52 protein-coding genes, 18 tRNA genes and 1 pseudogene (1 of these 71 only partly in view) are annotated in these 55,395 nt (G+C 64.4%); 43 read left to right on the top strand and 28 right to left on the bottom strand.

All coding sequences use genetic code 11. The features are described from left to right. Positions 1 to 2,565 carry the 3' portion of an NAD-glutamate dehydrogenase gene (locus tag IIB36_08230; protein ID MCH7531728.1) on the top strand. It extends 2,346 nt beyond the left edge of the window, so 2,565 of the gene's 4,911 nt are visible here — the last part of the coding sequence; its start codon lies off the left edge, out of view; its stop codon occupies positions 2,563 to 2,565. Positions 2,566 to 2,581: 16 nt separating this feature from the next. On the opposite strand, the gene IIB36_08225 is transcribed toward IIB36_08230, so the two are convergent. Then, entirely contained in the window at positions 2,582 to 3,166 is a 585-nt protein-coding gene (locus IIB36_08225) for a hypothetical protein (GenBank protein MCH7531727.1), read from the bottom strand. A 201-nt stretch (positions 3,167 to 3,367) separates the two neighbouring features. On the opposite strand from IIB36_08225, the gene IIB36_08220 reads away from it, so the two are divergent. The 6 genes from IIB36_08220 (at position 3,368) to IIB36_08195 (ending at position 9,966) form a co-directional block, all read left to right on the top strand. After that, the gene (locus tag IIB36_08220) at positions 3,368 to 3,874 is read left to right on the top strand and encodes a GspH/FimT family pseudopilin (protein MCH7531726.1); all 507 of its coding nucleotides are present in this window, start codon (positions 3,368 to 3,370) and stop codon (positions 3,872 to 3,874) included. Then, the gene (locus tag IIB36_08215) at positions 3,871 to 4,260 is read left to right on the top strand and encodes a prepilin-type N-terminal cleavage/methylation domain-containing protein (protein MCH7531725.1); all 390 of its coding nucleotides are present in this window, start codon (positions 3,871 to 3,873) and stop codon (positions 4,258 to 4,260) included. The genes IIB36_08220 and IIB36_08215 overlap by 4 nt, the downstream gene beginning before the upstream one ends. A 62-nt stretch (positions 4,261 to 4,322) precedes the next feature. Further along, positions 4,323 to 5,129: a hypothetical protein gene (locus tag IIB36_08210; GenBank protein MCH7531724.1), complete on the top strand. Its 807-nt coding sequence runs from the start codon at positions 4,323 to 4,325 to the stop codon at positions 5,127 to 5,129. Positions 5,130 to 5,312: 183 nt separating this feature from the next. Next, entirely contained in the window at positions 5,313 to 7,130 is a 1,818-nt protein-coding gene (locus tag IIB36_08205; GenBank protein ID MCH7531723.1) for an FAD-dependent oxidoreductase, read from the top strand. Then, a complete protein-coding gene (locus tag IIB36_08200; protein ID MCH7531722.1) occupies positions 7,022 to 8,914 on the top strand; it encodes a 2-oxoacid:acceptor oxidoreductase subunit alpha in 1,893 nt (630 codons plus the stop codon). Before IIB36_08205 ends, IIB36_08200 begins: the two co-directional genes overlap by 109 nt. Further along, a complete protein-coding gene (locus IIB36_08195) occupies positions 8,911 to 9,966 on the top strand; it encodes a 2-oxoacid:ferredoxin oxidoreductase subunit beta (protein ID MCH7531721.1) in 1,056 nt (351 codons plus the stop codon). Before IIB36_08200 ends, IIB36_08195 begins: the two co-directional genes overlap by 4 nt. A 16-nt stretch (positions 9,967 to 9,982) precedes the next feature. On the opposite strand, the gene IIB36_08190 is transcribed toward IIB36_08195, so the two are convergent. After that, positions 9,983 to 10,885 carry a class I SAM-dependent methyltransferase gene (locus tag IIB36_08190; protein ID MCH7531720.1) on the bottom strand — a complete coding sequence of 301 codons (903 nt, stop codon included), beginning with the start codon at positions 10,883 to 10,885 and terminating at the stop codon, positions 9,983 to 9,985. Between the two features lie 194 nt (positions 10,886 to 11,079). Here IIB36_08190 and IIB36_08185 point away from each other — a divergent pair, with 194 nt between their 5' ends. Both IIB36_08185 and IIB36_08180 read left to right on the top strand, forming a co-directional pair. Continuing rightward, positions 11,080 to 11,412: a PadR family transcriptional regulator gene (locus IIB36_08185; GenBank protein ID MCH7531719.1), complete on the top strand. Its 333-nt coding sequence runs from the start codon at positions 11,080 to 11,082 to the stop codon at positions 11,410 to 11,412. Between the two features lie 9 nt (positions 11,413 to 11,421). Beyond that, positions 11,422 to 14,109, top strand: coding sequence for an ABC transporter permease (locus IIB36_08180; GenBank protein MCH7531718.1), 2,688 nt, complete (start codon positions 11,422 to 11,424; stop codon positions 14,107 to 14,109). Between the two features lie 4 nt (positions 14,110 to 14,113). Here the strand turns inward: IIB36_08180 and IIB36_08175 are convergent, their stop codons facing one another. Beyond that, positions 14,114 to 14,914, bottom strand: coding sequence for a creatininase family protein (locus IIB36_08175; GenBank protein MCH7531717.1), 801 nt, complete (start codon positions 14,912 to 14,914; stop codon positions 14,114 to 14,116). Between the two features lie 173 nt (positions 14,915 to 15,087). On the opposite strand from IIB36_08175, the gene IIB36_08170 reads away from it, so the two are divergent. From IIB36_08170 to IIB36_08155, 4 genes are all read left to right on the top strand, one after another. Next, on the top strand, positions 15,088 to 16,275 hold the full coding sequence (locus tag IIB36_08170) for a CoA transferase (protein ID MCH7531716.1): 1,188 nt from the start codon (positions 15,088 to 15,090) through the stop codon (positions 16,273 to 16,275). A gap of 107 nt (positions 16,276 to 16,382) precedes the next feature. Then, positions 16,383 to 17,507 carry a Na/Pi symporter gene (locus tag IIB36_08165; protein ID MCH7531715.1) on the top strand — a complete coding sequence of 375 codons (1,125 nt, stop codon included), beginning with the start codon at positions 16,383 to 16,385 and terminating at the stop codon, positions 17,505 to 17,507. 6 nt (positions 17,508 to 17,513) lie between these two features. Further along, positions 17,514 to 18,185, top strand: coding sequence for a PhoU domain-containing protein (locus IIB36_08160; GenBank protein ID MCH7531714.1), 672 nt, complete (start codon positions 17,514 to 17,516; stop codon positions 18,183 to 18,185). A gap of 77 nt (positions 18,186 to 18,262) precedes the next feature. Continuing rightward, positions 18,263 to 21,085, top strand: a complete 2,823-nt coding sequence (locus IIB36_08155) for an insulinase family protein (protein ID MCH7531713.1) — start codon at positions 18,263 to 18,265, stop codon at positions 21,083 to 21,085. A gap of 91 nt (positions 21,086 to 21,176) precedes the next feature. Here the strand turns inward: IIB36_08155 and IIB36_08150 are convergent, their stop codons facing one another. The 4 genes and pseudogenes from IIB36_08150 to IIB36_08135 all read right to left on the bottom strand — a co-directional run bounded on the left by IIB36_08150 (position 21,177) and on the right by IIB36_08135 (position 22,569). After that, the gene (locus IIB36_08150) at positions 21,177 to 21,602 is read right to left on the bottom strand and encodes a hypothetical protein (GenBank protein ID MCH7531712.1); all 426 of its coding nucleotides are present in this window, start codon (positions 21,600 to 21,602) and stop codon (positions 21,177 to 21,179) included. 114 nt (positions 21,603 to 21,716) lie between these two features. Beyond that, complete coding sequence (locus tag IIB36_08145) at positions 21,717 to 21,944, bottom strand: hypothetical protein (protein ID MCH7531711.1); 228 nt, start codon at positions 21,942 to 21,944, stop codon at positions 21,717 to 21,719. Next, a pseudogene (locus tag IIB36_08140) lies at positions 21,918 to 22,037 on the bottom strand (SEC-C domain-containing protein). Before IIB36_08140 ends, IIB36_08145 begins: the two are co-directional and overlap by 27 nt. Before the next feature lie 458 nt (positions 22,038 to 22,495). Then, positions 22,496 to 22,569, bottom strand: a tRNA-Pro gene (locus tag IIB36_08135). 202 nt (positions 22,570 to 22,771) lie between these two features. Here IIB36_08135 and IIB36_08130 point away from each other — a divergent pair. The 18 genes from IIB36_08130 to IIB36_08045 all read left to right on the top strand — a co-directional run bounded on the left by IIB36_08130 (position 22,772) and on the right by IIB36_08045 (position 26,972). Next, a tRNA-Met gene (locus IIB36_08130) sits at positions 22,772 to 22,845 on the top strand. A gap of 202 nt (positions 22,846 to 23,047) precedes the next feature. After that, a tRNA-Phe gene (locus IIB36_08125) sits at positions 23,048 to 23,120 on the top strand. Between the two features lie 43 nt (positions 23,121 to 23,163). After that, a tRNA-Trp gene (locus IIB36_08120) sits at positions 23,164 to 23,236 on the top strand. Positions 23,237 to 23,252: 16 nt separating this feature from the next. Continuing rightward, positions 23,253 to 23,324, top strand: a tRNA-Glu gene (locus tag IIB36_08115). Between the two features lie 31 nt (positions 23,325 to 23,355). Continuing rightward, positions 23,356 to 23,429, top strand: a tRNA-Asp gene (locus IIB36_08110). A gap of 67 nt (positions 23,430 to 23,496) precedes the next feature. Beyond that, positions 23,497 to 23,569 (top strand) — tRNA-Ala (locus tag IIB36_08105). Positions 23,570 to 23,598: 29 nt separating this feature from the next. After that, positions 23,599 to 23,683: transfer RNA gene (locus tag IIB36_08100), tRNA-Leu, on the top strand. A gap of 38 nt (positions 23,684 to 23,721) precedes the next feature. After that, a tRNA-Leu gene (locus IIB36_08095) sits at positions 23,722 to 23,805 on the top strand. A gap of 46 nt (positions 23,806 to 23,851) precedes the next feature. Further along, positions 23,852 to 23,925: transfer RNA gene (locus tag IIB36_08090), tRNA-Arg, on the top strand. Positions 23,926 to 23,952: 27 nt separating this feature from the next. Continuing rightward, positions 23,953 to 24,026 (top strand) — tRNA-Val (locus tag IIB36_08085). Positions 24,027 to 24,038: 12 nt separating this feature from the next. After that, positions 24,039 to 24,111, top strand: a tRNA-Ala gene (locus tag IIB36_08080). 10 nt (positions 24,112 to 24,121) lie between these two features. Beyond that, positions 24,122 to 24,194: transfer RNA gene (locus IIB36_08075), tRNA-Thr, on the top strand. Positions 24,195 to 24,199: 5 nt separating this feature from the next. Then, positions 24,200 to 24,272: transfer RNA gene (locus tag IIB36_08070), tRNA-Gln, on the top strand. Between the two features lie 25 nt (positions 24,273 to 24,297). Next, positions 24,298 to 24,381: transfer RNA gene (locus IIB36_08065), tRNA-Ser, on the top strand. A 205-nt stretch (positions 24,382 to 24,586) separates the two neighbouring features. Then, positions 24,587 to 24,670: transfer RNA gene (locus IIB36_08060), tRNA-Ser, on the top strand. 177 nt (positions 24,671 to 24,847) lie between these two features. After that, positions 24,848 to 24,921, top strand: a tRNA-Pro gene (locus tag IIB36_08055). Positions 24,922 to 25,371: 450 nt separating this feature from the next. Next, a tRNA-Ser gene (locus IIB36_08050) sits at positions 25,372 to 25,453 on the top strand. Positions 25,454 to 25,643: 190 nt separating this feature from the next. Then, entirely contained in the window at positions 25,644 to 26,972 is a 1,329-nt protein-coding gene (locus IIB36_08045) for a hypothetical protein (GenBank protein ID MCH7531710.1), read from the top strand. Here IIB36_08045 and IIB36_08040 read toward each other — a convergent pair. From IIB36_08040 to IIB36_08025, 4 genes are all read right to left on the bottom strand, one after another. Then, positions 26,953 to 27,876, bottom strand: coding sequence for a hypothetical protein (locus IIB36_08040; protein MCH7531709.1), 924 nt, complete (start codon positions 27,874 to 27,876; stop codon positions 26,953 to 26,955). The genes IIB36_08045 and IIB36_08040 overlap by 20 nt on opposite strands. A 5-nt stretch (positions 27,877 to 27,881) precedes the next feature. After that, on the bottom strand, positions 27,882 to 29,177 hold the full coding sequence (thrC, locus tag IIB36_08035) for a threonine synthase (protein MCH7531708.1): 1,296 nt from the start codon (positions 29,175 to 29,177) through the stop codon (positions 27,882 to 27,884). Between the two features lie 228 nt (positions 29,178 to 29,405). Beyond that, positions 29,406 to 30,083 carry a hypothetical protein gene (locus IIB36_08030; protein MCH7531707.1) on the bottom strand — a complete coding sequence of 226 codons (678 nt, stop codon included), beginning with the start codon at positions 30,081 to 30,083 and terminating at the stop codon, positions 29,406 to 29,408. Between the two features lie 156 nt (positions 30,084 to 30,239). Next, on the bottom strand, positions 30,240 to 30,692 hold the full coding sequence (locus tag IIB36_08025; protein MCH7531706.1) for a hypothetical protein: 453 nt from the start codon (positions 30,690 to 30,692) through the stop codon (positions 30,240 to 30,242). A 384-nt stretch (positions 30,693 to 31,076) separates the two neighbouring features. Between IIB36_08025 and IIB36_08020 the strand changes: the two genes are divergently transcribed. From IIB36_08020 to IIB36_08010, 3 genes are all read left to right on the top strand, one after another. After that, positions 31,077 to 31,724, top strand: coding sequence for a SprT-like domain-containing protein (locus IIB36_08020; protein MCH7531705.1), 648 nt, complete (start codon positions 31,077 to 31,079; stop codon positions 31,722 to 31,724). 157 nt (positions 31,725 to 31,881) lie between these two features. Continuing rightward, positions 31,882 to 32,391 carry a hypothetical protein gene (locus tag IIB36_08015; GenBank protein ID MCH7531704.1) on the top strand — a complete coding sequence of 170 codons (510 nt, stop codon included), beginning with the start codon at positions 31,882 to 31,884 and terminating at the stop codon, positions 32,389 to 32,391. A gap of 4 nt (positions 32,392 to 32,395) precedes the next feature. Then, positions 32,396 to 33,169 carry a hypothetical protein gene (locus tag IIB36_08010; protein MCH7531703.1) on the top strand — a complete coding sequence of 258 codons (774 nt, stop codon included), beginning with the start codon at positions 32,396 to 32,398 and terminating at the stop codon, positions 33,167 to 33,169. Here the strand turns inward: IIB36_08010 and IIB36_08005 are convergent. The 3 genes from IIB36_08005 to IIB36_07995 all read right to left on the bottom strand — a co-directional run bounded on the left by IIB36_08005 (position 33,166) and on the right by IIB36_07995 (position 38,257). Continuing rightward, positions 33,166 to 33,729 (bottom strand): hypothetical protein, encoded by a 564-nt coding sequence (locus tag IIB36_08005; GenBank protein ID MCH7531702.1) that lies wholly within the window; start codon positions 33,727 to 33,729, stop codon positions 33,166 to 33,168. The two genes, IIB36_08010 and IIB36_08005, sit on opposite strands and share 4 nt — an antisense overlap. A gap of 77 nt (positions 33,730 to 33,806) precedes the next feature. Continuing rightward, positions 33,807 to 35,807, bottom strand: coding sequence for a transketolase (gene tkt, locus IIB36_08000; protein ID MCH7531701.1), 2,001 nt, complete (start codon positions 35,805 to 35,807; stop codon positions 33,807 to 33,809). Further along, entirely contained in the window at positions 35,804 to 38,257 is a 2,454-nt protein-coding gene (locus IIB36_07995) for a leucine--tRNA ligase (protein ID MCH7531700.1), read from the bottom strand. The genes tkt and IIB36_07995 overlap by 4 nt, the downstream gene beginning before the upstream one ends. Positions 38,258 to 38,473: 216 nt before the next feature. Between IIB36_07995 and IIB36_07990 the strand changes: the two genes are divergently transcribed. Further along, positions 38,474 to 40,228 (top strand): ABC transporter ATP-binding protein, encoded by a 1,755-nt coding sequence (locus IIB36_07990; GenBank protein ID MCH7531699.1) that lies wholly within the window; start codon positions 38,474 to 38,476, stop codon positions 40,226 to 40,228. A gap of 144 nt (positions 40,229 to 40,372) precedes the next feature. Here IIB36_07990 and IIB36_07985 read toward each other — a convergent pair whose 3' ends face one another. The 3 genes from IIB36_07985 to IIB36_07975 form a co-directional block, all read right to left on the bottom strand. Beyond that, positions 40,373 to 41,491 (bottom strand): aminopeptidase, encoded by a 1,119-nt coding sequence (locus tag IIB36_07985; GenBank protein MCH7531698.1) that lies wholly within the window; start codon positions 41,489 to 41,491, stop codon positions 40,373 to 40,375. 46 nt (positions 41,492 to 41,537) lie between these two features. Further along, complete coding sequence (locus IIB36_07980; GenBank protein ID MCH7531697.1) at positions 41,538 to 42,440, bottom strand: prohibitin family protein; 903 nt, start codon at positions 42,438 to 42,440, stop codon at positions 41,538 to 41,540. A 75-nt stretch (positions 42,441 to 42,515) separates the two neighbouring features. Next, positions 42,516 to 42,716, bottom strand: a complete 201-nt coding sequence (locus IIB36_07975) for a hypothetical protein (GenBank protein MCH7531696.1) — start codon at positions 42,714 to 42,716, stop codon at positions 42,516 to 42,518. A gap of 44 nt (positions 42,717 to 42,760) precedes the next feature. On the opposite strand from IIB36_07975, the gene IIB36_07970 reads away from it, so the two are divergent. From IIB36_07970 to IIB36_07960, 3 genes are all read left to right on the top strand, one after another. Further along, complete coding sequence (locus tag IIB36_07970; protein ID MCH7531695.1) at positions 42,761 to 44,068, top strand: hypothetical protein; 1,308 nt, start codon at positions 42,761 to 42,763, stop codon at positions 44,066 to 44,068. After that, complete coding sequence (locus IIB36_07965; protein MCH7531694.1) at positions 44,065 to 44,403, top strand: hypothetical protein; 339 nt, start codon at positions 44,065 to 44,067, stop codon at positions 44,401 to 44,403. Before IIB36_07970 ends, IIB36_07965 begins: the two co-directional genes overlap by 4 nt. A 167-nt stretch (positions 44,404 to 44,570) precedes the next feature. Continuing rightward, on the top strand, positions 44,571 to 45,785 hold the full coding sequence (locus tag IIB36_07960; protein MCH7531693.1) for a putative glycoside hydrolase: 1,215 nt from the start codon (positions 44,571 to 44,573) through the stop codon (positions 45,783 to 45,785). A gap of 53 nt (positions 45,786 to 45,838) precedes the next feature. Here IIB36_07960 and IIB36_07955 read toward each other — a convergent pair whose 3' ends face one another. Further along, on the bottom strand, positions 45,839 to 47,644 hold the full coding sequence (locus tag IIB36_07955) for an ABC transporter ATP-binding protein (GenBank protein MCH7531692.1): 1,806 nt from the start codon (positions 47,642 to 47,644) through the stop codon (positions 45,839 to 45,841). Between the two features lie 128 nt (positions 47,645 to 47,772). On the opposite strand from IIB36_07955, the gene IIB36_07950 reads away from it, so the two are divergent. Together IIB36_07950 and IIB36_07945 are read left to right on the top strand one after the other, a co-directional pair. Beyond that, a complete protein-coding gene (locus tag IIB36_07950; GenBank protein ID MCH7531691.1) occupies positions 47,773 to 48,117 on the top strand; it encodes a helix-turn-helix transcriptional regulator in 345 nt (114 codons plus the stop codon). A gap of 125 nt (positions 48,118 to 48,242) precedes the next feature. Then, positions 48,243 to 48,515, top strand: coding sequence for a hypothetical protein (locus IIB36_07945; GenBank protein MCH7531690.1), 273 nt, complete (start codon positions 48,243 to 48,245; stop codon positions 48,513 to 48,515). 25 nt (positions 48,516 to 48,540) lie between these two features. Here IIB36_07945 and IIB36_07940 read toward each other — a convergent pair whose 3' ends face one another. The 3 genes from IIB36_07940 to IIB36_07930 are packed head-to-tail and all read right to left on the bottom strand — an operon-like array spanning position 48,541 to position 49,490. Further along, the gene (locus IIB36_07940) at positions 48,541 to 48,816 is read right to left on the bottom strand and encodes a type II toxin-antitoxin system YafQ family toxin (protein MCH7531689.1); all 276 of its coding nucleotides are present in this window, start codon (positions 48,814 to 48,816) and stop codon (positions 48,541 to 48,543) included. Further along, a complete protein-coding gene (locus tag IIB36_07935; protein ID MCH7531688.1) occupies positions 48,817 to 49,086 on the bottom strand; it encodes a type II toxin-antitoxin system RelB/DinJ family antitoxin in 270 nt (89 codons plus the stop codon). A gap of 14 nt (positions 49,087 to 49,100) precedes the next feature. Beyond that, positions 49,101 to 49,490: a transposase gene (locus tag IIB36_07930; GenBank protein ID MCH7531687.1), complete on the bottom strand. Its 390-nt coding sequence runs from the start codon at positions 49,488 to 49,490 to the stop codon at positions 49,101 to 49,103. A 52-nt stretch (positions 49,491 to 49,542) separates the two neighbouring features. On the opposite strand from IIB36_07930, the gene IIB36_07925 reads away from it, so the two are divergent. The 3 genes from IIB36_07925 to IIB36_07915 are packed head-to-tail and all read left to right on the top strand — an operon-like array spanning position 49,543 to position 50,695. Beyond that, positions 49,543 to 50,031: a DNA adenine methylase gene (locus IIB36_07925; protein MCH7531686.1), complete on the top strand. Its 489-nt coding sequence runs from the start codon at positions 49,543 to 49,545 to the stop codon at positions 50,029 to 50,031. Then, positions 50,028 to 50,393 (top strand): helix-turn-helix transcriptional regulator, encoded by a 366-nt coding sequence (locus IIB36_07920; GenBank protein MCH7531685.1) that lies wholly within the window; start codon positions 50,028 to 50,030, stop codon positions 50,391 to 50,393. The genes IIB36_07925 and IIB36_07920 overlap by 4 nt, the downstream gene beginning before the upstream one ends. Continuing rightward, complete coding sequence (locus IIB36_07915) at positions 50,390 to 50,695, top strand: hypothetical protein (protein ID MCH7531684.1); 306 nt, start codon at positions 50,390 to 50,392, stop codon at positions 50,693 to 50,695. Before IIB36_07920 ends, IIB36_07915 begins: the two co-directional genes overlap by 4 nt. 17 nt (positions 50,696 to 50,712) lie before the next feature. Here the strand turns inward: IIB36_07915 and IIB36_07910 are convergent, their stop codons facing one another. The 7 genes from IIB36_07910 to IIB36_07880 all read right to left on the bottom strand — a co-directional run. Beyond that, complete coding sequence (locus IIB36_07910; GenBank protein MCH7531683.1) at positions 50,713 to 51,345, bottom strand: bifunctional phosphoribosyl-AMP cyclohydrolase/phosphoribosyl-ATP diphosphatase HisIE; 633 nt, start codon at positions 51,343 to 51,345, stop codon at positions 50,713 to 50,715. Between the two features lie 4 nt (positions 51,346 to 51,349). Beyond that, positions 51,350 to 52,171, bottom strand: a complete 822-nt coding sequence (hisF, locus tag IIB36_07905; protein ID MCH7531682.1) for an imidazole glycerol phosphate synthase subunit HisF — start codon at positions 52,169 to 52,171, stop codon at positions 51,350 to 51,352. Next, the gene (locus IIB36_07900) at positions 52,171 to 52,710 is read right to left on the bottom strand and encodes an imidazoleglycerol-phosphate dehydratase (GenBank protein ID MCH7531681.1); all 540 of its coding nucleotides are present in this window, start codon (positions 52,708 to 52,710) and stop codon (positions 52,171 to 52,173) included. Before IIB36_07900 ends, hisF begins: the two co-directional genes overlap by 1 nt. After that, positions 52,707 to 53,444: a 1-(5-phosphoribosyl)-5-[(5-phosphoribosylamino)methylideneamino] imidazole-4-carboxamide isomerase gene (locus IIB36_07895; GenBank protein ID MCH7531680.1), complete on the bottom strand. Its 738-nt coding sequence runs from the start codon at positions 53,442 to 53,444 to the stop codon at positions 52,707 to 52,709. The genes IIB36_07900 and IIB36_07895 overlap by 4 nt, the downstream gene beginning before the upstream one ends. Continuing rightward, positions 53,441 to 54,043: an imidazole glycerol phosphate synthase subunit HisH gene (gene hisH, locus IIB36_07890; protein MCH7531679.1), complete on the bottom strand. Its 603-nt coding sequence runs from the start codon at positions 54,041 to 54,043 to the stop codon at positions 53,441 to 53,443. Before hisH ends, IIB36_07895 begins: the two co-directional genes overlap by 4 nt. Then, on the bottom strand, positions 54,040 to 55,164 hold the full coding sequence (locus IIB36_07885) for a histidinol-phosphate aminotransferase family protein (protein ID MCH7531678.1): 1,125 nt from the start codon (positions 55,162 to 55,164) through the stop codon (positions 54,040 to 54,042). Before IIB36_07885 ends, hisH begins: the two co-directional genes overlap by 4 nt. Continuing rightward, a partial coding sequence (locus IIB36_07880) for a histidinol dehydrogenase (protein MCH7531677.1) occupies positions 55,161 to 55,395 on the bottom strand: 235 nt, incomplete at its 5' end. The genes IIB36_07880 and IIB36_07885, both read right to left, overlap by 4 nt.

Raw genomic sequence — 55,395 nt, 5'->3', positions numbered from 1 at the left:
GGCAAGGAGCCGACGTTCCGTTCCGGCGGTGTGCCGTACATCTCGTACAAGTTCGACTGCCGGGAGATGGAGTTCTTGCGCCGCTCGAGGCTCCGCTTCGAGGTGTGGGTGCACTCGTCCCGCATGGAAGGCGTCCACTTGCGCGGCTCGAGCGTCGCGCGAGGGGGCATCCGCTGGAGTGACCGGCCCGACGACTTCCGCGCGGAGGTGCTCGGCCTGGTGAAGACGCAGATCGTGAAGAACGCCGTGATCGTTCCGGGCGGCTCGAAGGGAGGCTTCGTGACCCGCGTCGTGCCGTCCGACCCCGAGCAGCGGCGGGAAGAGGGGCGTGCCCAGTACCAGACGCTCATACGCGGGTTGCTGGACCTCACCGACAACCTCTCGGACGGCAAGACGGTACCGCCGGAGAACGTCGTCGCGTACGACACGGCGGATCCGTACCTCGTGGTCGCCGCAGACAAGGGCACCGCGACCTTCTCGGACCTCGCGAACTCCATCTCGTCCGAGTACGGTTTCTGGCTCGACGATGCGTTCGCGTCCGGTGGTTCGAACGGCTACGACCACAAGGCGATCGGCATCACGGCACGGGGCGGGTGGGAATGCGTGAAGCGTCACTTCCGCGAGATAGGGAAGGATATCCAGAGCGAGCCGTTCAGCGTGGTGGGCATCGGCGACATGAGCGGCGATGTCTTCGGCAACGGCATGCTGCTCTCCGAGCAAATCCGCTTGATCGCGGCGTTCGACCACCGGCACATCTTCATCGATCCGGACCCCGATCCCGCGACGACGTTTGCCGAGCGGACGCGCGTGTTCGAGCTCGGGCGATCGAGCTGGGAGGACTATGACACGAGCCTGCTGAGCGAGGGCGGCATGATCGTGCCGCGGGGCTCAAAGGAGGTCGAGCTGACGCCGCAGGCCCGCCGCGCGCTCGGTTTGCCGGACGACGCTCCCGACATCATGGAGGGGGAGGCCCTCATCCGCGCGGTGCTCCGGGCGCCCGCAGAGCTACTCTGGAACGGCGGCGTCGGTACGTACGTGAAGGCGAGCTCCGAGAGCCACGCCGATGTCGGCGACTCATCGAACGATGAGGTCCGAATCGACGCGCCGGATGTCCGGTGCGAGGTCGTAGGCGAGGGCGGTAACCTCGGCTTCACGCAGCGAGCGCGTATCGAGTACGCGCTGAACGGCGGCCGCATCAATACGGACGCTCTCGACAACTCGGCCGGCGTCGACATGTCCGACCACGAGGTCAATCTCAAGATCCTGTTGGCGCCCGCGGTCGCGAGCGGCAGCATGAGCGAAGACGGCCGCAACGAGCTTCTCCAAGAACTGACCGAGGACGTGGCGGAGCTCGTGCTCATGAACAACCGGACGCAGAGTCTCGCGATCTCCTTGGATGCACGGAGGGCAAAGGAAGGGGCTGACGACTTCCGCGATCTCATGTTCGCGCTCGAGAAGACCGGTGAGTTGGACCGACGCTCCGAGTCCCTGCCGACCGGTGACGTTCTCGACGAGCGACGGGATCGGGGGCAGACCTTGGCCCGCCCGGAGCTGTGCATCTTGCTCGCCTATTCCAAGCTGTCCCTGATGAGCGGCTTGCTGCGCAGCGGCCTTCCGGACGATCCGGTGACCGAGAGCTATTTGCTCGGGTACTTCCCCCCGGCCGCGATGGTCGCGGTGGGGAGCGAGCACCTCGCGTCGCACCGTCTGCGTCGCGAGATCATCGCGAGCCAGCTCACGAACGATCTCGTCGACCTGATGGGGGCGACGTTCGTGCACCGTCTGGTCCGTGATACCGGCCGAAGCGCCGAGCAGATCGCGCGCGCTTGGCTGGTGGCGTCGCGGCTGGCTGACCACCGGGCGCTCCTGAACGAGATGGGTGCTCAGGCCGCGATGAACTCACGTGTCACGTATCGCTGGCTGCTCGGCTTGGCCCGGGTGCTCGAGCGCACGGCTCGATGGGTCTTGGGCAACGTCGACGCGGACGTATCGCCTGCACGTATCGTCGCACAAAACCTCGAAGGACTGGCCACCCTCCGGAACTCGTTTAGTGAGATCGTCACCGGGGAAGACCGCGCGCTGTTCGAGGCCCGCGTGGATGAGATCCGAGAGGTCGGCGCCGACGAGGCCTTCTCTCAGCGGCTGATCACGCTCCGCTTCCTGGACCAACTACTGGAGATCCTCGAGATCGGGCGCGAGACCGAGGCGGGCACGCTCGACACCGGCCGAATCTACTACGAGATCTCAGAGGCCTTCCACGTGCCCTGGCTGCGCCGTAGTACGTTTGCGGCGGCGGGCGACGATCACTGGGAGCAGCGTGCCGCGCAGGTTCTGTCAGCGGAGCTTTCCCGGGCGCACAGACGCCTCGTCTTCGCGGCCGTCACGAAGACCGTAGGTGCAGCGGATCCGTCCAGGGCTACCAGCGAGTTGCTGCGCTCGCACCCCCATGAGGTCCAGCGCTTCATGGACATCGTCGAGGAGCTCAAGGGCGAAGAAGCGCCGGGATTGGCCGCGGTCTCGGTGACCACGCGCGAGCTGTCCGCGCTCGCCGATCGCCTTTCGTAAGCCGTATCGAGTGGCGCTAGAAGGGCCCCAACAAGAGCGAGACGGTGAGCGTTGCGCCACGCAGATGTTCGGGACCGACCTGAGGGAGATCTTCGACGCCGTAGACGAAGCGGTAGCCGAGCTGGGCCCGGAGCTCGGCGAGGTCGCTCAGGGGGAAAACGCCGACGACCTCAGGCTCTACGACGCCGAAATTGTCCGCGGCGAGCTCGGTGCCGACGATGGGCAGGCTGATCTTGGCGTTGCCCGCACCCACCAGCAGGCGCAGCCCGATGCCGATGGCTCGCGCTTGCGCGAGCCGATACTCCGACTGCACACCCGCGTATGAGATCGCCAATTCGAGGTCGGACGCGCCCGCGACGCCTGAGATCTTCAGTGGCTTCGCCAACGCCCACCCGCCCCCTCCCAACGAGAAAGAGGTGCCGAAGGAGATCCGGGCGTCGCCGCCGACCATCCAGGCACCCCTGTTTCTGAGAGAGGTCCTCCTCGTGCCGACGGACACGAACGCCATGGCGGCTGCTGACTCAGACGCGGCGATCTGTCCCTGGACAGGTACGCCGAAGGTCGCGAGCGCGGCGAGGGTGAGGCAGAGGCTGTGATGCATCCGGGAAGTGTGCTCCGGGTGGGAATTAGTCGGAAGTTCCCCGTCCATTAGTCGCGAGAAAGTTACAGGCGAGGGCGCATGCGCGGGATGGATAGCGCAGCTTGTCCCCCGTGCGCGTTGGGGGTGAGCGAAGGAAAAACGTTGAAGCCAAGCCCGGAGTGTAGGATCTTTGAGATATCCACCAACGTCAAAGGGATCAGATTGTCGACCGGAAGTGCGCGCAACCCGGAGACCGGCTCGAGCCGGAAGACACGGGGCTTCACGCTTCTGGAAATGACGGTCGTGTTGGTATTGACCGCGCTCACGCTCGGCTTTGCCTCACTCTCGTTCAGCGGTTACTACCAACGAATCGCTGCGCGACGTGCCGCGCTGGTGTTCGCGCAGGACCTGACTTTGGCGCGCGCGACCGCTGTGCGCATCCGTGAATCCGTGGTGATCCGATTCTACGAGTCCAGTCGATGGTACGTCGTTGAAACTCAGTCCGGTTCGGTGGAGCTGTCCAGTCGCCGCTTTGGCGACAACGCCGATATCAACTTGAGCGCCATCAATCTAGATCTGACCGGAGACTCTCTGGTCTTCAACTCGAGAGGAATCGCCGACCTCAGCGGGGCTTCTGGCGCGCTCGGAACGGCATCGTTTTCTTCCGGAGCCACCATGTACACCGTCTCGTTCAACAGCATGGGAGCGTCGAAAGTCGAGCAGACTTGAACCAACAACCATGGACCTCCACTCGCCGCTGCAGCGGTTTTACGCTCATCGAAGTGATGGGTGCGCTCCTCATCTTCTCGATGGGCGTCTTGATGGTGCTACAGCTCAGCGCCGCTCTGGGGATCCAGATAAGGTATGCGGCCGTCCAGTCGGAGATCGTCGTGCTCGCCAACGAACGGCTGGACTCCTTGGAAGCGACGCCGTTCGACTCACTTTCGATAGGGACGGCTGCAGACACGACTGCGGTCGAGGGGTTCTCGTACGAGCGCGAGGCCGTGATCAGCGAGATAACCCCCGTGTTGTATATGATCGTCGTGACGCTGACGCCCCTCAACGACGCCGCTCCGTCGTATTCCGTGACCTCGTACATGTCCGCCGTCTGGTAGCTAGCAGCCGGGCTGCTAGAGGGTTTGCCGGCTTCACGCTCGTCGAAGCCATACTCGCGCTCTTGCTCTCGTCGGTCGTGATCATCCTGGTGAGCACGACGTTTCTGATTCAGAACCAGTACTACTCGACGCAGATCCTGGCGACCGGAGCCCACGACAACGCGAGAGCGGCGACCGAGCTGATGGCGAGCGAGATACGATCGGTCATGGAGTCTGGAATAACGGTGGCGGGCAAGAAGACGCTCACGATCCGCACTCCGATGACGATGATGGTGGTCTGTGATATAGGCGTCAGTCACGCTACGATGTACTTCGATGGCGGAATCGCCGGCCTGGGCATCGCCGAGGTCGCCGGAGCGGCGACTCGCGACACGCTCACGGGCGCGTGGACGTACGGGAACAGTAACTGGTCGTCACTGGACCGTGGAGGTGGGACCCCCAGCAACGAGTGCGCTGTCAATGGAGCGGATACGGCATCTGTCGCATCGGACTTCTACCGCCTCCAGAAGACCGTTCTTTCGACTCTCTTTGGCGCTGATCCGGCGGTGGGCGACGTCCTCATGCTCTTCCGCGAGACGACCTTCAAGTTCCAGACCTCGGTCATGGACCCGACGACTGTCGGGCTCTTCCGGCAGGCATACGGAGAGAGCCTGATCGAGTACGCGACTGGAATGGATACGACGTCCCAGTTCCAATACCGGACAGGGTCGAGCTATAGTGACACCGTGACCGCTTCCTCCCTCCAGAACATCGACGTCATTCGCATCGTAGCGGAGGCTCGCAAGCGGGCAGAGACCGGTGGGGTGGACGACATGATGTTCGGATGGGCGGTGAATATCGCCCTGAGGAACCTCCGTCAGAACGAGTAGCGCGTGGGGGGCTCGCCATGGCGCCGATGATTCCCGCGGGAACCCTACCGACGCAACGGTTTACGGCCAAAGCCAGTACTTAAGGAGTGTGGAAGCTACGAACATGATGGGCCGACCCCGCCTTCGCTCGGACAGCCGGCGGAGCGTGCAGTGGCACACTTTCTTCAGGGATGATACCGGTTGATGCAACCGACCAATACTCAGGACCCTCAGTACTACCACAGGGTCGTCGACTGCCAGTGGGCATGCCCGGCGCACACCAACGTGCCGGAATACATCCGCCTCATAGCGGACGGAAAGTACACCGAATCGTACATGCTCAACCGGGAGTCGAACGTCTTCCCCGGGATTCTGGGGCGGACGTGCGACCGGCCTTGTGAGCCGGCTTGCCGACGCACGCGTGTCGAAGACGAACCGGTCGCCATCTGTCGCCTGAAGCGTGTTGCGGCCGATCTGCGCGGTGACGTCGATCACCTGCTGCCGAAGGCGCCCGAGAGTAAGAACGGCAAGCGTATCGCGCTCATAGGGTCTGGCCCCGCTTCACTCACGGTGGCCAACGATCTCGTGCCACTCGGTTACGAGTGCGTGATCTTCGAGGCGCTGCCCAAGGCCGGTGGCCTCATGCGCAGCAACATCCCGTCGTTCCGCCTACCGGTTCGAGTGCTCGAGGAAGAGATCGACATGATCCTCGATATGGGAGTTGAGATCCGCTACGACCACCGCATCGAATCGCTCAAGGAAATGCTCGGCTCGGGCGAGTTCGACTCGATCTTCATCGGTACCGGTGCTCCGAAGGGCAAGGAGCTCGACATTGAGGGGCGCCAAGAGGCCGACGCCAACGTGCACATCGGCATCGACTGGCTCGAGTCCATCCACTTCGGCCACATCGATTCGGTCGGCGAGCGCGTCCTGGTCATCGGCGTCGGGAACACCGCCATGGACTGTTGCCGGTCCTCCCTGCGGTTGGGCGGCAATGACATCAAGGTCATGGCGCGCAAGTCGCGTCAGTACTTCAAAGCGTCTCCGTGGGAGCTCGAGGACGCCGAGGACGAACAGATCGAGATTCTGGTGAACCACTCGCCGCAGAAGTTCGTGATGGAAAACGGGCGTTTGACCGGCATGATTTTCGACCTGGTCGAATGGGACGAAGACGAGAACGGTCGGCTGGTGAGCAAGAAGCTGGGTGAGAAGTTCATCGAGGCCGACGACGTGATCCTCGCGATTGGGCAGGACAACGCGTTCCCGTGGATCGAGCGTGACATCGGCATCGAGTTCGGCGATTGGGACATGCCAGTCGTGGATCGCGCCACGTTCATGACCACCCGCGAGGGTGTCTTCGTCGGTGGCGACGCCGCGTGGGGCCCCGAGAACATCATCTGGGCGGTCGAGCACGGACATCAAGCCGCGATCTCGATCCATCAGTACTGCCAAGACGAGTCGGTCACCGACCGTCTGCCGTACGGCATGAACCTCGTCTCGACGAAGATGGGTCTGCACGAATGGCGCTACTCGAACGACTACGATCCGAATCTGCGGACCGAGATGCGCTACGAGGATCTGGAGGCGCGGCTCGCCGACATATTCGTGGAAGCCGAGCTGGGTTTCGACCTCAAGGAATCGGTGCGTGAGGTCGAGCGCTGCCTCAACTGCGACATTCAGACCGATTTCACGACCAACCTCTGCATCGAGTGCGACGCGTGCATCGACGTCTGTCCGACTCACTGCCTCACGATGACCCACAACGGTGAAGAGGAAGAGGTTCGCCAGCGGCTCACGGCGGTGGCCGAGAATACGGAACAGGCGCTCTTTGCCTCCGAGGCCCTTCCCCAAACGGCGCGCATCATGTTCAAGGACGAGGACCTGTGCGTCCACTGCGGTCTGTGCGCTGAGCGATGCCCGACCGCCGCCTGGGACATGATGCAGTTCGACCTTCTCATCCCCTACGCGGGACAGGAACCTTGGCCCACGACAGCACCTACGGCGTCAACGACTTCGGCCTGAAGATCGCCACGGTCAACGGGACCGGGTCAGCCAGCGCGAACGGACTGCTGCTGCAGGCGCTGTTCCGTATGGGCGTCCCCGTATCGGGCAAGAACGTATTCCCGTCGAACATCCAGGGGCTGCCCACGTGGTATGAGATCCGCGTGAACGCGGACGGGTACACCGCGCGCAGCCCCGATTTTCAGCTCATGGTGGCGATGAACCCGGAGAGCTACGCGCGCGACATCGAGGAGGTCGCGTCCGGCGGGTGGATTCTATACGACAGCAGCCGCGAGCTGTCTGACGAGTTCAAGCGCGACGACGTCGCGTTCCTCGGCGTTCCGTTCGCCGAGCTGTGCGTCCACCGTTTCGACGGATCACGCACGCGCATCCTGATGAAGAACATCACCTACGTGGGGGCGCTCGTCGCACTGCTCGACATCGACATGGACGTTGTGAAGGGGATGCTGCAGGAGAAGTTTGCGACTAAGCAGCACCTCATGGACGCGAACTTCATCGCGATCGAGCTCGGATACGATTACGCCGAGGAACACTTCGACTGTCCGCTCCCGATTCGGCTCGAGACCATGGACGCGACGAAGGACTGCGTCATGGTCACCGGGAACGCCGCTGCCGCTCTGGGCTGTGTCTACGCAGGTGCCACCGTCGGCGCCTGGTATCCGATCACGCCCGCGACGTCCGTCATGGACGGCTTCACCGAGTACTGCAATCGATTCCGGGTCGACCCCGAGACCGGCAAGAAGAATTTCTGCATTCTGCAAGCGGAGGACGAGCTGGCGGCGGCTGGCATGGTCATCGGCGCGGGCTGGATGGGTGCGCGGGCGTTCACGCCGACCTCCGGACCCGGCATTTCGCTCATGACCGAGTTCATTGGGCTTGCGTACTACGCCGAGGTCCCGAGCGTCTTCTTCGATATCCAGCGTACGGGCCCTTCGACCGGCATGCCGACGCGCACGCAACAGGGCGACCTGATGCTCTGTGTCTACGCATCCCACGGGGACACCAAGCACATTGTGCTCTTCCCGGCGGATCCAAAGGAATGCTTCGAGTTCGCGGTCGCCGCTTTCGATCTCGCAGAGCGCTTCCAGACTCCGACCTTCGTCGTGTCGGATCTGGACATCGGAATGAACGACTGGATGATCCCAAAGCTCGAATGGGACGACGATTTCGTGCCGGATCGCGGCAAAGTGCTCTCCGCGGAGGATCTCGAGCAGGCGGGGCAGTTCTACCGGTACCTGGATGTCGACGGTGACCACATCGCGGCGCGCACGCTTCCGGGGGTGCATCCGAAGGGCGCGTACTTCACGCGCGGGTCGGGCCACGACAAGTACGGACGCTATACGGAAGACTCGGACGCGTACCGCGAAGTCATGGACCGCTTGCTGAAGAAGGTCGAATCGGCGGCTGATGCAGTGCCGGAGCCGGAGGTGCACGCGATGGAGGGTGGCTCACGGCTTGGGCTCCTTTCGATCGGCGGCTGCCACTGGGCGGTGCTCGAGGCGCGGGACCAACTCATACGGGACGGCGTGCTGATCGACTATCTGCGCGTTCGCGGCTTTCCGTTCAACCACACGGTCGAGCAGTTCCTGGACGAGCATGACCTCGTCATCGTCGTCGAACAGAACCGGGACCAGCAGTTGAGGAAGCTGCTGCTGCTGGAGACGAACTGCGTGAAGCAGAAGCTGGTGTCGGTCACCGACTATGGGGGGCAGCCGCTGAGCAAGGGAATCGTGCTCGAGGGTGTCGCCCCCTACCTGGAGGCGCTCGCCGTGGAGGTCCCATGAGCTATATCACCAAGCCTTCGGCCAGGCACCCAAGGCTGCCGAGGAACGCGCTCGGGCTCACGGTTCGCGACTATGAAGGCACCATGTCGACGCTGTGCGCCGGGTGCGGTCACGATTCGGTCACCGCCGCGCTCGTTCAGACCTTCTTCGAGTTGGACGTCGAGCCGTATCGGGTCGCGAAGCTGTCCGGGATCGGCTGCTCTTCGAAGACGCCGGCCTATTTCGTGAGCGAGGCACACGGCTTCAACAGCGTGCATGGTCGCATGCCTGCGATCGCCGCCGGGGCGAATGCGGCGAACCGAGATCTGCTCTTCGTCGGCATCTCCGGAGACGGCGATTCGCTCTCCATCGGCCTCGGCCAGTTCTGCCACGCGATCCGTCGCAACGTGAACATGCTGTACGTCTTGGAGAACAACGGTGTGTACGGCCTCACCAAGGGCCAGTTTTCGGCCTCTGCGGACATCGGCACGACCTCGAAGCGCGGTGAGGTGAACAAGCAAGGACCGATCGATCCGGTGAACCTGGCGCTCTCGCTGGGTGCGACCTTCGTGGCGCGCTCGTTCTCGGGAGACAAGGCCCAACTCGTGCCTATTCTCAAGGCCGGGCTGGCGCACAATGGCTTCGCCCTCGTCGATGTCATTTCGCCATGCGTGACCTTCGCCGACCACAAGGGCTCCACGAAGAGCTACGCGCATACGCGCGACAACATGCACGAGGTCATCGCGACCGACTTCGTTCCGCTGCGAACCGAGATCAAGACCGACTACGCCGACGGGTCCGTGCGGGCAATCACCATGCACGACGGTAGCGTGGTGAAGCTGCGGAAGGTCGACGAGGAGTACGACCCCAGCGACCGGGGTGGCGTGCTCGACTATCTGGGCGCGACCAGGTCGCGAGGTGAAATCGCCACGGGCCTTCTGTTCTTGGAGGAGGCGGGCGCCGACATGCACGGCTTCCACGGCACCGTGGATCGGCCGCTGGTCGACGTCCCATACGAAACCCTGTGTCCCGGTGGCGCTGCGCTCGAGGAGTTGCAGAGGGAGTGGCGCTAGGCAGCGCGTAGACCAGCTAGCCCATCGGCGAGGCCAGCGCGAAGCCGTAGATCGCGATCTTGCCCTTCTCTTCGCCGCTCAGGATCTCGTAGTCGAGTAGGTCGAGGTCGTGCTCGCTCAACCGGGCGGCGATCGTGTCCTTCGCTGGGGGCTCCATGTCGAAGCCGAACATGATGTTTTCGCCGTAGAACCAACGAATGCTTGCGGTGGCTACCATGCCCAACAGACGCAGCGGCGGCTCGGCCTTCACCAGCTGCCGGGCGAAGTAGTCGAACGCGAGCGTGCTGCCCGAGGGGAACGACGACACGGTACGCAGCGTGTCGGTGATGGCCTCTTCTTCCAGGTACATCGTGACCTCCACGAAGGTGACGTGGGAGGAGTCGATGCCCGCCTTCTGGAGGGCCGCGAGCTTCGCTTGCTGAGTCGGTCGGGCGTCGACTTCGAACACAGGGTGACCCCACTCACGCAAGATGCCGTACGCTCTGGTACCCCAGCCCGCTCCGAGAATGACGACCTGCTCGGCGGTGTCCAGCGAAGCCCGCCGCGTGCGGTCGAAGAACTCGGTGCGGATGCCCATCGCGGACGCGAGGCCTGCGGGGCGCGGGCCGGGGTACCGGAAGGTTTCCGGGAAGTAGCCGCTCAGGCGTCCCGCGAGCATGGTCGGTCCCATCAACAACGACCAGATCGGGGGCGGTAGCGCGGGTAAGGTCACCGACAGTTTTTTCGCTGCGACGTCCTCACGTTCGCCGGCGTCGTGCATCATCATTCGGCCCATGAAAGGCTCATAGGCAGTGCCCGAGATGCCTTTGCGACGGTTGAGCAGCAGCAAGGCGCCCATGTAGGCGATGAGCCCAAGCATCGATATCGGCGCCAGCGCCAGGGAGACGAGCCCGAACAGCAGGATTCTCAACGGCGTCACGATCGACCTCCCATGCGTGGTGGTCCGGCGGCGCCGCACGATTACACCCGTCCGGTCCCCGGACGCAAGTACGCCCTACCCCTTGACCAGCTAGGTGTCGTCCCCTATACCTAAGTGGGCGATGCATGAGCCACGCAGGGGTAGGTCGAACCTGGCTTCTGCAATGATTCTGGTTTGCACTCCAGGGGCACCACATGAGCGGCAGTAACCTGTTCACCGGAACGCTGGACCTTCTCATCCTCCGGACGGTAGAGGCCGCGCCCCTGCATGGGTACGCGATCGGGAAGGCTCTGCGCGATGGCTCGGAAGGTGTGCTCGCGGTCGAAGAGGGCGCGCTGTACCCCGCGCTGCACCGGCTCGAGGGCCGCAACCTGCTCGACGCGCAGTGGGGGAAGACCGCCACCGGCCGCAGGGCAAAGTTCTACCGGGTCACGCCCGCGGGTGCCGAACATTTGGCCGCTGAGGCTGCCCGTTGGGCCCGATACTCGGGGGCGGTGGCCGCGATCTTGGGTGGCGGTTCGCGGTAGGGTGCAAGGATGAGCCGCACCCCCTTCCTTCGGTCTCTTCGCCCGGGCCAAGTCCGAGCCGACGAGACCGAGGACATCAAGCAGGAGATCGAGTTGTACCTGGATCTCCGTACCGACGAGCTCGTACACGGGGGCATGGACCCAAAAGAGGCGAGGCGACTCGCCGAGCGACGCTTCGGGGACATGACGAGAATCGAAGCCGAGATGCGCCGCGAGGCGGGTAGGCAACGAGCTCACAGGGGGAGGACGATGACGATGGGTGGATTGAGACAGGACCTCGCATTCGCATTGCGGACCTTCCGCAGGAGCCCGGGCTTCACGCTCGTCGCGGTGCTCACGCTTGGGCTCGCGCTGGGCGGGAACACGGCGATCTACTCGGTGGTGGACGCGGCGTTGCTTCAGGCGATGCCGTTCGAGGATCACGAGGAGCTGGTCTACCTGAATGGGTACCATCTCGTTGACGGTGAAATCTCGATCCGTGGCGCGTCGTTCCCTGAGTTCAGGGACTGGAACGAACGCTCCGAGCTCGTATCCCCGATGGCGGCCGTCGGCAACTTCTCGGCCGCGGTGACGGGCGGAAGTGAGGCCGAGCGGGTCGCGGCAGAGGCCGTCACAGCGGAGTACTTCGAGGTTCTACGCGCCCAGCCGAGTCGGGGACGAACGTTCCTGACTGAGGAGCATGTCGAGCCGGACGCGTTTCCGGTCGTGGTCATCTCCCATGCGTTCTGGCAGCGTCGGTTCGGACTCGAACCCCAGGCGGTGGGTACAGATCTCCTGCTGAATGATCGGCCGCTCACGATTGTCGGGGTCATGCCGGAGGGTTTCGGCGGCACTGCGTTGAACACGGATGTGTGGATTCCCGAAGCGATGATCTCGTTGGTTTCCGGCGTGGGCATACTCGACGCGCGCGGCTCGCGATTCCTGAGCGTCATCGGTCGCCTGGCCGACGGTGCGGATATCTCCACCGCGCAAGCCGAGCTGGACGTCATCGCCGCTGACTTGCAGAACATGTTTCCTGAGCAGCATGAAGAACGGTACTCCCAGATCCAGCCGTTTCGTGAAGCGTACCTCGGCGTCACCGCGCGACTACTGTGGGTGCTGATGGGTGCTGGGATTGTACTGCTGCTCATCGCTGCCGCGAACGTCGCCAATCTGCTGCTGGTACGCTCGCACGGGCGGACTCGAGAAATCGCGTTGCGCCGGGCGCTCGGCGCGGAGGGACGCCGGATCGCGTTCCAGCTGCTCACGGAGAGCGTCGTGCTCGCGGGCGTCGGCGGGGCCTTTGGACTCGTTTTGGCATGGGTGGGGCTCCGCTTCTTGGCGCCCATGATCCCGCAGGGCGTGCTGCCCGGGTACGTCGAGCCTCAGCTCAGCGTGGGTGCCTTCACTTTCTCGATAGTAGTGTTGGCATTTGTAGGCGTCGTCACGGGGCTCGTCCCCGCGGTAGCCAGCGCTCGACCCGGCATCGCGACCACGCTACGTGAGGGTGCCCGGTCCGCTGTGGGCGGCAACCTGCGGCGCCTGCGGGCCCAGCACGTGTTCGTCGTTGCCCAAGTGGCGCTCGCGTTGATCCTGATGGTTGGGGCAGGACTGCTCACGCGCAGTTTCCGCGCCGAGTTGGCCGTCGATACCGGGTCCGAGATCGAGCAGGTGGCTGCGATGCGGATGCAACTCCCGCGGAGCCGATACGACTCGCAGGAGTCGATCATCAATTTCGTGGCCGAACTGGAGCGCCGGGTTGCGGAAGTCCCTGGAGTTCAAGCGGCTTCCATCTCGAGTGATCTCCCTTTCCGAGGCGGGTCGTCGGGAGCGTATATCTTCCGACAAGACGCGCCTGAGGACCGCATCAGGTTCCACATGCACTCCGTGACGCCGGGCTACTTCGAGACGCTCGGGGTCACGTTGCTCGAGGGGCGTTTTCTCGACGCCACCGACGTCGGTGACGGCATCGGCGCGGCGGTCATCACGGCCGCGATGGTTCGCAGGGTCTTCCCCGACGAGAATCCGATCGGGCAGACGATGTACCTCCGGTCCGGCGCGCGGACTCCGCTGGAGATCGTGGGAGTGATCGAGGATCTCCGATATCGGGACCTCAGGACATCGCTGATGGCCGAGGGGAACAGCCCAGACGTGTTCTTCTCGTATTGGCAGCTCCCTACGCGAACCATCGAGGTCTCGGTGACCGCCTCGAGCCCTTCTGCGATCGGTGTGTCGCTCCGCCAGGTAGTCGCCGATCTGGATCCGGACCTACCCGTTTTCCAGGTTCAGCCGCTCATGACCTCATACGAGGCACAGACCGCGACGCCGCGGTTTGCCGCCTTTCTGATGGGGATCTTCAGCACGCTCGCCGTCGTGCTAGCGTGCGTCGGGATTTACGGCGTGCTCGCTTTCGCGGTAGGGCAGCGCTCGCGTGAGATCGCGATCCGTCGGGCGATCGGCGCGACGGCACCGAGTATTGCGCGCTCGGTCATCGGGGATGGCCTCAAATTGACCGTCATCGGGCTCTTCATGGGCGGCATCGCCGCCGCCGCCGGCGCTCGTGTCCTCGAGAGTTTCCTGTTCAGCGTCGACACTACGGATCCGGTGACCTTCGTTTCGGTTGGCGGAGGCATGCTGCTGGTCGCGATGGTGGCGGCCGTGGTGCCGGCGGTGCGTGCGATGCGGCGTGATCCTGCTGAAGCGCTGAACACAGATTAGCGCTCTAGCGGCGGTTGGCGATCAACTCCCGGGTCTGAGACACGGCGGCCGCGACCTTCAGCTCGAGACCCTTGCGGCCGTATTCGACCGATGCGCGAGACGCGTCGCCCCGCACACCGCTGCCCTCGAAGCCGCCACCGGGTGCGAGTAGGTCCACACGGATGTGCTCAGGGTGGAGCGCCCAGAGTTGGGACGTGTCGCGGATACCGGCGTGCGACCCGATCGCTTCATCGGTCTCCCCCTGGCTGTTGAGCCACTCGTTGACGCCGTTGTTGGCGTAGTAGTCCCCGACGAAGTGCACCCGCCCGGGGCCATCGGACCACTCCTGGTTGAGCATCGCGGCCACCTCCTCCATCCCTCGTTGATTCCCGCCGCTGTCGCCGATCATGACGATGTCGGTGAAGCCTCCTGCTTCGAGGCTACGTGCCGCGTACTCGAGCAGCTTCATGTAGTGTTCGTTGGGGAGCGTGATCGTGCCCGCGCGCTGGCGGTTGCCGCGGATCCGCTCGACGGTTCCCTCCGGGACGTAGGTCACCGTCGGCGCGACCAAGGCGTTCCCGAGCTGGCCGGCGATGCGCTCCGCCGCTGCGGTGACGATGAACTTGTGCTTGCCGAGAACCATGTGGGGCCCGTTCTGCTCGGTCCCCGCGGTCGGGATGATGATCGTGGTCGTGCCGGCGTCGATCGCGTCGGCGACCTCCATCCAAGTGAGCTCGTCGAGGAAGACGGAGGGCAGTTCTTGGGCCATCGACGGCTCGGTGCCGAGCACTACGGTCAGTGCCAGAACCGATGCGAGCTTTTGCATGATGCTTCTCCTTGGACGGGCTCCCGAGAAGGGTGTATCGGGAAGGGGGGTGTGCCCCAACTCCCGTGTGACGTGACATGAACATATGAGCCTGTGGGTTGCGGGGGAGCGTCCTGTTGATTCACACCGACTTCTGACAGATTGGCGGGATCGTTCATCCAGGGGAGGATCTCTTGAAGTCCAGGCCGCACGTTTTGCAAGGGATCCGCGTCGTCGATGTGACTCAGAACATCGCCGGTCCCCACAGCACCCAGACTCTGGCCGACCTCGGCGCCGACGTCATCAAGATCGAACCGCCCGGAGGTGACCCGACCCGTAGCTGGGGCCCTCCGTTCTGGGAGGGCGAGGCGCCGCTTTTTCTTGCATACAACCGGAACAAACGCAGCGTCGTCTTGGACCTCAAGACCGACATCGGCAAAGAGGTGCTTTGGCGACTCCTCGACTCGGCGGACGTGTTCGTGCAGGCGTACCGTGGAGGTGTCATCGAGAAGCTCGGCTTCGCTTACGAACAAGTGCGGGAGCGACGACCGGCCATCATCTATGCGTCGGTGACCGGGTATGGTTCAAGAGGGCCCCTCGCGGAGCGTCCGGGCTATGATCCGCTAATCCAGGCCTACTCAGGGGTGATGTCGCTGACGGGTCATCCCGACGGACCACCGGCCCGCGTGGGTGGCTCGGTCGTGGATGTCGGTACAGGCATCCTGACGGCTCTCGGCGTTCTGGCTGCCTTGCGACATCGGGACCGGACTGGAGAGGGTACACACGTAGAGGCCTCGCTCTTGGCGACGTCCTTGGGTTGGGTCTCGTACCACCTACAGGGCTATCTGGCCAGCGGGGTCGTCCCGGGCCGGATGGGCACCGGTCTCGCTTCGATCGCGCCCTATGAGGCGTTTCGAACGGCAGATGGAGAGCTGATGATCTCGGCAGGCAACGACGGGATCTTCGCGAGGCTGTGCCAGGCCCTGGACCTACGGAACTTGCTCGAGGACGCCCGCTTCCAAGACAACCCATCGCGGGTCGCGAACCGGGACGTGCTGCACCAGCTGATCGAGCCGAGTACAGAACGTTTGACTACAGCTGAATTACGATCACTCCTGGACGAGCACCGCGTGCCCTCGGCTCCGATTCGCGACGTCTCGGAAGTCGTCGATGACGAACAGGTACGCGCCAACGAACTTCTGGAGCCCGTCGATCATCCCAGGATTCCCGGGTACCGGGATGTCGCGTTCCCTCTGCAGTTCAACGGTGTGCGTCCGGCGACCAGGCGCGTCCCACCCATGGCCGGGGAGCACACGACGGAGGTGTTGGCGGAGCTGGGCTACTCCGACGACGAAATCGTCCGCGTCACGGGCGGAGACTGACCCTGAACGCATGCGGCCCATCCATGTCGTAGCGGGCCTTTCCGATCTGTTCGACTTCAGTATCTTGACGGCGATCGCCGGTGATGACCCGCAAAGGACACCTCCTGGTGACCGACTCAAAGCCGCTGATGGCCAAACACGAGTCCAGGCCGCTCGCGACGGTTCTGCGCGTCTTGTCCTTCCTGGCGATGCTGTACTTGTTCTTCTCCAGCATCGAGTTGATGAGCGCCGCGTTCAAGATGAGCGGTGCGGATCTGGCGGGGCAGTTGCTCACCATGGCGTCCGATCCCGTTGCGGGCCTCTTGATCGGGTTTCTCGCTACGAGCCTGATCCAGAGCTCATCTGCGACCACCACGATCGTCGTGGGACTCGTCGCTTCGGACGCTCTGACCATTCAGCTGGCCGTGCCGATCATCATGGGCGCGAACATCGGCACGACCACGACGAACACGATCGTCGCGATCGGGCACGTGACCCGTCCAGCGGAGTTCGAGCGGGCGTTCGCGGCGTCGACCGTGCACGATTTCTTCAACCTGCTCGCGGCGTTCACGATCCTGCCGATCGAGATTCTATTCCATCCGGTCGAGCAAAGCGCGGTCTTCTTGCAAGGCGTGTTCGCGGGTGCCGGTGGCATGGGCCTCGCGAGCCCGCTCAAGATGCTCACACGCCCGCTCTCCGACCTTGTCACGGGTTGGGTCCCGAGCACGATTGCGCTGATCCTGATCGCGCTTGCGCTGCTGTTCGGGGCTCTGCGCGGCATGATGAAGATCATGCAGGGGGGGGTGCTGAAGCGTATGGAGGGCTTGTTCGATCGCGTGCTCTTCCGCAACGATGCGGCGAGTTTCTCCCTGGGCCTGGTGGCGACTGCCGCGGTGCAGAGTAGCTCCGCGACGACGTCGCTCATCGTGCCGTTGGCGGGTACCGGAGTGATCAGCCTCCGTCAGGTGTTTCCGTATACGCTCGGTGCCAATGTGGGTACCACGGTCACGGCGATCCTAGCCTCGTTCGCCACAGGCAGCCCAGCGGCGGTCACGGTCGCGCTGGCACACCTATCCTTCAATCTGTTCGCCATAGCCATCTTCTATCCACTCAAGGCGATCCCGCTGTGGCTAGCGACGAGTTGGGGGAGGCTGGCGGCGCGATCGAAGGCGAGCACCGCCGGTGTTTTCAGCGTCTATATCGCACTTCACGTAATTCCGCTCATGTACATTATCTGGTCGGCGAAGAGGTAACGAGCCATGTGGAAGGACATTATCAGGCTCTTCAGGTCGGAGGGCGCGCTGCAAGAGGCCTACGACGAATCGATCCTCATGCTCAAGGCGTCACATGGCATGTTCGACGACTCCGTCGCCGCTTTGCATGCTGAGGGCACGCTGGAGACGGACATCTACGGTCGGGATCGTCGGATCAACAAGCACGAGCGCAGCGTTCGTCGGAAGATCGTGACGCACATGTCGGTTTCGACGAAACCGGACATCAACCTCGGCCTGGTGCTCACCGCGATCGTCATCGACATCGAGCGTATCGGCGACTATACGAAGAACATCGTGGAGCTGGCTGCGGCGGTTGAGGGGCCCTTCGATGGATTGGAGCTGCACGACGAGGTGCTTTCGATCGAGGGCAGGCTCGGCAAGATGTTCGACGACATCGTGCCGGCCCTCGACGAATCCGACGAAGACCGAGCCCGCGCGATCATCGCGTCGCACGGCGTGATCGCCGAGAAGGTCGACAAGCACATCCACTCGCTGACGGCGGGCGAAGCTCTGGCCGGGCGCTCGGGACATGCGGCGACCGTGGCGCTGTACATGCGCTTCCTGAAGCGCGTGAGCGCCCATATCAAGAACGTTGCGACGAGTGTGGTGAACCCCTACTACCGCATCGGCTTCCGGGAGAAGGAGCCCGACAGCTAGGGTGGATGCCGCTGCCATTGGCGGCGGGGGAGCGTGAGAACATGAAGACCGTGGAGGGATCGATGCGAATCGCGGACGTGCGGGGCGGGTGGAGCCTCGCGGCGGTGTTGGCGGTGCTGACGTTTGCGTGCGCGCCGGCAGAGGACGGAGCCGAGGGCGGCGTGTCGATCCCGTTCGAGAAGTACGAGCTCGCCAATGGGTTGGACGTGATCTTGCACGTGGACAGGTCCGACCCGATCGCAGCGGTCGCCATGACGTTCCATGTCGGATCGAGCCGCGAGGTCGAGGGGAAGACCGGTTTCGCTCACCTCTTCGAGCATCTCTTCTTTCTCGATTCGGAGAATCTCGGCCCGGGCGGACTCGATCGTCTCATGACTCGCATAGGTAGCTCGACGAACGGCTCGACCAGTCGCGACCGCACGAACTACTTCGAGGTCGTACCGACCGACGGGTTGGAGAAGGCGCTCTGGGCCGAGGCCGATAAGCTCGGCTTCTTCATCAACACGGTCACCGAGTCAGTCGTCGACAAAGAGAAGCAGGTCGTCAAGAACGAGAAGCGACAGAGCGTCGACAACCGGCCGTATGGGCACACCAGCTACGTCATCGACCAAGCGATGTATCCGGACGGCCACCCCTATCAGTGGCAGGTCATCGGTTCACTGGCTGACCTCGAAGGCGCTGAGCTCAGCGACATCGTCGATTTCCACAGCGCTTGGTATGGCCCCAACAACGCCACGCTCGTCGTCGCGGGCGATCTCGACGTGGAGCAGACCAAGGCGTGGATCGAGCGGTACTTCGGAGAGATCCCGTCGCGTGAGATGCCTACGGTCCCAGAGCCCGAGCCGGTGCAGCTCGGTGAGTCCGTCCGCCTCTTCCACGAGGACAACTACGCGCGACTGCCCATGCTCACCCTGGCGGGTCCGACAGTGCCGATATACCACCCCGACCGGTATGCGCTCGACGTTCTCTTCGAGCTGCTCACGGACGGCAAGTCGGCGCCGTTCTATGAGGTGCTCGTCGAGGAGGAGGAGCTCGCGCCGGCGGTCTTCGCCGGGAACCAGTCGTCTGAGTTGGCCGGTAACTTCTCTTTTCGGATCCGTGCCTACGCGGGAACGGACCTCGACGATGTGCTAACCGGGGTCGACAAGGCGTTCGAACGATTCGAGTCGGAGGGTGTGCCACCCGACGAGCTGGAGCGTGTGAAGGCGGGGTACGAGACAGGGTTCTACGGCGGCCTCTCATCGGTGCTCGGCAAGGCGTTCCAACTCGCACAGTACAACATCTTCGCGAACGACCCCGGATACGTGGGCGAAGACCTGGAGCGGTTGCTGGCTGTCACCGCCGAGGACGTGATGCGAGTGTACGAGAGGTACGTCAAGGATCAGCCGCACATCGCGGTCAGCTTCGTGCCGCGCGGGAGCGCCGAACTCGCACTTGAAGGATCACAGCGCGCCGAGGTGGTGGAGGAGCCGATCGTGCAGGGCGCCGAAGCGGAGCTCGATGCGGTTGCCCGCGGGGGCGCCAAGACCGCGTCGGTGATCGAGCGCGGCGTCGAGCCGCCCTACGGCCAGCCGCCCACGCTCTCGGCGCCCACCGTGTGGCGGACAGAGCTCTCCAATGGTGTGCCCGTGCTCGGCGTGGTGGACGACGAGGTCCCGCTGGTCCAGTTCCAGCTGCGAATCAAGGGCGGGCAGTTGCTCGACGATCCGCACAAGGTCGGAGTCGCGAACTTGCTCGCCGAGACGATGACCGAGGGTACGGCGACCAAGACGAGCGCGGAGCTCGAGAAGGCGATCGACATGCTCGGCGCAACGATCAACGTTTCGTCCGGGACGCAGTCGTTCGTAGTGTCCGGCTCGACCCTCTCTCGGAACTATCGTGCGACCATGGCGCTCGTAGAGGAGATTCTGCTAGAGCCACGTTTTGATGCCGACGAGTTCAGCCTCGCGCAGCAGAGGGTCGCGAACTCGTTGCGTCAGCGTGCCGCTAGCCCGGTGGCCCTAGCGGGTGACGTATTCACCGGCCTCCTATACGGCGATCATGTGCTCGGACAGGTTCGCCAGGGCACCGTCGAGTCGATCGAAGACATCACGCTCGACGACCTGCGCGCGTATCACGCGGCGAACGTGGCGCCGGCACACGCGTCGTTCCACGTGGCGGGCGATGTCAGCGAGGACGAGGTAGTCGCGTCCCTCTCGGGCATCGCTGAGCGGTGGCGAGGCGACGAGCCCACGCTGCCCGCTCCACCGACGTGGGACCCGACCAAGGCCGGTCTCTACTTCGTCGACGTGCCGAATGCCAGCCAGTCGGTTGTCCGCATCGGATACCTTGCGCTTGCCGAGTCGGCTGCGGAGTTCTACCCGGCGACGGTCATGAACTTCCGGCTCGGCGGGGGCGGCTTCGCGTCGGATCTGACTCAGGTACTGCGTGAGCAACGCGGCTACACCTACGGAATCGGATCGAGCTTCAGCGGCACGGATGCGCCCGGGCCGTTCCAGATCTCCTCCTCGGTGCGCTCCAACGTCACATTCGAGGCTCTCGACGCCGTGAAGGATATCGTGGAGGCGCACGGAGCCACGTTCGATGACGAGGATCTGGAGGCGACCAAGAGTTTTCTGCTGCGGGCGAACGCGCGGGCCTTTGAGACCCGAGGGGCGAAGCTGGGCCTGCTCGCCGACATGAGCGCCTACGGCTTCCCTGCCGACTACGTGCTGCAGCGTGAGCAAATCGTCCGCGACATGACGATCGAGCGCATTCGAGAACTCGCTGACCGATACCTGGACCCGGCGGGCATGATCTGGCTCGTCGTGGGTGATGCGCGGACCCAGTTGCACGGGTTGAGAGCGCTGGGGCTGGGTGAACCGACGGTCCTGGATCGAGACGGCCGACCGATCGGCTGATGGGCGTAGGCGGCCCGGTAGGAGTCGAAGTCAGCGCACCGATGGGCGAGGCTCTCCTTCATGTGACGACGACTCTACAGAGGAGGACTCGCTAGCCCCCCGACTCGTAGCCGCGGACCGTATGGTAGATGGCCCGGTCGAAGAAGCGCACCACGAGCAGTTCGAGATCCAGCTGCTGGCGGAGCTCCAGCATGGAATCGGCACCCTGGGAGTCCACGAACTGCCAGAGGTTGCGACGCGTCAGGAGGAGCGCCATCACAACTTGAGAGAGCGGCACTCCCTCCTCGCGTCTGATCTCGCCCAGGCGAAAGTACTCCGCCTCGACCGTGTCCTGGGATGTCACCCCGAGCCAGCGGCCTAGGTTCGCGTAGACGCTCCGAGCGCGTGAGTCGAGTTCGCTGGCATCGAAGCGGCGATACTCCCGCGTCCGTGGGTCCTTCTGCAGCTTTTGGACGACCCTCGCGGTCAGTTCGTCCGCGTGGTCCTCGATCAGGGCCACCAGTTTGCCTACCAGCATGACTCCCCCTTCTCCCGTGGACCGACGCCAGGCAACGTTCGTTTGGAGACTCAGCCATCATACGCGGTCGGGACCCACGCTGCGACCTCAGGCAGGGGAAAAGTCGATCCGGCGCTAGACGGCGCCCCGCCGCGGGATGTTCTTCGGCTTGCCGTCCGAGGCGCGCCCTTTGGACCCGGACCGTCTCTTTTTGCGCTTCGTCGACCGCGTGCTCTTGTCCGCGCCCTTCATGTCGGCCTCGCTCTCGCCGCCCTCGACGTCTCTAGCGGCTTTTGCCTTTGCCATGGCTTCCTCTTCGAGGGCTTTGAGCGTTGCGGTGCGCGTGCGCTCGTCCTCGGCCAAGTGACACTTCTTGTACTTCTTGCCGGACCCACAAGCACAGCGGTCGTTTCGCCCTGTGGTCTTCAAACGCACTTCGTAATCGCTGTCACTCATTGGATCTTCTCGATGGTTCGATCTCGATTGCGCGACTGGCAATTTTTCATCGGCACCCAACCTCCGCCGACCGGAGTGGATCTCGTCTATCGAATCCCGCCGCGGTAGAAGGTACCGGCGACCAGTCCGACACTCCAGCCAGCGCAAGAGCCAAGGAGATTGGGGCCCCCATACCAAGGAGACTCCCCCAGAGCATGCAAGCTCTGGAGGAGTAGACCCTGAGACCTATCGGGACGGCCGGATGGAGCTGCGGTCGACTTCGTCGATCCTCGCTCGTCTCGCGGAATCACGGCGAGCTCTCCGAGTACCGGCGTGTCCGCTCGACTCGAACCTACGGTTCTGTCGGGCGACATTCGTCGCCCGACGCGTACTCGCTTCGCAAGTTCGCAGAATCCGGCCGACCCGATGAACGGCCATGAACAAGAACGGCTCTACAACCTGAGCTGTAGAGCCGCTCATCGGGACGGCCGGATTCGAACCGGCGACCCCTGCAACCCCATTGCAGTGCGCTACCGGGCTGCGCCACGTCCCGAAGGGGCAAAAGGTATACGTGGGCCGGGGCACCCTCAACTCCAGGCGGAGAGAAGCGTCGTGAGAACCGCGAATCTCGTGTTGGGACAGTGGCCTCATGCGCCGATGTTGTCCTGTGAAAGGACGTATCCGATGAGTGCTATGGCGACCCGTCAAACGGGTTGACCGCCGGTTGGCCGGTCGTATAACTTCCTCGTCTCTGTTGCGGGGTGGAGCAGTCTGGTAGCTCGTCGGGCTCATAACCCGAAGGTCGCAGGTTCGAATCCTGCCCCCGCTATTGGCTCGCGAAGCGCCGCCGCTGGGCGGCGTTTCCCACGTTGGTACGACCCTGGGAGATGAGCGTTGCAGACGTCGAGTTTCTGGACGGTCACTGATACGTGGAGCCCGCGAAGGCGGGCGGGAACGGGGAGCCGGTAGCATCGGCTTCTCCGACGGCTTCCCGCCCTCGCCCTCTAAGGGCCGGGCGGGTTTTTTGTCTGGGCCAGGTAGCTCAGTTGGTAGAGCACATGACTGAAAATCATGGTGTCGGCAGTTCGATTCTGCCCCTGGCCATTTTCGCTCGTGGGCAAGACTGACTTGAGCGAGATTGATTAGAAGGTCCGTAGCTCAATTGGTAGAGCACCGGTCTCCAAAACCGGCGGTTGGGGGTTCGATTCCCTCCGGGCCTGTGCGCATGCCGCGGGGGCCCCGATCGTCTAACGGTCAGGACACCACTCTTTCAAGGTGGAGACCGGGGTTCGATTCCCCGTCGGGGCGTATGTAGGACGCAGGACCAGTAGGACACATGGGGGCTGTAGCTCAGTTGGTTAGAGTGCCGGTCTGTCACACCGGAGGTCGCGAGTTCGAGTCTCGTCAGCCCCGCTCGAGTTGATTGACATACGAAGTCGGCAGGTGGCGTCAGGGTGTCGGCTTCCAGGTCGTGTGTGCGGGGGCCGTAGCTCAGTTGGGAGAGCGCTTGAATGGCATTCAAGAGGTCAGGGGTTCGATTCCCCTCGGCTCCATATTGGTCGGGTCAGTAGGCCCGTGCTGAGCTCGGGTGGCGGAATTGGTAGACGCGCAGGGTTCAGGACCCTGTGGGGGTTAACCCCGTGAGGGTTCGAGTCCCTCCTCGAGCATCGTTGGTCCGCCCAGCGGGCTGGACGGTCTAGGTGTCGCCCACGTGCTGGAATTGGTAGACAGGCTGGTTTGAGGGACCAGTGTCGGAAACGGCGTACAGGTTCGAGTCCTGTCGTGGGCACTCTTCGCCGCCCCTGGGCGAAGGATGCAGGTAGGTGTTGCTGTAAGCGCCCGTAGCTCAGCTGGATAGAGTGCCTGGCTACGGACCAGGAGGTCGGGGGTTCGAATCCCTCCGGGCGCGTCACGGGCTCTGGGGTTCAAGGGGATTGGGCGCGTAGCTCAGTTGGTTAGAGCGCTACGTTGACATCGTAGAGGTCACAGGTTCGAATCCTGTCGCGCCCATGGAGAACAAGGGGGGCCGTAGCTCAGTTGGGAGAGCGCAGCGTTCGCAACGCTGAGGTCAGGGGTTCGATTCCCCTCGGCTCCATTACGAGATCGCCACCATAGCTCAGTTGGTAGAGCACGTCACTCGTAATGACGGGGTCGTCGGTTCAAATCCGACTGGTGGCTCTCGGTGCCCCGTGGTGTAATTGGCAACACGCCGGATTCTGGTTCCGGAGAGTCTAGGTTCGATCCCTAGCGGGGCAATTTCGGGAGACGGCGGTCTCCGCTTGGAGGGATGGCCGAGTGGCTTATGGCGGCGCCCTGCTAAGGCGTTGGTGGCAACACCGCGTGGGTTCGAATCCCACTCCCTCCGCTGAAGGAACGAAGCAGTGTGGTCATGGGGTTCGAACCCACGTGATCTTCGCAGAAGATCACAGAGTGGGTTCGAGTCGAGCGACGGGTGGGCGCGGAATGGGTCCTGAGGGTTGTTTCGCGAGACGACCGAGCGCAAGCGAGGTTCATCCCACTCTCTCCACGAGAGAGATGGTTTTGTGCCCTTCCGCGGCACGAAGGGCCGTGGACGGGTGGCCGAGTGGCTTAAGGCGCACGATTGGAAATCGTGTGGGCTCACGCCCGCGTGGGTTCGAATCCCACCCCGTCCGTTGTTGGTTCTTCTTCTAGAGTGGGTTTTAGTGTGGGATCCGAACCCACGGAACGCGAATGCGAAGCATTCGCATTCCAAGGGTGGGTAGGCCGAGCCAACTGCGCTCGGCCAAGTCGGGCGCGTGGCGCCCTCGTTTCGCATCCCCGTTTTTGTCGTGCTTGACCCGAGTAGGATCCGGGGCGTGGCTCAGTCCGGTAGAGCGCTGCGTTCGGGTCGCAGAGGTCCCCGGTTCGAATCCGGGCGCCCCGATTTGTTGATGCCGCCGAAGGCGGCGCTGTTTGATATGGCGCCTGGGTTCGAACAGACGGTTCGAGCCGAGGCGCAGAGGCGGTGATCCGCGAATGCGGCCTGCGGGGTATTGTGCCGAGACGACCGAGCGAAGTGAGGTCCATCCGGGCGCCCCGATTTGTTGATGCCGCCGAAGGCGGCGCTGTTTGATATGGCGCCTGGGTTCGAACAGACGGTTCGAGCCGAGGCGCGAGGGCGGTGATCCGCGAACGCGGCCTGCAGGCGTTTCGCCGAGACGACCGAGCGTGGCGAGGTCCATCCGGGCGCCCCGATTTGTTGACTGCCGAAAGGCCGTGTACGACGGGCCTCACTGGCATGCGGATGTAAATCCGAGGATCCGCCGAGGTACACCGATGAGGCTCTTCAGAGCGTGGCCCCGGCGGCTGTCCGCTACGTCCGCGTCCTGTTCCTGGAGCGCTGGCAGAATGGTATTGCACTCGCCTCGAAAGCGAGCGCCCGAAAGGGCTTGGGGGTTCGAATCCCTCGCGCTCCGTCTTCGCCCTCCAGGTCCGGTGGCCTGGGGGGGGGCTTTTAGTATGTAAGCCACGCATACCGGCTCTCCACATCACCTACATCCTAGAGTGAGTCGCTGGCCTCCACGACTTCTCCCGCCCGGCTCTTGCGTTAAGCTCCTTCTCCCGGCCGTTCCTACCGTCGCCTAGCCAACTTCGACCCGGTACTTCTTGCGCCACACGCAGCGCGGCATCGCCCTCTTCTGGGCGCCTTTGGCGGCGACGTGGATCATGATGGCCACCGAGGGTCCGTTCCTCGCAGCGATCATCGCTCGGCTGCCGGACCCCATGTTCAACTTGGCGGCCTACGGTGTTGCATTCGCGCTCGCGATTCTGATCGAGGCGCCGGTCATCATGCTCATGAGTGCCGCGGCGTCGATCGTGCGCGACCGGGTGACCTATCTGAAGCTGCGCAACTTCGCTCGGTTTCTGAGTCTGGCCACGACGGGAATGCTGCTGGTGCTGTTGATCCCCTCCGTGTATCGCTGGCTGACAGGCACGGTCATCGGCCTTCCGGCGGAGGTCACCGACCTCACCTATGGTGCGCTGTGGTTCTTCCTTCCGTGGCCGAGCGCGATCGGATACCGCCGATTTCTGCAGGGCGTCCTCATCAGGGCCGGCAAGACTCGTCTCGTGGCCTGGGGCACTGTCATCCGACTCATCGGGATGGTGATCGCAGCGCTCGTTGGCTTCTTCATCTTCGACATGCCCGGCGCGTGGGTTGGGGGCTTGGCCCTGGGCATCGGCGTCACGGTTGAGGCGATCGCAGCGCGCTTCATGGCGGCCTCTACGGTGCGGGACCTGCTCGAGGGAAAGGGCGACCTCGAAGCTCGAGGCCGCAACATCACCTATCGGGACATCGCGACGTTCTACTTCCCGCTCGCGCTTACATCGCTCATCGGTCTCACGATCCAGCCGCTCCTGACCTTCTTCATGGGCCGCAGCATCGCGCCGCTCGAGTCGCTCGCGGTCTTCCCGGTCGTACACTCGCTCTCGTTTTTCTTCCGTTCGATGGGCCTCGCACTCCAGGACACGGCGATCGCTCTCATGGGCGAACGCTTCACACACCTTCCGGAACTGAAGAAGTTCTCGCTCGGCCTGGGCTTGGCTACTACGGCCGGACTCTCGCTGGTGGCGTTCACACCACTCTCTCGGTTCTGGTTCGAGACGATCTCTGGCCTGACGCCGGAGCTGGCCAGCTTCGCGTTGACGCCGACACGGATCATCGTCCCGCTTCCGTTTCTCGCCGTTCTGCTCTCGCTTCAACGAGCGATTCTCGTCGAGGGTCGGAAGACCCGGTATATCACGGTGGCGAGTGCGCTGGAAGTGGGATGTGTGGCAGCCTTATTCGTAACGCTTGGGTGGAGGCTCGACTTGGTCGGAGCTACCGCGGCGTTTGCGGCCTTCCTGGGCGGACGACTCGCGAGCAACACCTACTTGCTCGTAAAGTGTCGTGAGGTGCTCCGCGAGCAGCGAGTGCCTACACCGAAAGCCGCGTAAGGCCCTCGAAGTCCGGCGTGGCAGCGAACCCGGGGCAATCAGGGTCGTCGGTCCCGTTGCAGAACAGCTGACGCATCGCCGCGGCCACTCCTTCGGCGTCGGACGGATCGCACAGGGCGATGAGGCCCGAGCCCGCACCTGAGATCGTGATCGCCCACGCCCCCGCGTCGTATCCTGCGCCGATCGCGTTGTAGGCACCCGGAATCATCGGGAGGCGGTGTGGTACGTGGAGCTCGTCCTCCACGCCGATCTTGATCAACTCCCGGTCAGCGCTGGCCAAGCCGCGGACGAGGGCGGTGGCACGAGCGAGGCTACGCACGGCAAGGTCGTGACTCACCCGTTTGGGGAGGGCATCTCTCGCGGCCTTCGTCTCAATCGGGGCGGCGGGGGCGGCGTAGGCGAAGCCGAGGTCGGGGGAAAGCGCCAGTTCGATCGATAGCGGACCCGTGGCACCTGGCAGCACGGCTCGCAGGCCGCCGTGCAGGCAGGGGGCGGCATTGTCACCGTGTCCCTCGTGCTCGTAGGCAGCCCCAAAAATACGCGCGTCGTCACGACTTTTGCCGCTGGCAGAGAGCGCGAGATCGGAGCCCGCGAGAAACGCCGCGGCGGAGGACCCCAGGCCTTTCCCGATCGGGATGTCGCTCGTCAGCCGAAGCGTGCCGCCTACCTCGGAGCCCATGCTCCGTAGAGCTCTGGCGAACGATCGTGCCACGAGGTCGTCGGCGTCGTCGTACCCCGCCCGTGCGAGCGAGCCTTCGCGAAAGATCTCCAGGCCAGTGGGGCCGGGCTCGAACGTGGCCTCCAGATACCGGTTGAGCGCGAGCCCGATGGTGTCGTAGCCGCTCCCCAGGTTCGAAGTGGAGCACGGTACACGAACCCGCGCCGCGATGAGCGTGTCAGCCACTGGGGTTACCCGTCGTCAAGGAAGGCCTCCAGGGCCTCGAGCGTCGGTTCGATAAGGGCAAAGTGTTCCTCGGCGTCCATGATCGCAGCCAGTCCCTCGGGCAACTCGACCGCGCGTCCGACGGCTTTCTCCACGACATCCGGAAACTTCGCCGGGTGGGCAGTGGCGAGCACGACGGTCGGGCCGTCACCGACGCCATGGTGCCGCTCCTGCGCGCGATACGCCACCGCGGAGTGTGGATCGAGCACGTAGCCGGTACGGCGGTATACGTCGGCTATGCAGTCGGCGGTTTCCGCATCGCCGATCGAGGTACCACTCACGATGCGCCGCAAGGCACCCGGGTCGTCGCGAAACAGCCACTGGATCCTCTCCAAGTTGCTCGGCGCTCCCACGTCCATGGCATTCGAAATAGTGGGAAGGGAGGCGCGTGGCTGGAACGATCCGGTGGTCAGGTATCGGGGGAATACGTCATTGGCGTTCGAGGCGGCGAGAAAGCCGAGGGAGGGCATTCCGGCAAGGCTCGCGATGAGTCCGGCGCACAGGCTGCCGAGGTTTCCCGACGGCACCACGAAACGGGCGGGAGCTCCGGCAAGCAGTATCCAGGCGTGCAAGTAGTAGAAACTCTGCGGTAGCAAACGTCCCACGTTGATGGAGTTGGCGGACGTGAGACGGTGTCGCTCCCGGATGCGAGGCTGGCTGAACGCCTGCTTCGCCAGTCGCTGACAGTCGTCGAACGTTCCCGCTACCGCGACCGCGCTCACGTTTCCTCCGAGCGTGCTCATTTGCCGGCGCTGTCGCTTGCTGATTCCCTCGCGGGGAAAGAGGGTCACGACCCGATACCGCTCCAGCCCGTGGAACGCGCTCGCGACAGCTGCGCCCGTGTCACCTGAGGTGGCAACGAGCACGGTTCTTCGAGCGCTCGTCGCGTCGGAGTCGTCGAGCTCGCTCATCAAGTTGGCCATGAAGCGGGCACCAACGTCCTTGAACGCGTGCGAAGGACCGTGGTGGAGCTCCAGCACATGAATGTCCGCTTCCACCTCCACGAGCGGCACAGGGAACGAGAGCGCAGCCCTGGTTACTCGTCGCACGGTAGCTGCGTCGATGTGACCGGCCAGAAGTCGTTCGGCACTCCACACCGCCGACTCGACGAAATCGCCCGCAGGGGGCGGCGTAATCTCACCGGAACCGAGCGAGGGAAGGGGGTCGGGAACGAACAGGCCGCCATCGGGAGCAAGACCCCGAAAAAGGGCATCGCGTAGCGAGGCGGAGCCGCCACCCCGGGTCGTTGTGAAGGTTGACATTCCGGGGAAACCAGCCGCGGGCCACGGGAGACATCGAACCTGGTTTACACTAGGTCGCCAGGTGCACGTCCCGAAACTACGGTCAGAGCCACGGCGTCTGCCACTCCCTTACCCCATGGGTAGTAGATGTCGAGGGCGTGCGGGAAGGAAGGGAATACCGGCGGTGCCAGGGGCATCTTCTCCGCGGTCCAGTCCGAATATGATGCGGTGATGAGTTTTCTTGGGGAGCTATAAGGGAACCGAATCGTTCCGCGACGTCCGATCGTACACCTGAATCGTTCGGATACGCCGGCCGCGCACGCGAGACGAGACGTCGATCTCCATACGTCCCGTCTCCGAGTCCAGTGAGTAGGACTGGTTGATTGAGAAGCCCCCTCTGAGGTCGGTTCGAAGCTCGAGCGTCTCACCCTTCCATTCGGCCCTCACCTTCATGGTTTGATCGTCGCCGAGATCGATTTCGATCTCCTCGCCGTCCAGCCTGAGCAGGAGCGGCGCTCCACGCCCCGTCCTCAACTCGACCGTCGAGTCTGTCACTGTCAGAATGAGGCGCTCCGCTGGCCGCATGGCCCGCATCACCCGTTGCATGTCTGCCGGGTCAACGTCGCCGCCCGCCGCGCCCTCGCGTCCACCGCCACGTACCCCGCCGCCCCCTCCGCGTCCACCGCCGCCGCCGCCCCGACTCCCGCCACCTCGACCACCGCCTCCGAACGCATCTCCCCCAGCCCCCCCGCGATTGCCGAGGCCGGTCGCTTCTCTTGGGTTCTCGCTCAGACCGGCGTTCCGGATCCAGGTCCCGCTAAAGCCATCTTGGAACGCAAGTGGGACGGGACGAAGTTCACCGCCGCCACCGCAGCCGGCGACGCCGATCAATATGATCGCGGACAGGACGCATTGGAGAATGCGCATCGTGGGACTCCAAGTTGACATTCTGTTCTCCCTTCGTAAACAAGGACGCGTGATGCCGAAGATTCGTTAGCTGCTGCCCGCGCCAGGACCTCAAAAAGACGACGCCGACGCCCCGAGGGGCGCCGGCGTCAGCACTACGACAGACCCGAGCGGGCTCTACTTCTTCCGCTTGGCGGCGTTCTTCTTTGGAGCGGCGTTCTTCTTAGGAGCGGCCTTCTTCTCGGCTGCGGCCTTCTTCTTTGGAGCAGCCTTTTTCTTGGCTGTGGCCTTCTTCGTTGGAGCGGCCTTCTTCTTGGGCGCAGCCCTCTTCTTGGCTACGGCCTTCTTCTTTGGAGCGGCCTTCTTCTTTGGAGCGGCCTTCTTCTTTGGAGCGGCCTTCTTCTTTGGAGCGGCCTTCTTCTTGGGCGCAGCCCTCTTCTTGGCTACGGCCTTCTTCTTGGGAGCGGCCTTCTTCTTGGGCGCAGCCTTCTGCGGTGCGGCCTTCGTCTTCCGAGCCGGCGCCCGCTTCGAGGCCGGACGCTTCTTCGCGCCGCTGGCCTTCTTGGTGGTCGGCATCTTAGCTGCGGCCTTCTTCTTCTTAGCCGGAGCCTTCTTGTTGTTGGTCGCCACTGGAGATCCCTCCGAAACGGTGTTTGAACACTAAGGACGGTCGAAGTGAGTTCCTATTTACACGCGTTCACCGGTGATGCGCAATAGAAGAATTTATATAGGCCTACGACATGTCGGTGATCCGATGACACAGATACACTATATATAGTGGGTACAGTCGCAATTGCATACTTCTTTTGCTAACGTTTTCCAGCGTTTCCAAGAGATCATTCGAGTTTGCTCCTCCGTTGGGGATCACCCTTCACTGCTAGTATGCGCGCGCTCACGCCTGCCGAGTTTCTGGGCGAGCTCCGCCGCCGCGGCGCTCTGCAGCTTAGTCGTGTATCATTTCGGAGAAACCGAAGCACGATTTGGTCGCTGACGCAGAGAGGCGCGGCGCTTAACGTGCATGTCGCATATCGCCGTTCCCCGCCCGAGCTGCTCGATGCGTTTGCGGTGATCGCGTCGGAGGGCGGTGTCAGCACACCGAAGGCCAGGGACGCAGGGCGAAGGGTTCATGACTGGCCGGAGCTTCAGCGTGCGGTCGAAGAGGCGCGTTCCGAGCACGAGTCTCGCCTGTGCGCATCAGGACGCGCTGAAGGGGGCACTACACACTGCTGTGCGACTGCCGACCAGCGACGCTATTTCCGGTCCATCTATCGCTATTTCAACCACACGCGCTTCAGTGGAATTCTGCCGGCCGACGTCCCGGTACGCTTGAGCAGTCGAATGAAGTCGGCGCTCGGCCATATGTTGCCGGGCGGGGGAGAGGGTGCACGCTATGTGGTCGAGATCGCGTTGAACGTCGACCTGATGCTCGAAGGGAACGGGGCGGAACGCGTCGACACCCTCCTCCACGAGATGGCGCACGCCGCAGACTACCTGGTGAACGGGCATCGCGACCACGGGCGGACGTGGCGGGAGTGGGCGTCACGAGTAGGGTGCACGCCCGAGACCCTCCACGACCGTCCTCTGCATCGACGAGTCAGGCGCCGCGATGCCGTCGATCGAGTTCCCCCGCTCCCGCCCGCGCTTCAGCGCCGGTCGGACTGATCGACGACGGACCGACCGCTAGGCTCCAGCGACGAACGGCGGCGCTCTCTTCAGTGGACGTTCTACGAGAACTTTTCCCCATCGTCCTGTATTGGCCACATGCGGTGAATGCGGAGGAGCACCGTCGAGGGGAGGACTACGGCACAGGAGGGGCTGGATGCCTCGTACATTCGAGGAGAAGGTTGGCGAGGAACTCGACGGCCTCTATCAAGCGGCGCTCTTCCTTTGCGCGGGGGACCGCCGCTGGGCCGAGCAGCTGCTCGTGGATACGATGATCCACGCGTTTCGCGCACACGCGGCGGAGGCTGGAACTGAGCCGTTCGAGCGGTGGCTGCAAGCCCGCCTGGTCCGCCAGTTCTTGGATCGAGTCACGGATGGAACCGTTCCGCTGCGCGCCGCTCCACGGGTGACAGGCGCTTACTCACACGGTGCGGTTGCCGAGTTCGCGGCCGACGTACTCTTCCGGGCGGCAGGTGTGGTTCCGGCGCAGCCCCGGGCGGCGCTGTGGTTGGTGCTTTTGAGGAGGTGGAGCTACGACGATGCGGCGCGCGCTCTCGGCGTCGAGCGGTCCACCCTGAAGGAGTTTCTCCTCTATCGGGATCTGCTGCTCAAGGAGATTCTGGGCCCGACGCAGCAGGGTAGTAGCCCGGTTGAGAGCGGGAGCTAGAGAGATGGATTGTCAAGACGCCAGGGCCGGACTGTGGCCCCCTGAGAAGCCGCGGCTGGTCGGCGCCCAGGTCGCCGAAGCCCGCGTGCACGTCGCGAACTGCCCAGAGTGTACCGAGTTCTTCAATCAGGACCGAGCACTGCTGGAGATGTATGACAAGCTCCGGAGTGAGATCGCTCCCCGCGAGGTGCGGGAGAGAGTTTTCGACGCGTTGGCAGCAGCGCGCTGGGACACGAGGGCCCCCCACGGCACCGAGAGGGAGCCAGCGGGTGTGAGTTGGAAGAGAATCGCGGTGTGGTCGCTAATGTTGGCCGTCTCGCTGGCGGCGATTGGCGTCGTGGACTTCAGGTCAGACGTGCCGCCCGAGTTGGCTGACGGTGCGATGTTCGTCGAGGACTATTTGAGACGGGCGGTGGGGCAGGACCACATCGTGACGTCCGATCCCGACGAGATCGGACGGTTTCTGGCCAGAGAGCTCGGCATGCAGTTGCGACCGATCCGGCTCGAGGGACTGGAGCTGCAGGGAGCGGAGATCTGTCTGCTGGAGGGGAGGCGCGGTGCGATGATCATCTACAAGAAGAACGGTGCGTCGATCTCGCACTACCTCGTGCCGCGGGAAGGCGCACAGCCGCGCGAGCCCGCGCTATCGATGGACTGTTGTGGCTCAACATCCGAGACGCCCGTGGTAACATGGTCCACTCGACAACTCGAGCAGGCGTTGGTCGGGGAGATCAGCCCCGAGCAACTTCTGAGCCTCGCGAGGAGCTCGGACCGCTAGGCGGGCCAGAGCCAGCCGAACGCGCCGGCGGTCACCGATGCGTAGACAAGGCCGTCGAACATCGACTTGAACGATGTGCTCCACTTCTGGTGGAACCATATCGAACGCTGGGGATGCGCCAGCGCGTAACAACAGAAGGCGACGGTTCCGGTCACGCGGAATACTGAGAGATAGTCGGCACCGGGGCCGAGCATACGTCCGCCGAGGTAGGCGGCGACCACGCCGACGAGAACGCTGTACAGGAACCACTGCGTCAGACTCTTGCGCATAGCGAACATCGCGCCGGGTTGCAGGACGGTGAAGAAAGCAGCCGGGCCTTTCTGTACCTTTTCTCGGAAGGCGTCCGACTTCAGGCCCTCCATGCCTCCGGCGTACGGGAGCACATAGTCGCCTGGCGGGATGTTGAAGCCGCGCAGTGCGTCCATCACCCCGTCTTCGTCGTCGACCTTGCTGAAGTCGTTGACGTGATAGGTGAGGAACATGTGGATGATCGAACTCACCGCGAAGACGAGAACGGCGGCGAGCACGATCGGGGCCCACAGCGAGAGGATCGAAACCATGGTGCCTCCTGTTCCCAAGCTGTTGAGAGTGGCCCCTCAGCGTAGGCGCTGGCGGCGGGCAACGCAAATCGCAGCCGCTAGGTGATTCCCTTTGCCGCCGCCACGACCTTATCGACGGTGAAGCCGAATTTCTCGAAGAGCACGTCGGCGGGTGCCGACGCTCCGAAGTGGTCTAGGCCGATCGAGCGACCGGCGGATCCCACCCAGCGTTCCCATCCGAATGTGCTGCCGGCTTCGACCGAGATTCGATTGCTTACCGACGACGGCAGCACCTCGTCGCGGTAACTCTGGTCCTGCTGCCCGAACAGGAACCAGCTCGGCATGCTGACGACCCGGGTCGGAACCCCTTCGGCTTCCAGCCGTTTTCGGGCCTCGACCGCCAGCCCGAGCTCCGATCCGCTCGCGATGAGGATCGCCTCGGGCGGGTCTGCGGAAGCCTCGGTGAGCACGTAGCCACCGCGGCGCAGTCCGTCGGCCGACGCGTGCGGTCCGCTGCGGTCCAGCACCGCGACCTTCTGCCGGCTCAGCGCGAGGAAGCTCGGGCCGTCGGAGCGCTGGATCGCCACACGCCAGGCTATCTCGGTCTCCGCCGCGTCGCCGGGCCGCAGGTCCGCCAGGTTGGGAATCGCGCGTAGCGCGGCGAGCTGTTCCACCGGCTGGTGGGTCGGACCGTCCTCACCGAGCCCGATCGAATCGTGCGAGAAGACGTACACGACGGGCTGCCCCATCAGGCTGGCCAGCCGGATCGCGGGCCGCATGTAGTCGGAGAAGATCAGGAACGTTCCCGCGTACGGTCGGATGCCCCCGTGCAGGATCAAGCCGTTCATGATCGAGCCCATCGCGTGTTCTCGAACCCCGTAGTGCATGACGCGCCCTGACGGAGTGTGGGGCAATAGGCTGTCCGCGCCGACGATGTCGGTCTTGTTCGAGCCCCCCAGGTCGGCGGATCCGCCCACGAGGTTGGGGATGCCCGCCGCGAGGCCCTGCAGAACCTTACCAGACCAACCGCGGGTGGCGTCGCCCGATTCGACGTGCGAGAGGTCCGGCACGGCCTGGTCCCATCCCTCGGGCAGGTGCCCCGCCATCATGTTGGAAAACTCGGCCGCGATTTCGGGCATCTCGGCCTCATACACGGAGAAGCGTGCCTGCCAGGTATCCTGAAGGCGCTGGCCCTTGCTCACGCAGTCCGACCAATGCCTGCGGGCACTCTCATCGACGTGGAACGGCTCGAGTGAAGGATAGCCGAGGTTCTTCTTGGTGGCTTCGATCTCGTCGGCCCCAAGGGGGGCACCGTGCGCCGCCGCCGTTCCCGATTTGCCGGGGCTCCCGTATGCAATGACGGTGCGGAGCACGATCAGGCTCGGGCGCTTGGTCTCCCGCTTCGCTTCCCTTATGGCAAGGTCGATCGCCTCGAGATCGTTGCCGTCGTGCACGTGAAGGGTGTGCCATCCGTATCCTTCGAATCGCTTCGCCTGGTCGGTCGACGTCGAGAGATCCGTGGCACCTTCGATCGTGATCTGGTTGTCGTCGAAGATCCAGATCAACTTGCCGAGCCTTTGGTGCCCCGCGATCGCGGCGGCCTCGTGCGAGATGCCCTCCATCAGGTCGCCGTCTGAGCAGAGCGCGTACGTGAAGTGGTCGACGATCTGGTGCCCTGTCCGGTTGAACCGGTCCGCCAGCCACCGTTCCGCCAAGGCCATGCCGACCGAGTTCGCGATCCCCTGTCCCAGCGGCCCGGTCGTCGTCTCGACCCCCGGTACATGTCCATGCTCGGGATGCCCAGCGGTCGGCGACCCCCATTGGCGGAAGTTGCGGATGTCCTCCTCCGAGAGGTCGTATCCGCTCAGGTGGAGCAGCGAGTAGATGAGCATCGACGCGTGGCCGACGGAGAGCACGAAGCGGTCTCGGTCGAGCCAATGCGGGTCCTTCGGATTGTGCCGAAGGTGCCGATGGAAGAGGACGTACCCGACCGGTGCGAGCGCCATCGGCGTGCCCGGGTGACCGGAGTTGGCTTGCTGAACCGCGTCCATGGAAAGAACGCGGATCGCGTCGATGGCCAATCGCTCGACATCGTTCATCCGACGACGAAGTTCACGAGACGGTCCTTCACGTAGATCACTCGGCGTTCCTCCCCGTCCTGCAGATGGCGTGCGACGTTGTCGTCTGAGCGCGCAGCCGCGACCACCTCGTCTTCAGGCGCGTCCCTCGCGACGGTTACTTGGCCGCGCAGCTTGCCGTTCACTTGAACGGCGATCTCGACGAGGGTCTCTACCGTCTTGGCCTCATCATGCGCCGGCCAGTTTTTGCCGTCGAAGATGCTGCCCTCATTCCCGAAGCGTTGCCACAGCTCCTCGGCGAGGTGCGGCGCGAACGGCGCGATCATGGGCACGAGCGGCTCGATCTCCGGGCGCTTGGCGCTCCGGCCGCCTGCTCGGATCGCATTCAGACATTCCATGAGCGCGGCGATCGCAGTGTTGAAACTCAGGGCAGGCATCTGCTCCGTTACCTGCTTGATCGTTTGGTGCACCTTCCGCTCGACGTCCACGTCGGCCTCACCGTCTTCGGCGGTCGTCGCGGTGTCCCACAACCGGTGCAGAAAGCCAAAAGGCCCCTGGATTCCCTGGGGCTGGTAGTCCCCGCCTTCCTCGTACGGGCCCAAGAACATCAGATACGTACGGAAGGCGTCGGCCCCGAACTCCTCGATGATCGGGTCGGGGATGACCACGTTGCCCTTGCTCTTCGACATCTTCGCGCCCTCGGCGATGATCAGCCCGTGCGCGCGGAAGACGTCGTACGGCTCCTCGAAGTCCAGGTGGCCCAGGTCCTTCAGCGCCATCGTGATGAAGCGAGAGTACATCAGGTGCAGCACCGCGTGCTCGTTGCCACCGATGTACATGTCGACCGGCAGCCATCGCCTGGTGATCTCTGCGTCGAACGGCTTGTCGTCGAAATCGGTGGAAGGATAGCGCAGGAAGTACCAGCTCGAGTCGAGGAACGTGTCGCTGACGTCGGTCTCGCGACGTGCGGCCTCACCGCACTCCGGACACGTGGTCTGATACCAATCCGCGACGCGGGCCAGCGGACTGATGCCCGAATCGTCCGGCTTGAAATCCTCGACGCGCGGCAGGATGACCGGCAGGTCCTCGTCGGGCACGGCCACGGGTCCGCAGGCGTCGCAGTGGATGATCGGGATCGGAGGGCCCCAGTAGCGCTGTCTCGAGATGCACCAGTCGTGGAGCCGGTAGTTCACGCGCGCGTCGCCCCAGCCGTTCTCGCGGGCCCAGTCGGTGACCGCTGCCACCGACTCCGAGACGTCGATGCCGTCGAAGTGAGCGGAGTTCACCAGGGTCCCGGGCCCGACGTATGCGCTCTCGAGCGGCGTATCGGCGCCGTCGTCCGGCGACGCCACGACGCGCACGATCGGCAGGTCGAACTGAGTCGCGAACGCGAAGTCGCGCTCGTCGTGGCCGGGCACGGCCATGATCGCACCGGTCCCGTACTCCATAAGCACGTAGTCCGCGATCCAGATGGGCATCGCCTCGCCAGTCGCGGGGTTCCGGCAATGGCCGCCGGTGAAGACGCCGGTCTTGGCCTTGTCGATCTTCTGGCGGGCGATCAGGTCCGTCCGGGTGGCCTCATCACGGTAGGCGAAGACCGGTGGCTGGTGGCCGTCATCCGTGACCTCGTCGACCAGAGGGTGCTCAGGAGACAGCACCATGTACGTGGCACCGAACACCGTGTCGGGGCGCGTGGTGTAGACCTCGATCGTCGTTCCGGTCTCTTCTCCGTTCTCGTCGAGAAACGGGAAGAGCAGCTGGGCGCCCTCGCTGCGGCCGATCCAGTTCCCCTGCGCCTTCCGGGTCGTCTCCGACCAGTCGATGTGGGCCAGGTTGTCCAGCAGCCGCTGGGCGTACTTCGTGATCTTGAAGAACCACTGTGCGATCCGGCGCTGCTCCACTGGGGTGGCGCAGCGTTCACACGCGCCCGCAATGACCTGCTCGTTCGCGAGCACAGTCATGCACGACGGGCACCAGTTGACTGGAGCTTCCTTACGCTCGGCCAGGCCCGCCTTGAACAGTTGCACGAAGATCCACTGCGTCCACTTGTAGTAGGCGGGGTCGGTGGTATCGAGGGAATGGTCCCAGTCGAACATGCCGCCGAGACGGCGCAGCTGACGCTTGAAGTTCTTCACATTCGACGGGATCAGATCCATCGGGTGCGTGCCGATCTTCAGCGCGAAGTTCTCGGAGTGGATGCCGAACGCGTCGAAGCCCATCGGCTCGAAGACAGACTTCCCCTGGAGCCGTTGGTACCGACCGTGCACGTCCGCGCCCGTGAAGGCGTAGATGTTGCCAACGTGCAGCCCCTCAGCGGAGGGGTAAGGGAACATCATGAGGTTGTAGAACGTGTCCTCCGCGGACTCGATCTCTTCCAGGGTGTAGGAGTTCGTGCCGCGCTCGTCCCACAGGCGCTGCCACTTCTCCTCTACGGCGGACGGGTTATAGCCGTCGCGTTCTTCGTTGGACATTGGTGTGCCGACGACTCGTGATGGCGAACGCCCGCGGGCGCCCTCGACTGGGGTCGGTTGCAAAGAAGTCCCAAGCTAAAGGGACGGGGTGGGTGGCCCAAGGCGTGTGGCGTGCCAGATCCGATGACGTCTCGGAGGATTCCCGTCAGGAGTCTATGTTCTTGCACCCAGGCGCGCCGTCACGTCGCCCACCCGCCGTTGCCACACCGTTTCCAGATGTCCGAGCCCAAAAAGAAAAAAATCTCACGCGCGAGTCTCAAGAGCGCGTTCAAAGAGTTCATCTGGCCCCGCAGGAAACTCATCTCCTTCGGGCTCTTCTTGATCCTGCTCAATCGCATCAGCGGGCTCGTCCTGCCTTGGTCGATGCGGCCCCTGATCGACGACGTGCTCGCCAATGGCGATCGGACCATGCTGGGGGTGTTGCTCGGGGGGGTGATGGTGGCGGTGATCATCCAATCTGCCACGTCCTACGCGCTGACGATGCTGATGAGCGTCGAGGCGCAGCACCTCATCGCGACCTTGCGAGCGGACGTGCAGAAGCACGTGCTCCAGCTCCCGGTGCGCGTGTTCGACAATACGAAGTCGGGTGAGCTGGTGTCTCGCATCATGGACGACGTCGAGGGCGTGCGGAACCTCGTAGGCACTGGGCTCGTGCAACTCGTCGGCGGGCCCGTGACCGCGATCGTCGCGATCGTCTTCCTGGTCAGCATGAGCCCCGTGATGACGCTGCTCGCCCTCGGTCCCCTGGCTGCCTTCGCGTTCGTCTCGACCAAGGCGTTCCAAACGCTACGCCCCGCGTTCCGCGAGCGGGGGGCGATCCGGGCGGAGGTCACGGGCCGGCTCACGGAGGCGCTCGGTGGCATCCGCGTCATCAAGGGCTTTCATGCGGTCGACAAGGAAGGCGAGATCTTCCACGCCGGCGTCATGCGCATCTTCGAGAACGTGAAGACGACGCTCAAGACGTCGAGCCTGGTGACCAGCCTGGGGGCGTTCTTCATGGGCCTCGCGGGCGTGATGGTCATGGGGTACGGCGGCCATTTGATCCTTCTAGGCCAGCTCACCGAGGGGGAGTTCTTCTCCTTCACGCTCTTCCTCGGCTTCCTCATCGCACCGGTCGTCCAGATGGCGAACATCGGGACCCAGATGACCGAGGCGTTCGCGGGACTCGACCGAACCGCCGAGCTGCTCTCCTGGCCCCGAGAGGACGACGACCCGAGACGCACGATCGAGATGCCGCCGATCAACGGCCATGTCGAGTTCGAGGACGTGAGCTTCCGCTACGACGAAGACAAGCCGGTCCTCAAGAACGTCTCGTTCAAGGCGACACCCGGAACCGTGATCGCGCTCGTCGGCAGCTCGGGCTCGGGCAAGTCGACGCTCGCGGGACTCGCTGCCACGTTCCTGGAGCCCGACGAGGGTAGGGTGCTCGTCGACGGCATCGATCTCCGGGAGGTGAAGCTCTCGACCTACCGGGACCAGCTCGGCCTCGTGCTCCAGGACGACTTCCTGTTCGATGGCACCATCCGCGAGAACCTCCTCTTTGCGCGCGCGGACGCGAGCGAGCACGATGTTCGAGAAGCCGCCGATCAGGCGTACGTGTCGGAATTCACGGATCGCTTCCCCGACGGTCTCGATACGATCATCGGCGAGCGCGGAGTCAAGCTGTCCGGTGGACAGCGACAGCGCGTGACGATCGCACGTGCGTTGCTCGCGAACCCGAATATCCTGCTGCTCGACGAGGCGACATCGAGCCTGGATACCGAGAGCGAGGCGCTCATCCAGAAGAGCCTCAACCAGCTCCTTCGCGGCCGCACCACCGTCGTGATCGCGCACCGCCTCTCCACGATTCAGCGCGCCGACCTGATTCTGGTCATCGAGGATGGCGAGATCGTCGAGCGTGGCAAGCACGATGAACTGCTCGCGCGCGAGGGTAGGTACCACCAGCTCTATACGGTGCAGGCACGCATCTGACCGCGCGAGGACGCTGAAATCGGCACCATGCTCGTTGGGCTCCGCTCGACGACCTGCGAAGTAGCGTTGCTACTCCTCGGTCGTCGTGCTCGCCCGCCTTGCCTGGCACTCGATTTGAGCGCCCTCGATGTGACGTAACCCTCGTCAGCCGCCGCCGGGCAACATCTCGAACGGATCCTCGACCGTGCCGGCGCTGCTCTTCAGCTCCTCCAGGACCGCCGCAAGATCACCGCCTCGAGCATCCAGTAGTGCCGCGAAGTCGGGCAGCCTGTGGTAGTAGCGCACGCGCGCGAGCAGCGTGGCGTTGTTGAGCGGCGTGTTGCGGAAACCGCTGAACGTGACCGACTCGAAGGTCGGTGCCACATCGGCATCGAAGCGCGCGAGCGATCGCTCGAATACCCCGCCTCGTCGTGAGACCTTCTGGTCGTAGATGAGCCCGGTGTCGTCGTAGATCGCGTTCAGCTCTTCCATCATCTCATCGATGAAGACGCTGAAGCGCTGATAGTCCCGCCAACGAGCCTGAGCACGCAGACATTTCAGCGTGTCGGGCCCGCCCCCGTCGCGCGTGCAGAAGAACTGAGCTGCCCCCGCTCGCCCCACGAAGGTCGCGAAGCTCTCGTTGAAGCCGACGTGCCCCGAGACGAAAAGATGCCGATGGGAGAGTTCGTGCAGGACGGTCTCCACCACTTCAACGTCATCGGCGCGGAGCATGGTCGAGAGAATCGGGTCGTTGAACCACCCGAGCGTGCTGAAGGCTGCGGTGGGGCGAAGGTACGTGTCGTAGCCTTCGGCTTCGAGATCCGCCTGTTGCTTCTGCGCGTCCTCGAGTGAGAAGAAGCCCTTGTACGGCATGCGGCCCACGATGGGGAACCACCACGTCTTGGGAACGAGTCGGTCCTTATGCGCGGCCGAGACCACCAGCGCGAGGGTATCCCGTTCGAGCTGGGTGAACATCGTGTACGCGTCACCGACGTCTATACCGAGCTCGTCCGCCGCGAAGCGCCGGGCCTCGAACACGAAGGAGAGCTTTCCCCTCGTGACCGGATCGACGGTCTGATCGTTCAGCACCTCCGGGATGTCTCGCCGGGCACGCAGGATGTGCATCTCCGCTATGCCCGCCTTGATCACATAGATCGGGGAGCACGCCGAACAACTCGCGACGAGCGCGAGCACAGCGATGGCCAGGCCCGCACGGAGGAGCCCCCGGCGGCGGTGTTTCCTTTCGGGCGAAGAAGAAGCGTCGTCGGGGGTCTCGGTCGTCATGCCTCCGAGTACCGTCCCGACGGCGCTTCGGTTTCAGTCCACCTGTCTAGTTTCCGCCGCCGCCCAAATTCCGCATGAGCGGAATACCACCTTCGGTCGGCACGTACACGACCGAGCCAGGGGGCAGGTGCGCGAGCTGCTCGATGTAGTGGTACGTCAGGTACGCGGGCGTAAGACCCGCCGTGATGATCAGCTGTGCTTCGGCGATGCCCTTGGCCGCTTCGACCTCCTGCTGCGCTCGCTCACGGATGATTTCGGTCTGGAACGCCTCCGCGGCGACCTGCTGTTCGCGTGCGAGCTTGTCTTCGATCGCCTGGCGGACCGTCGCCGGCGCCTGCACGTCGCGCACGAACACGTCTACCACCTCGATGCGATCCCCTGCTTTGGTCTGGATCTCGCGCTTCATATCGTTGGCGATCTCGCGACGATCCGGCGAGAAAATCTCGTTGATCGACCTGGTTGCCAAAGCGTCCCGCACGCCGTTGCGGACCGCATTCAGCACGATGCTTCTCTTGATCTGGTTCTCGCTTCCGATGGTCGCGAAGAGATTGGGCGCGTTGGCTCCATCGATCTTGAAGATGATCGAGATTTCGAGCGAGATGTTGAGCTGTTCGCTGGTCTGGGCTTCGATGCGCTCCACGCCTCCGTCCGGTGGATGCGCCTGCTCACGCACCGACATCTTCTCGACGCTCGCGAGCGGATTGATGAGGTGCACGCCCTGCTCGAGGGGCGTCATGTTGATCTTGCCGAGGAAGTGCTTCACACCGACTTCACCCACCCCGATGACCGTAACACCACTGCTCAGCATCAGGAGGAGGCCGCCGACCATTGCGCCGAGCCCCGCCAACTTGGTGTAGCCCTCCGTGCCGGGTTTGGCGGCCTTGGGGCCGACCACGAAGATGACCGCACCCAGCACGATCAGGAATATGGAGGGGATGATGACGTTCATCGTTGACTCCTACGGCGTTCGCCGTGTGTAGAGCAGATGTTGTGCTATCGATACGTAAGACCTGCGGCGGTTCTTCTACGCCTCGGCGTCCATATACATCCTCTTGTCCGGATCGACCGCTATGCGAATCTCGATGAGATCGGTCTCGGGAGCGATGTCGTCGGGTAGTTCAGCGGCCGCCGCTCGCAGCGCGGCCTTGGCGTCGGGCGCGTCCACGAGGTACGTGTGGTAGCGCTGGTACTTTCCCCCATGACGCGCGGTCACCTGGAAGTTCATGCGTTAATCTACCGGTGCCTCTCGTGCCAATCTATGCTCTGAGCATGAGTGTAACCCTCGCCACATACAAGGTGGTGCTGAGTTTGGCCCGCGCCGCCAGCCGGCTCGTGGGCCCTGGCTCTTCCAAGCTCGCACGGGGCCTTGCGGGTCGGAGGTCCGCGCACGAGAAGCTCGCCCGTTGGGGGAAAGAGCAGCGCGATGCCGCGCGGCCGACTGTCTGGTTCCATGCGCCTTCCGTAGGCGAGGGCTTGCAAGCTCTGTCTGTGATCGAGGCACTGCGAGAGCGTGACCCCGGCGTGCAGATCGCGTTCACGCATTTTTCACCCTCAGCGGCTCGGCTCGCGAGCCAGATGTCAGTGGACGTCGCAAGCTATCTGCCGTGGGACCTGCCAGGGCCGATCGGGCAGGTGCTGGACGCCATGTCCCCTGAACTGATCGTCTTCACCAAGACCGAGGTGTGGCCGGTCCTGGTGGACGAGTCGGTTCGCCGGGGCATCGACATCGCCTTGGTGGCGGGGACAGTGGTGGAGGGCTCGAGCAGGTTACGTCCGGCGGCGCGTGCGCTCCTGGCTCCGAGCTGGCGCGCCTTGCGGAGCGCCTGCGCGGTCGCCGACGAGGATGCGACGCGTCTGCGGTTGCTCGGCGTGCGAGAGGGCGCGCTCTCGGTGACCGGAGACCCCGGCATCGACTCGGCTGCCGAACGGGCCCGTTCTGCCGACCCGGCCGCGCCGTTCCTGGCGCCCTTCCACGCCGAAGCTCGCCCGACCGTGGTGGCGGGCTCGACTTGGACCTCGGACGAGGATGTGCTCATCCCGGCGCTCGAGATCGTTCGGGAGCGCGTGCCGGACCTTCGGCTAGTCCTCGCACCGCACGAGCCGAATCAGGGCCACGTACGGGTGCTGTGCCGACGTCTGGAGGCGGACGGATGGTGCACGGCGACGCTGTCGGGCGTCGAGGAGTCCGGGTCGGTACACGGCGTGGACGCGGTCGTCGTCGATCGAGTGGGCGCGCTCGCCGACCTGTACACGATAGGCCGGGTTGCGTACGTGGGCGGAGGCTTCCATGCAGCGGGTCTGCACTCGGTGCTGGAGCCGGCCGCGGCCCGGCTGCCGGTCCTGTTCGGGCCGAGGCACCACGGCTCGAGAGCGGCCGCGGACTTGATGGCCGCTGATGCGGCCCGATCCGTAGTGAGCCGCGACACGCTCGTGGAAGCCCTGCTCACGTGGCTCACCGACGCCGGCCCGCGCGAGCACGCCGCGGAATGCGCGTTCGGCTATATTCAAGGTCATCTGGGCGCCGCCAGTCGCACCGCCGCCGTCCTCTCCGAGCTCTTGCAACCCCCGAGCGCATGAACCAAGACGCCGTCCCCGAGATCACGCCGACCGAGCTGAACCAGAGGTTCGGCGCGGGTGACGTGCCGGTGCTCGTCGACGTGCGCGAGCCCCACGAGCCCACGATCGCCGACCTTCCGCAGCATGGCCAGGTCCTGATTCCAACGGGTGAGTTCATGGACCGCATAACCGAGCTCGATCCGGAGGATGAGATCGTGCTCTACTGCAGAAGTGGTCAGCGGAGCGAGTGGGCGGCGAAGCTGCTGTTGGAGGCTGGCTTCTCGAGCGTGCTGAACCTGTGTGGGGGCGTGATGGCGTGGAGAGAGGAAGTCGACCCCACGCTCCAGTCATACTGATCCTCCCGGTGCCGAGCCCCCCGCGTACGAGCCCCCCTTCTAGGATCTCCTTCACGCTTCTCGCACTGTGCGCGGCTTTTTTTGCGGCGTGCGAGGCCGGTCCTCCAACATTCGACCGGCCGCGGGCGGATCCGTCGGTTTCGCAGGCGATACCGGACTCGGCGGACGTGTCGACCCTGCCCGAGCTTCCCGCCGCTGCACAGGTGGAGATAACCGAGGTTGCCGACGCGAGTGGTGATTCTGTGGCTCCGGTGGGGGATGCCGAGGGAAGCAAGGTGGTGACCACGGACGGCGCACGCTTCCCTCATCCGGACAAGGTGCGTGGGCTCTACGTGAACGCGTGGGCGGCTGGCTCCCGAAATCGCTTGGCAGGGCTACTCGAGCTCGCCGCGCGCACGGAGATCAACACCTTTGTGATCGATATCAAGGACGCCTCAGGGTACGTCAGCCACCGTACCGAGCTCCCGGCCGCGCACGAGATCGGTGCGACGGAGGAGATCCGGATCCGGGATCTGCCCGGGGTCCTCGAACGGCTGGAGGAGGCGGGCATCTACCCGATCGCGCGCATCGTGGTCGTGAAGGATCCGCTGCTGACCTCGGCCCGGCCCGAACTCGCGGTGCAGGACACGGCGGGCGGCGTGTGGGTGGACGGCAACGGCATCGTGTGGCTCAACCCGTACAACACCGAGGTCTGGGAGTACCACGTGGCGCTCGCGCGTGAGGTTGCGCTGCTGGGGTTCCCCGAGATCCAGTGGGACTATGTGCGCTTCCCGGATTCGCCGGTCTCGGACCGGGAACGGGCGACCTATCCCGGCGCGGCTGGCCGATCCAAGCCCGACGCGATTCGCGCGTTCCTGGAGTACACCCGTGACGGGCTCGCCGATCTCGGCGTCGAAGTCACCGCGGACGTCTTCGGTGTCACGACATCGGCGTCGAGCGACGTCGGCATCGGTCAGGTGTGGGAGTCGTTCATCGACGTCGTCGATGTCGCGCTACCCATGGTATACCCGAGCCACTATTGGCCGGGCTCCTTCGGTTTCGACTCGCCGAACGCCCATCCCTACGAGATCGTGAGACGCGCGTTGCGGGACGCTTTGCGGCGGTCCGCCCTGGTGGACGGGGCAGGCATGACCCGACCGTGGCTCCAGGATTTCTCTCTCGGTGAGCCGAAGTACGGCGCGCCGGAAGTGAGGGCGCAGATCCAGGCCACGTACGACGCCGGTGTCGAAGAGTGGATTCTCTGGAATCCCGGCAGCTCTTACACGCAGGACGCGCTGGAGCCCAAAGGGGGATTCACCGCGGAGCCACTTATACGCGTCGCGGGCGAGATCATCCCTCTGTCGCGCCGGTATCAGCTGCTCGACAGTACAGAGGTTCGATAGCGAACCTCATGCCGTAACGCGGCGTGCCCTACTTGTGCGGAGGTCCCCGGCGGCTATACGCCTAAGGCGGCCGCGAACTGCAGTTCGTGCAGGCGCGCGTACAAGCCGTTCGCCTCGAGCAGTTGCTCGTGTGTGCCCTCTTCGTGCACTTCCCCGTGATGGAGTACGATGAGTCGGTCGGCATTCCGCACCGTGGAGAGTCGGTGCGCGATCACGAGCGACGTGCGGCCCCGCAGGAGCTCGTCCGTGGCGGCTTCGATTTGAGCCTCGATCTCCGAGTCCACCGAGCTCGTTGCCTCGTCGAGCACCAGGATCTCCGGGTCGAATGCAAGCGCCCGCGCGAAGCTGACGAGCTGCCGCTCGCCCACCGACAGCGACGAGCCCCGCTCTCCCAGCGCCTGGTCGTAGCCGTCCCTGAGCCGAGCGATGAAGGGCGCTGCACCGACGCGTTCAGCCGCAGCGCGGATCTGTGCGTCGTCGATGTGCGGCGAGCCGAGCCGGATGTTGTATGCTACGTCCTGGCTGAAGAGGAAGACGTCCTGCAGCACCAAAGCGATGCGCTTCCTCAGATCGTCGAGCTTCACTGCGTCGATCGGCGTGTCGTCCAGCAGGATCTGACCGCGATTCACCTCGTAGAAACGCATCAGCAAGTTGATGATCGTCGTCTTGCCGGCGCCCGTGTGGCCGACGATGGCGACCTTCTCTCCGGGCTCGACCGTGAAGCTCACGCCCTTGAGCACCCAGTCGGGTTCACCCTCTGAGTCGTTCGCATACGCGAACCACACGTCCCGGAACTCGATGCGGCCGGACGTCTCCGACGGAAGCGCGATCGGTCGGGGGGGATCCGCGATCACGATCTTCTCGTCCAGCAGCTGAAAGACACGCTCCGAGGAAGCCATCGCGCCCTGGAGCAGATTGTACTTCTCGGATAGGTCCTGGATGGGGCGGAAAAAGCTGCGCGAGTACTGGAGGAACGCGGTTACGACACCGACCGTCAGCACGCCGTCGAGTGTACGCAGGCCGCCATACCAGATGATCGACGCGAGCGCCAGCGCGGTGAAGAACTGGATGACCGGGAAGAAGAGCGCGTAGTAGGTGATCGACCGGAGATGTGCGTCGAGGTAGTCGCGGTTCAACTCGGCGTGCTTGGCCGCGTCGGCCTCTTCGCGGTTGAAGAGCTGCACGACCCTTACGCCCGTGAGGCGCTCGTGCAGAAACGCGTTCATGCGAGCGATGCGCACACGGATGTCCCGGTATGCTCGGCGGATCTTGGCTCGAAATAGGAAGGCCGCGAAGAAGACGAGGGGTAGCACGCTGAACGACACCAGCGCGAGCTGCCAATTCATCCTCAGCATCGCGATCACGATGAACGTGAGCATGAAGATGTCGCCGAATACCGTGACCAGACCCGAGCTGAACAGCGTGTTGAGCGTCTCGACATCGTTCGTCATGCGCGTCATGAGACGCCCGACCGGATTCTTGTCGTAGTAGCGCAGATCGATGCGCTGCAGCTTCTCGAAGATCTCGGCGCGTAGGTCGTACATCACCGACTGACCGAGCCAGGTCGTGATGATCGCTTGCGCGTATTGCAGCACGACCCCGAGCAGGATCGCCGCCAGGAAGCCCACAGCCAGGAGCGCGAGATACTCACGGTCCCCTCGGGGTATCGCCTCATCGATAATGAGCTGCGTGAGCCAAGGCCCGACGACCTGGGTCGCCGACGCGAGTAGCAGCACGAGAATCGCGAGCGCCACCTGCCATCGGTACGGCAAGAGGTACCGGACCAGGCGCCTCATCAGGCGCGCGTCGTAGGCCTTCCCCAGAGCCTCTTCTTCGGGGAATGCGTCGACTTCGGCCATGGGACTGAGCGCGGAGAGCGGGCAGGGACTGGGTCCGTACCCGACGCTCGGAAGAGGGTTTCCGGCGCTGACCGGCCCTGCCCGGAGCGCATGATCGGTCACCGAAATACTCGGTCGCCGGTATGGACATGGCTCCAGGAAAGAATCCCCGAGATCTACTCACGCCCGCGGCGCTGCACATCCTGCTTTCCGTTGCCGGTGAGCAGCTGCACGGATACGCGATCAAGCACGCGGTGGAAGCGAGAACCGAGGGTGCCCTGTCGCTCGGGCCCGGCACGCTTTACGAGGCGATCCATCGCATGGCCAACGACGGTTGGATCGAGGAGGTCGAGGGTGGGGGTCGGCGAAGAGTGTACCGGATCACATCGGCGCGGCGCGGCGTGCTCGACGACGAGCTGCGTCGCCTGGACGAGATCGTCTCGTTTGCTCGCGGCGCCGCACTGATGCCCGAGCCGCGGGCGCGTACAACGTGAACGTGCCCGGTTGGCTCGAGCTCCTCTTGCGGAGCTTCCCTGAGGAGTTCCGCGAGGCGCACCGACGGGAATTGGAAGAGTTCGTGTCGGCCGAGTTGTCCCAGGCGGGACGCGAGCGGCCGTAGGTGGCGTTGCTGGGGGCGTTTGCGGTGACCGCCGGCGTGCTTGCCCTCGTCGGACTGTACGGGGTCGTGTCCTACGGCGTCGGTCTCGGCCTCGCAGGCGCCTGGGGCCTAGCCAAGCTGCTCGACGCGCTATTGTTCGACGTGACTTCTACCGACCCGGTCACGTACGGTGTGGTCGCGGCATGGCTCGGCGCTGGTGCTGTGCTGGCGAGTTGGGTGCCGGCTTGGCGTGCGAGTCGGCTCGATCCGGTGGAGGTGCTGCGCTCGAACTGAGTTGGGTGACAGGGTGGCTTCGAGGTCAGCCGAACAGGTCGTCGTGCGTGCCCGTACGGACGAACACGATCTCCTCGTCCGTGGCGCGCCATATCAGGAGCCAGTCTCCGCCGACGTGGCATTCGGTACAGTCGTGGAACTCGCCCCGAAGGGCGTGGACGCGGCGAAGCGGGTCTAACTCGTCGCCGCGGATCAGCGTTTCCATGATCTCGCGGAGCAGCCTCATCTCTAGGCCGCGCGTCTCGCATCGCCGCCAGTCCTTCTTGAACCGACGGGTCGCTCGGGAGCGGCGGATCTCCACTCAGTCGTCTCGGTCCAGAAGGGCGAAGAGATCCTCGACAGAGTTGGCGTCGATGAGATCTCTCTCGTGCCGCGCGTCCTCGATGGCATCCCGGGTCAGCCGGTTGGGCAGCTTGAGCTCGACGGGCATCTCTCCCCGTAGGGCCACCTGCCGGTAGAACAGATGGATTGCTTCCGAAGGCGTGAGTCCAACGTGGCGGAATACAGCTTCTGCCCGCTCTTTGACTTCCGGTTCCGTTCTCGCCCGCACGTAAGCCGTCTTGTTCGACATCGTAGCATCCTGGATCATTTGTATCCCGTAGGTGGTACAAATGGAAGATGCTTTCGTGCCGACGATTGGACAACCATGGGGGTCGGGGTCTGGGGGTCGGGGTCGGGCAAGCGATGGCTTTGAACGCTCAGTGTGATGCGCGACGAGTGGTAGTAGGACGCATAGCTGCGAAGAACCCGTAGGAGGTGCCGTTCATTGAGAACGATGACGCGGTTGAGGCACTCCCGGCAGATCGATCCGATCAGACGTTCACAATAAGGATTCTGCCATGGTGAGGCGGGGGCTGTGACGACTTCCTCGATGCCCATCGACTCGACGCACCGGACGAAATCGGTGCCGAAGATGCGGTCACGGTCACGAATCAGATAAAGGGGCGCGGTATCGTGAGGAAAGGCTTCACGCACCTGCTGGGCGGTCCATAGTCTCCGGCAAACCCGGGGCGGTTCAAGAGTCGACCTGTGGCATCGCCGAACGGCGAGAACGGTGTTCCGACATGCCGATTTCGAGGAGACGTTGGAGGAAGCGCGGGAAGGAGATGTTGCGTACTGCGACCCGCCCTACACCTGCACGCAGGGTATCCTCTACGGCTCTCAGTCATTCGAGCTTCCTCGTCTCTTTGAGGCCATCGAGAGATGCAAGGAGCGAGGCGTGAAGGTCCTCCTGAGTATCGACGGGACGAAGAGGTCCGGCGGACTGCTCTGTGATGTGCCGATCTCGGACGGGCTCTTTCATCGAGAGGCAATGGTGAACTGCGGACGGTCCATGCTCCGCCGGTTCCAGCTCAGAGGGGATACGCTGGAAGACGAAGTGGTCCGGGACCGACTTCTTCTTACCTACTTAAGGGCTCCGACTACCCCGGCGGGCGTCTTGGCACGTGACGCGCAATGTAATCATTATAATCATATCGAGCCAATCAACTCCTCTCCGCTCGGAAGGATCGCATGACCAGGGCCCGCGGCGACCCCCACTCCCACCTCCCACTCAAAGCGGTGGACTTCCACATCCTGCTCGTGCTCACGGGGCAAGAGCTGCACGGGTATGGGATCGTGAAGGAGATCAAGTCGCGGAGCGGCGGACGCCTTCGATTGGAGCCTGGCAACCTCTACCGACACATCCGCCGCCTTGTGGAGGAGAGCATGATCGAGGCGGCGGGGCGTCGCCCGGCCTCGGACGCTTTGGAGGAGCGACGTCGGTACTACCGGGTCACCGCCTTCGGCCGCCAGGTCCTCGCCGCGGAGGCGCGTCGGATGCGCTCCCTCGCTGCGGCGGCCGAAGCCGACCTGGCGCTGGCAGGGGACGACGGGTGAGCGAGCGACCGCCAGGACCTCTGTTCTCGGAAGAATTGTATCGCTGGCTTCTGCTCATCTATCCGCGGCGCTTCAGGGGCAGCTACGGGTCGGATGCTGCGGTCGAGCTCTTTCGAGATCAATACCGGGAGGCGCATACGCGTCGGTGCATGCTCGGCATCGTGGTACTGTGGGCACGGACGCTTCCCAATGTCGGCTGGCACGGAGTGCTGGAGGGGCTGTCTAACGTCAGAGACGTAATGCGCGGCCTTCGGGCGGCGATCGTCACAGGTGCGTTACGCAGCGTGTTGCGCTCGGACTGACGGACGGTCGCTCGGCGCTATTTCGCTCGGCGCGCTAGCTCTGCGGCCACGTCCGCCAACGTTGCGCCCTCGGCTCTCAGTGCGACCAGCATGTGGTATACGAGGTCGGCGGCCTCTTCGACGGCCTCCTCGACGCTACTCGTGGCGAGTGCCGCGATCAGCTCGGCGCTCTCCTCACCGAGCTTCTTGAGGCGCAGATTGCGGTCTTCGAGCAGGCGCGTCGTGTAGCTGCCCTCCGGGCGGTCGGCAGCGCGTGCCTCGATCGTGGCGGCCAGGCGGGTGAAGGTGTCCCCGGTCCCTTCCGGCGCGGAGCTCGCTCCGAAGCAGGTGGCCTCGCCGGTGTGACATGCGGGTCCCCTCGGCACCACGAGCGCGAGCACGGAGTCTGCGTCGCAGTCGGCGTGGAGCGAGCGCACCCGCAGGGTATTCCCGCTCGTCTCGCCCTTCCTCCAAAGCACGTCACGGCTGCGAGACCAGAAGTGCATCTCGCCTGAAGAGAGTGACGCCTCGAGCGCCTCACGGTTCGCGTACGCCAGCATCAGCGTCTCCCCCGTACGCGCGTTCTGCGCCACTACAGGTACCAGTCCATCCGACTTGGCGAAATCGAGGGAGTCCAGATCGGCGACGTTTCGGAGGGTTCGATCGGTCATGGGTCTATCCAAGTGGGTCGGAGACGCCAGGCAGGTTGGACATACCGGATGAGTCGAAGACACTCGCCTCGCCGAGCCGGACGTTCACGTTCCAGCCGGGTAGCGACGACTTCAGAGCATCGACGGTCGTGATGCCATCGTGCAGGATGCCCGCTACGAGCGCTGCCGAAGCGTGGCCCTCGATGAAGGCGTCACGGAGGTGTTCGGCTCGCCCCGCACCGCCGGAGGCGATGACGGGGATCGGAACGGTATCGGCGACCGCTCGCGTGAGCCCGAGCGAGTACCCCGAGCGGGCGCCGTCCTGATCGATCGAGGTGAGCAGAATCTCACCCGCGGCACGCTCGCGGCACGCTGCGGCCCACTCGATCGCATCCAGACCGGTCGGCTGCGATCCGCCGTGTGTGTAGCAGCGCCAACCATCGCCTTCGCGAGCCGCGTCGATGCTGGCGACGATGCACTGGCTCCCGAAGCGTTCGGCTCCAATGGAAAGGATGCTGGGATCACGCACGGCTGCGGTGTTCACGCTGATCTTGTCCGCTCCGGCACGCAACAGCGGGCCGATGTCGTCCGCCGAGCGCACGCCCCCGCCGACCGTTAGCGGGATGAAGAGCGTTTCCGCAGTACGGCGTACCGTGTCGAGAAGTGTGCTGCGGCCTTCCCGAGAGGCGGACACGTCCAGGAAAACGATCTCGTCAGCCCCTTCCTGCTCGTATCGGGCCGCGAGCTCGACCGGATCGCCGACATCGCGGAGGTTCTTGAAGCGCGTGCCCTTTACGACGCGGCCGTCTTTCACGTCGAGGCATACGATTACTCGCGGACGGAGCATCAGTCGAGGCGCTCCAGTTGTACCGAGCCTTTGGTGCTGAAGACGACCCCACGGTCCAGGAGTGCCTGCCTGAGCGCCATGCCCGTCGCCTTGATCGCGGCCTCGACCATGTGGTGCCGGTCGTCCCCGCGCAGCACGCGCACGTGCAACGTCGCGCCGAGGTTGGTCGCGAAGGAGTGTAGGAAATGCGTGTAGAGCTTCGAGGGAAGCTTGCCGACGTAGTAGGGGCGCCCGCCCAGATCGATGGCCGCCTCGGCGAGCGCCTCGTCCATGGGGATCTGGCACCAGCCGTACCGGGCCACGCTGGTGGGCACCTCGTCGGCGAGCGCGAGCCCGAGCGTGATCGCGACATCTTCGACGAGGTGGTGCTTGAGATCGCCGGTGGCTTCGAGCTCGATGTCGAGGCCGCCGTAACGCGCCAGCGTCTCCACCATGTGCGCGAGGAAGCGGTCGTCCACGTCGATGCTCGCGTTCCCCGAGCCGACCCGCACGTCCGCCACGATCTGGGTCTCCTTCGTTGCTCTCTTCAGCTTGCTCATTCTTCCACCACCCGTGTGTGCGTGTTTCCCCAACGGTGCGCCACGTCGTCCGCGTCCAGTGTGTTCGTGTACAGAGCCATGCCGAGCACCGCGCCTGCCGCGCCGAGGGCGTCGAGGTGGGCGAGCTCGTCGACCGTGGTGACCCCACCAGATATCCACATCGCTTGAGAGCTGGCCGACACGGTACTCTCCGCGACCGCCCGGTCGATGCCTTCCAGCCGCCCCTCGCGGCCCACGTCCGTCGAGAGGATCCCCGCGAGCGGCAGATCCGCCAGCTCACGAAGCAGTGCGCCGACCTCGAGGCCGGTCGTCTCCCGCCATCCCTTTCGCAGCACGAGCCCATCCCTGGTGTCGAGCGCGACCATCACGCGTGTGGGGTGGCGAAGGGTCAGCTGCTTCAGCCAGGCGGGATCGTCGAGCGCGCGGGTCCCCACGATGATGCGGTCCGCTCCGGCGGCGATCAGCGCGTCCGCCCTGTCGTCGTCGCGGATTCCTCCCCCGACCTGTGTCTCCGCCTTCGTCGCCGTGAGCAGCTCTTTCAGCAGCGCGAAGTTGTCCCCGCTGCCGAGCGCCGCGTCGAGATCGACCAAGTGCAGCGTGCCGAAGCCCGATTGCCACCAACGCTCAGCGACCGCTACGGGATCGGGTAAGGAGACTGCCTCAGCTTCGGGGCGCCCACCCACGAGTTGCACACAACGTCCTCCGCGCACGTCGACGGCCGGTGCGGCGATCATCGGGCGCCCCGAGCCAACTTGACGAAGTTCGTTACGATTCGGCGGCCCGCCGTCGAGCTCTTTTCGGGGTGGAACTGCAGGCCCCACGTGTTGGCGCGGCGTAGTGCAGCGGTGAAGCGAACGCCTGCATACTCCGACCACGCGATGGCATCGGACTGGTCGGTGGGTTCGCAGACAAAGGAGTTCGCGTAGTAGCTCACCAGCCCCTGGATGCCGGCGAAGATCGGGTCGGTGGTGACTTCCACGTCGTTCCACCCCATCTGCGGCACGATCGCGGCGCGCATGAGCGACACCCGCCCGGGAACGAGCCCGATGCCGTCGCCGGCGGACTCGTCGCTCTCGTCGAAGAGCAGCTGCATGCCCAGGCAGATGCCCAGGCAGGGGAGTCCTGCTTCCAGCGCCTCGCGGATCCGGCTTCGATCAGCGGGAAGCGCCCGTGCGGCATGCCCGAACGCGCCGACGCCCGGAAGCACGATGCCGTCCAGGGAGAGCGCCTCCGCCCAATCCGCGGTCACGACCACCTTCGCTCCGGAGCTTTCGAGCGCCTTGCCCAGAGAGTGCAGGTTCCCGACGCCGTAGTCGAAGAGCGCGAGCTTCATGGCGCTCCTCCTCGGGGCGAGTCGGCCCCTTTGGCCCCTTTGGCCGCTTTTGCCCCGCTCGCCGCGCTGGCCCACGTGGCCCCGTCGAGCGCGTCCAGGAAGCGCTCCATCAGAGGCCATGGGCCGACGGTCACGCGAAGCCCCTCGCCGATGGCTTCGATCCCGGCGAACGGGCGCACCGCGATGCCCCGCTCCCTCAGCGTCAGCGCATCACTGGACGCGGACCCGCTGGGTGAGGCGAACAGGACGAAGTTCGTACGCGACTCCAGTGGTTCGAGACCACGCTTTCGAAGCGCGTTGATGAGTCGCGCGCGATTCGTGAGGCACTCCGCTACTGTGCCGGCCATCCAACCGTCTTCGTCGAGCAGCGCGGCGGCGGCCGCTTCCGCGGCGAGTCGCGAGACCTTGTACGGGCCCCGAGACTTCTCGATCTCCCGCGTCGTCTCCGGTTGGGCGACGCCGAAGCCGCAGCGAAGGCCCGCGAGACCGAACGCCTTGGAGGCGGTGCGAGCAACGAGCAGGCGTGGCGTCCGCACCGCCCAGGAAATCAGCGTCTCTTCCGCGAAGTCGGCGTACGCCTCATCGAGAATGATCAACGGTCCCCCGTCGCTGCGGTACCAAAGCAGCCGCTCGATCCACTCTTCGGGAAGCAGCTCTCCCGTCGGGTTGTTCGGGCGGCACACATAGACCAGGTCGGGATCTCCTTCCAGGAGCAGCCGAGGGTCCAAGGCAGCCTCGGACCACGGCACCGCCTCGGCACCGATGCCGTTCATGCGCGCGAGCGGCTCGACCATGGAGAAGGTCGGACTCGCGTAGCGCACCGTGGCCCCTCTCCCGAACGCGGCGCGGAAGGCCGAATCCAGAACGTCGTCGGAGCCCGCGCCGGTGGTCACGCAGTCGACCGGTACGTCGAATCGCTCCGACACTGCCGCGCGTAGCCGGTCGGCGTAGAGCTCTGGGTAGCGGGCCAGGTCGTCGCTGGTAGCGGCCTGGATTCGTGCGAGCGCGGCCGGGTGCGTGCCCCAGAGATTGGTGTTGTCGCTCAGGTCGATATCGACCGGGCGCCGGTCCGGCGCGTATGGGGCGAGGAGTTCGTAGTCCGCGCGAGGGAACGGGCTCATGTCCCTGACCTCGCGAGAGCCGCCGCCGCATGTGCCGGCAGCCCTTCCGCCATGGCGAGCGTCGCGACATCGTCCGCCATCCCCGCCGCTCCCTCCCCAGTCACCTCTTGGATCGTGTACGAGCGCAGGAAGTGCTGCACGGAGAGGCCGGAGAAGCTGCGCGCCCTACCTGCTGTGGGCAGCACGTGGTTCGCGCCGGTGAGGTAGTCGCCGAACGCCACCGAGGCGTGG

The organism is Gemmatimonadota bacterium (assembly GCA_022560615.1).
In the GTDB taxonomy this organism is placed as follows: domain Bacteria; phylum Gemmatimonadota; class Gemmatimonadetes; order Longimicrobiales; family Gaopeijiaceae; genus UBA1138.
The sequence above is the reverse complement of the archived record's forward strand: the minus strand, read 5'-3'. Positions and strand labels throughout refer to the sequence as shown.

What these genes read in the sequence shown, in the direction of transcription:
- IIB36_08225 (MCH7531727.1), bottom strand. Translation starts at nt 3,166, where the DNA reads ATGCATCACAGCCTCTGCCTCACCCTCGCCGCGCTCGCGACCTTCGGC.
- IIB36_08205 (MCH7531723.1), top strand. Translation starts at nt 5,313, where the DNA reads ATGCAACCGACCAATACTCAGGACCCTCAGTACTACCACAGGGTCGTC.
- IIB36_08200 (MCH7531722.1), top strand. Translation starts at nt 7,022, where the DNA reads ATGCCCGACCGCCGCCTGGGACATGATGCAGTTCGACCTTCTCATCCC.
- IIB36_08195 (MCH7531721.1), top strand. Translation starts at nt 8,911, where the DNA reads ATGAGCTATATCACCAAGCCTTCGGCCAGGCACCCAAGGCTGCCGAGG.
- IIB36_08185 (MCH7531719.1), top strand. Translation starts at nt 11,080, where the DNA reads ATGAGCGGCAGTAACCTGTTCACCGGAACGCTGGACCTTCTCATCCTC.
- IIB36_08180 (MCH7531718.1), top strand. Translation starts at nt 11,422, where the DNA reads ATGAGCCGCACCCCCTTCCTTCGGTCTCTTCGCCCGGGCCAAGTCCGA.
- IIB36_08175 (MCH7531717.1), bottom strand. Translation starts at nt 14,914, where the DNA reads ATGCAAAAGCTCGCATCGGTTCTGGCACTGACCGTAGTGCTCGGCACC.
- IIB36_08160 (MCH7531714.1), top strand. Translation starts at nt 17,514, where the DNA reads ATGTGGAAGGACATTATCAGGCTCTTCAGGTCGGAGGGCGCGCTGCAA.
- IIB36_08150 (MCH7531712.1), bottom strand. Translation starts at nt 21,602, where the DNA reads ATGCTGGTAGGCAAACTGGTGGCCCTGATCGAGGACCACGCGGACGAA.
- thrC (MCH7531708.1), bottom strand. Translation starts at nt 29,177, where the DNA reads ATGTCAACCTTCACAACGACCCGGGGTGGCGGCTCCGCCTCGCTACGC.
- IIB36_08030 (MCH7531707.1), bottom strand. Translation starts at nt 30,083, where the DNA reads ATGCGCATTCTCCAATGCGTCCTGTCCGCGATCATATTGATCGGCGTC.
- IIB36_08015 (MCH7531704.1), top strand. Translation starts at nt 31,882, where the DNA reads ATGCCTCGTACATTCGAGGAGAAGGTTGGCGAGGAACTCGACGGCCTC.
- IIB36_08010 (MCH7531703.1), top strand. Translation starts at nt 32,396, where the DNA reads ATGGATTGTCAAGACGCCAGGGCCGGACTGTGGCCCCCTGAGAAGCCG.
- IIB36_08005 (MCH7531702.1), bottom strand. Translation starts at nt 33,729, where the DNA reads ATGGTTTCGATCCTCTCGCTGTGGGCCCCGATCGTGCTCGCCGCCGTT.
- tkt (MCH7531701.1), bottom strand. Translation starts at nt 35,807, where the DNA reads ATGAACGATGTCGAGCGATTGGCCATCGACGCGATCCGCGTTCTTTCC.
- IIB36_07995 (MCH7531700.1), bottom strand. Translation starts at nt 38,257, where the DNA reads ATGTCCAACGAAGAACGCGACGGCTATAACCCGTCCGCCGTAGAGGAG.
- IIB36_07990 (MCH7531699.1), top strand. Translation starts at nt 38,474, where the DNA reads ATGTCCGAGCCCAAAAAGAAAAAAATCTCACGCGCGAGTCTCAAGAGC.
- IIB36_07985 (MCH7531698.1), bottom strand. Translation starts at nt 41,491, where the DNA reads ATGACGACCGAGACCCCCGACGACGCTTCTTCTTCGCCCGAAAGGAAA.
- IIB36_07980 (MCH7531697.1), bottom strand. Translation starts at nt 42,440, where the DNA reads ATGAACGTCATCATCCCCTCCATATTCCTGATCGTGCTGGGTGCGGTC.
- IIB36_07975 (MCH7531696.1), bottom strand. Translation starts at nt 42,716, where the DNA reads ATGAACTTCCAGGTGACCGCGCGTCATGGGGGAAAGTACCAGCGCTAC.
- IIB36_07970 (MCH7531695.1), top strand. Translation starts at nt 42,761, where the DNA reads ATGAGTGTAACCCTCGCCACATACAAGGTGGTGCTGAGTTTGGCCCGC.
- IIB36_07965 (MCH7531694.1), top strand. Translation starts at nt 44,065, where the DNA reads ATGAACCAAGACGCCGTCCCCGAGATCACGCCGACCGAGCTGAACCAG.
- IIB36_07955 (MCH7531692.1), bottom strand. Translation starts at nt 47,644, where the DNA reads ATGGCCGAAGTCGACGCATTCCCCGAAGAAGAGGCTCTGGGGAAGGCC.
- IIB36_07950 (MCH7531691.1), top strand. Translation starts at nt 47,773, where the DNA reads ATGGCTCCAGGAAAGAATCCCCGAGATCTACTCACGCCCGCGGCGCTG.
- IIB36_07935 (MCH7531688.1), bottom strand. Translation starts at nt 49,086, where the DNA reads ATGTCGAACAAGACGGCTTACGTGCGGGCGAGAACGGAACCGGAAGTC.
- IIB36_07920 (MCH7531685.1), top strand. Translation starts at nt 50,028, where the DNA reads ATGACCAGGGCCCGCGGCGACCCCCACTCCCACCTCCCACTCAAAGCG.
- IIB36_07910 (MCH7531683.1), bottom strand. Translation starts at nt 51,345, where the DNA reads ATGACCGATCGAACCCTCCGAAACGTCGCCGATCTGGACTCCCTCGAT.
- hisF (MCH7531682.1), bottom strand. Translation starts at nt 52,171, where the DNA reads ATGCTCCGTCCGCGAGTAATCGTATGCCTCGACGTGAAAGACGGCCGC.
- IIB36_07900 (MCH7531681.1), bottom strand. Translation starts at nt 52,710, where the DNA reads ATGAGCAAGCTGAAGAGAGCAACGAAGGAGACCCAGATCGTGGCGGAC.
- IIB36_07895 (MCH7531680.1), bottom strand. Translation starts at nt 53,444, where the DNA reads ATGATCGCCGCACCGGCCGTCGACGTGCGCGGAGGACGTTGTGTGCAA.
- hisH (MCH7531679.1), bottom strand. Translation starts at nt 54,043, where the DNA reads ATGAAGCTCGCGCTCTTCGACTACGGCGTCGGGAACCTGCACTCTCTG.
- IIB36_07885 (MCH7531678.1), bottom strand. Translation starts at nt 55,164, where the DNA reads ATGAGCCCGTTCCCTCGCGCGGACTACGAACTCCTCGCCCCATACGCG.